This window comes from Salininema proteolyticum (assembly GCF_042685645.1).
Classification (GTDB): Bacteria; Actinomycetota; Actinomycetes; order Mycobacteriales; family Micromonosporaceae; genus Salininema; species Salininema proteolyticum.
Genome location: NZ_JBHUNX010000001.1, coordinates 4,756,724 through 4,812,664, shown reverse-complemented (window position 1 = coordinate 4,812,664; position 55,941 = coordinate 4,756,724). Strand labels below are relative to the sequence as shown.

At 70.5% G+C, this 55,941-nt stretch carries 53 protein-coding genes, 1 pseudogene and 1 riboswitch (2 of these 55 only partly in view); of the genes and pseudogenes, 26 read left to right on the top strand and 28 right to left on the bottom strand.

The window, feature by feature from the left end:
• A protein-coding gene (locus tag ACFTE1_RS22535; RefSeq protein WP_380619174.1) for an FABP family protein crosses the window boundary here: on the bottom strand, nt 1-584 show its 5' portion. The gene continues 10 nt to the left of window position 1, outside the view; the window shows 584 of its 594 coding nt (coding positions 1-584); the start codon lies at nt 582-584; its stop codon lies off the left edge, out of view.
• 262 nt (nt 585-846) lie between these two features.
• On the opposite strand from ACFTE1_RS22535, the gene ACFTE1_RS22530 reads away from it, so the two are divergent.
• The 7 genes from ACFTE1_RS22530 (at nt 847) to ACFTE1_RS22500 (ending at nt 7,184) form a co-directional block, all read left to right on the top strand.
• A complete protein-coding gene (locus ACFTE1_RS22530; protein WP_380619176.1) occupies nt 847-1,638 on the top strand; it encodes an HAD-IIA family hydrolase in 792 nt (263 codons plus the stop codon).
• A 49-nt stretch (nt 1,639-1,687) separates the two neighbouring features.
• Entirely contained in the window at nt 1,688-1,915 is a 228-nt protein-coding gene (locus tag ACFTE1_RS22525) for a DUF3263 domain-containing protein (protein ID WP_380619320.1), read from the top strand.
• Between the two features lie 292 nt (nt 1,916-2,207).
• A complete protein-coding gene (locus ACFTE1_RS22520) occupies nt 2,208-2,477 on the top strand; it encodes a metal-sensitive transcriptional regulator (RefSeq protein WP_380619178.1) in 270 nt (89 codons plus the stop codon).
• Between the two features lie 221 nt (nt 2,478-2,698).
• The gene (locus ACFTE1_RS22515) at nt 2,699-3,310 is read left to right on the top strand and encodes a rhodanese-like domain-containing protein (protein WP_380619180.1); all 612 of its coding nucleotides are present in this window, start codon (nt 2,699-2,701) and stop codon (nt 3,308-3,310) included.
• Nucleotides 3,307-4,956: a SulP family inorganic anion transporter gene (locus ACFTE1_RS22510; RefSeq protein ID WP_380619182.1), complete on the top strand. Its 1,650-nt coding sequence runs from the start codon at nt 3,307-3,309 to the stop codon at nt 4,954-4,956. Before ACFTE1_RS22515 ends, ACFTE1_RS22510 begins: the two co-directional genes overlap by 4 nt.
• The gene (locus tag ACFTE1_RS22505) at nt 4,953-6,326 is read left to right on the top strand and encodes a rhodanese-like domain-containing protein (RefSeq protein WP_380619184.1); all 1,374 of its coding nucleotides are present in this window, start codon (nt 4,953-4,955) and stop codon (nt 6,324-6,326) included. Before ACFTE1_RS22510 ends, ACFTE1_RS22505 begins: the two co-directional genes overlap by 4 nt.
• A gap of 60 nt (nt 6,327-6,386) precedes the next feature.
• Nucleotides 6,387-7,184, top strand: a complete 798-nt coding sequence (locus ACFTE1_RS22500) for a DUF1963 domain-containing protein (RefSeq protein WP_380619186.1) — start codon at nt 6,387-6,389, stop codon at nt 7,182-7,184.
• Between the two features lie 43 nt (nt 7,185-7,227).
• Here the strand turns inward: ACFTE1_RS22500 and ACFTE1_RS22495 are convergent, their stop codons facing one another.
• From ACFTE1_RS22495 to mdh, 4 genes are all read right to left on the bottom strand, one after another.
• The gene (locus ACFTE1_RS22495; RefSeq protein WP_380619188.1) at nt 7,228-8,274 is read right to left on the bottom strand and encodes an SUKH-4 family immunity protein; all 1,047 of its coding nucleotides are present in this window, start codon (nt 8,272-8,274) and stop codon (nt 7,228-7,230) included.
• Between the two features lie 29 nt (nt 8,275-8,303).
• Nucleotides 8,304-9,524: an APC family permease gene (locus ACFTE1_RS22490; RefSeq protein WP_380619190.1), complete on the bottom strand. Its 1,221-nt coding sequence runs from the start codon at nt 9,522-9,524 to the stop codon at nt 8,304-8,306.
• Nucleotides 9,521-10,303, bottom strand: coding sequence for a phosphatase PAP2 family protein (locus ACFTE1_RS22485; RefSeq protein ID WP_380619192.1), 783 nt, complete (start codon nt 10,301-10,303; stop codon nt 9,521-9,523). Before ACFTE1_RS22485 ends, ACFTE1_RS22490 begins: the two co-directional genes overlap by 4 nt.
• A gap of 284 nt (nt 10,304-10,587) precedes the next feature.
• A complete protein-coding gene (gene mdh, locus ACFTE1_RS22480; RefSeq protein ID WP_380619194.1) occupies nt 10,588-11,538 on the bottom strand; it encodes a malate dehydrogenase in 951 nt (316 codons plus the stop codon).
• Between the two features lie 231 nt (nt 11,539-11,769).
• Between mdh and ACFTE1_RS22475 the strand changes: the two genes are divergently transcribed.
• From ACFTE1_RS22475 to ACFTE1_RS22465, 3 genes and pseudogenes are all read left to right on the top strand, one after another.
• Nucleotides 11,770-12,534, top strand: coding sequence for a sulfite exporter TauE/SafE family protein (locus ACFTE1_RS22475; protein ID WP_380619196.1), 765 nt, complete (start codon nt 11,770-11,772; stop codon nt 12,532-12,534).
• A 95-nt stretch (nt 12,535-12,629) separates the two neighbouring features.
• Nucleotides 12,630-12,824: pseudogene (locus ACFTE1_RS22470) on the top strand (P1 family peptidase); the annotation flags it as partial.
• A 94-nt stretch (nt 12,825-12,918) separates the two neighbouring features.
• Nucleotides 12,919-13,485 (top strand): P1 family peptidase, encoded by a 567-nt coding sequence (locus ACFTE1_RS22465; RefSeq protein WP_380762948.1) that lies wholly within the window; start codon nt 12,919-12,921, stop codon nt 13,483-13,485.
• Nucleotides 13,486-13,743: 258 nt separating this feature from the next.
• Here the strand turns inward: ACFTE1_RS22465 and ACFTE1_RS22460 are convergent, their stop codons facing one another.
• Together ACFTE1_RS22460 and ACFTE1_RS22455 are read right to left on the bottom strand one after the other, a co-directional pair.
• Entirely contained in the window at nt 13,744-14,631 is an 888-nt protein-coding gene (locus ACFTE1_RS22460; protein ID WP_380619200.1) for a polysaccharide deacetylase family protein, read from the bottom strand.
• 210 nt (nt 14,632-14,841) lie between these two features.
• Nucleotides 14,842-16,236, bottom strand: coding sequence for a UDP-glucose dehydrogenase family protein (locus ACFTE1_RS22455; RefSeq protein WP_380619202.1), 1,395 nt, complete (start codon nt 16,234-16,236; stop codon nt 14,842-14,844).
• A 332-nt stretch (nt 16,237-16,568) separates the two neighbouring features.
• Here ACFTE1_RS22455 and ACFTE1_RS22450 point away from each other — a divergent pair, with 332 nt between their 5' ends.
• Entirely contained in the window at nt 16,569-17,732 is a 1,164-nt protein-coding gene (locus tag ACFTE1_RS22450; RefSeq protein WP_380619204.1) for an acyl-CoA dehydrogenase family protein, read from the top strand.
• Between the two features lie 84 nt (nt 17,733-17,816).
• Here ACFTE1_RS22450 and ACFTE1_RS22445 read toward each other — a convergent pair whose 3' ends face one another.
• From ACFTE1_RS22445 to ACFTE1_RS22430, 4 genes are all read right to left on the bottom strand, one after another.
• Complete coding sequence (locus ACFTE1_RS22445; RefSeq protein WP_380619206.1) at nt 17,817-18,131, bottom strand: DMT family transporter; 315 nt, start codon at nt 18,129-18,131, stop codon at nt 17,817-17,819.
• 33 nt (nt 18,132-18,164) lie between these two features.
• A riboswitch (guanidine-III (ykkC-III) riboswitch) is annotated at nt 18,165-18,230 on the bottom strand.
• An 87-nt stretch (nt 18,231-18,317) separates the two neighbouring features.
• Nucleotides 18,318-18,707, bottom strand: coding sequence for a hypothetical protein (locus ACFTE1_RS22440; protein ID WP_380619208.1), 390 nt, complete (start codon nt 18,705-18,707; stop codon nt 18,318-18,320).
• A gap of 122 nt (nt 18,708-18,829) precedes the next feature.
• Complete coding sequence (locus tag ACFTE1_RS22435) at nt 18,830-20,764, bottom strand: acetoacetate--CoA ligase (protein ID WP_380619210.1); 1,935 nt, start codon at nt 20,762-20,764, stop codon at nt 18,830-18,832.
• Nucleotides 20,765-20,843: 79 nt separating this feature from the next.
• On the bottom strand, nt 20,844-22,091 hold the full coding sequence (locus ACFTE1_RS22430) for a CynX/NimT family MFS transporter (protein WP_380619212.1): 1,248 nt from the start codon (nt 22,089-22,091) through the stop codon (nt 20,844-20,846).
• A gap of 304 nt (nt 22,092-22,395) precedes the next feature.
• Here ACFTE1_RS22430 and ACFTE1_RS22425 point away from each other — a divergent pair, with 304 nt between their 5' ends.
• Entirely contained in the window at nt 22,396-22,863 is a 468-nt protein-coding gene (locus ACFTE1_RS22425) for an RrF2 family transcriptional regulator (RefSeq protein ID WP_380619214.1), read from the top strand.
• 21 nt (nt 22,864-22,884) lie between these two features.
• Entirely contained in the window at nt 22,885-23,772 is an 888-nt protein-coding gene (locus tag ACFTE1_RS22420) for a YihY/virulence factor BrkB family protein (protein ID WP_380619216.1), read from the top strand.
• Between the two features lie 25 nt (nt 23,773-23,797).
• Here the strand turns inward: ACFTE1_RS22420 and ACFTE1_RS22415 are convergent, their stop codons facing one another.
• Complete coding sequence (locus ACFTE1_RS22415) at nt 23,798-24,862, bottom strand: PLP-dependent cysteine synthase family protein (protein ID WP_380619218.1); 1,065 nt, start codon at nt 24,860-24,862, stop codon at nt 23,798-23,800.
• Nucleotides 24,863-24,872: 10 nt separating this feature from the next.
• Nucleotides 24,873-25,331 carry an Lrp/AsnC family transcriptional regulator gene (locus ACFTE1_RS22410; protein WP_380619221.1) on the bottom strand — a complete coding sequence of 153 codons (459 nt, stop codon included), beginning with the start codon at nt 25,329-25,331 and terminating at the stop codon, nt 24,873-24,875.
• 760 nt (nt 25,332-26,091) lie between these two features.
• Here ACFTE1_RS22410 and ACFTE1_RS22405 point away from each other — a divergent pair.
• Nucleotides 26,092-26,340: a BldC family transcriptional regulator gene (locus ACFTE1_RS22405; protein WP_380619225.1), complete on the top strand. Its 249-nt coding sequence runs from the start codon at nt 26,092-26,094 to the stop codon at nt 26,338-26,340.
• 379 nt (nt 26,341-26,719) lie between these two features.
• Here ACFTE1_RS22405 and ACFTE1_RS22400 read toward each other — a convergent pair whose 3' ends face one another.
• On the bottom strand, nt 26,720-27,454 hold the full coding sequence (locus ACFTE1_RS22400) for a UbiX family flavin prenyltransferase (RefSeq protein WP_380619228.1): 735 nt from the start codon (nt 27,452-27,454) through the stop codon (nt 26,720-26,722).
• Nucleotides 27,455-27,926: 472 nt separating this feature from the next.
• Here ACFTE1_RS22400 and ACFTE1_RS22395 point away from each other — a divergent pair, with 472 nt between their 5' ends.
• On the top strand, nt 27,927-29,822 hold the full coding sequence (locus tag ACFTE1_RS22395) for an amidohydrolase (protein WP_380619230.1): 1,896 nt from the start codon (nt 27,927-27,929) through the stop codon (nt 29,820-29,822).
• A 78-nt stretch (nt 29,823-29,900) separates the two neighbouring features.
• A complete protein-coding gene (locus ACFTE1_RS22390; protein ID WP_380619232.1) occupies nt 29,901-32,564 on the top strand; it encodes a hypothetical protein in 2,664 nt (887 codons plus the stop codon).
• A gap of 24 nt (nt 32,565-32,588) precedes the next feature.
• Here ACFTE1_RS22390 and ACFTE1_RS22385 read toward each other — a convergent pair whose 3' ends face one another.
• Complete coding sequence (locus ACFTE1_RS22385; protein WP_380619234.1) at nt 32,589-33,032, bottom strand: gamma-glutamylcyclotransferase family protein; 444 nt, start codon at nt 33,030-33,032, stop codon at nt 32,589-32,591.
• A gap of 63 nt (nt 33,033-33,095) precedes the next feature.
• Here ACFTE1_RS22385 and ACFTE1_RS22380 point away from each other — a divergent pair, with 63 nt between their 5' ends.
• On the top strand, nt 33,096-34,475 hold the full coding sequence (locus ACFTE1_RS22380) for an NAD(P)H-quinone dehydrogenase (protein WP_380619236.1): 1,380 nt from the start codon (nt 33,096-33,098) through the stop codon (nt 34,473-34,475).
• Nucleotides 34,476-34,540: 65 nt separating this feature from the next.
• On the top strand, nt 34,541-34,885 hold the full coding sequence (locus ACFTE1_RS22375; protein ID WP_380619238.1) for a HigA family addiction module antitoxin: 345 nt from the start codon (nt 34,541-34,543) through the stop codon (nt 34,883-34,885).
• A 131-nt stretch (nt 34,886-35,016) separates the two neighbouring features.
• Here the strand turns inward: ACFTE1_RS22375 and ACFTE1_RS22370 are convergent, their stop codons facing one another.
• The 8 genes from ACFTE1_RS22370 to purB form a co-directional block, all read right to left on the bottom strand.
• Complete coding sequence (locus ACFTE1_RS22370) at nt 35,017-35,940, bottom strand: hypothetical protein (protein WP_380619240.1); 924 nt, start codon at nt 35,938-35,940, stop codon at nt 35,017-35,019.
• 94 nt (nt 35,941-36,034) lie between these two features.
• Nucleotides 36,035-36,970 (bottom strand): hypothetical protein, encoded by a 936-nt coding sequence (locus ACFTE1_RS22365; protein ID WP_380619242.1) that lies wholly within the window; start codon nt 36,968-36,970, stop codon nt 36,035-36,037.
• Nucleotides 36,971-37,030: 60 nt separating this feature from the next.
• On the bottom strand, nt 37,031-37,954 hold the full coding sequence (locus ACFTE1_RS22360) for a hydroxymethylglutaryl-CoA lyase (protein ID WP_380619244.1): 924 nt from the start codon (nt 37,952-37,954) through the stop codon (nt 37,031-37,033).
• A gap of 175 nt (nt 37,955-38,129) precedes the next feature.
• Nucleotides 38,130-38,477 carry a hypothetical protein gene (locus tag ACFTE1_RS22355; RefSeq protein ID WP_380619246.1) on the bottom strand — a complete coding sequence of 116 codons (348 nt, stop codon included), beginning with the start codon at nt 38,475-38,477 and terminating at the stop codon, nt 38,130-38,132.
• Nucleotides 38,478-38,656: 179 nt separating this feature from the next.
• Nucleotides 38,657-40,981, bottom strand: a complete 2,325-nt coding sequence (purL, locus tag ACFTE1_RS22350; protein WP_380619248.1) for a phosphoribosylformylglycinamidine synthase subunit PurL — start codon at nt 40,979-40,981, stop codon at nt 38,657-38,659.
• Entirely contained in the window at nt 40,978-41,661 is a 684-nt protein-coding gene (gene purQ, locus ACFTE1_RS22345) for a phosphoribosylformylglycinamidine synthase subunit PurQ (protein ID WP_380619250.1), read from the bottom strand. The genes purL and purQ overlap by 4 nt, the downstream gene beginning before the upstream one ends.
• Nucleotides 41,658-41,915 carry a phosphoribosylformylglycinamidine synthase subunit PurS gene (purS, locus tag ACFTE1_RS22340; protein ID WP_380619252.1) on the bottom strand — a complete coding sequence of 86 codons (258 nt, stop codon included), beginning with the start codon at nt 41,913-41,915 and terminating at the stop codon, nt 41,658-41,660. Before purS ends, purQ begins: the two co-directional genes overlap by 4 nt.
• Nucleotides 41,916-42,024: 109 nt before the next feature.
• Nucleotides 42,025-43,446, bottom strand: a complete 1,422-nt coding sequence (purB, locus tag ACFTE1_RS22335; RefSeq protein WP_380619254.1) for an adenylosuccinate lyase — start codon at nt 43,444-43,446, stop codon at nt 42,025-42,027.
• Between the two features lie 182 nt (nt 43,447-43,628).
• On the opposite strand from purB, the gene purD reads away from it, so the two are divergent.
• The gene (gene purD, locus ACFTE1_RS22330) at nt 43,629-44,849 is read left to right on the top strand and encodes a phosphoribosylamine--glycine ligase (protein ID WP_380619256.1); all 1,221 of its coding nucleotides are present in this window, start codon (nt 43,629-43,631) and stop codon (nt 44,847-44,849) included.
• Nucleotides 44,850-45,037: 188 nt separating this feature from the next.
• On the opposite strand, the gene ACFTE1_RS22325 is transcribed toward purD, so the two are convergent.
• Nucleotides 45,038-45,307 (bottom strand): hypothetical protein, encoded by a 270-nt coding sequence (locus ACFTE1_RS22325; RefSeq protein ID WP_380619258.1) that lies wholly within the window; start codon nt 45,305-45,307, stop codon nt 45,038-45,040.
• Between the two features lie 143 nt (nt 45,308-45,450).
• On the opposite strand from ACFTE1_RS22325, the gene ACFTE1_RS22320 reads away from it, so the two are divergent.
• Nucleotides 45,451-46,350: an aminoglycoside phosphotransferase family protein gene (locus ACFTE1_RS22320; RefSeq protein WP_380619260.1), complete on the top strand. Its 900-nt coding sequence runs from the start codon at nt 45,451-45,453 to the stop codon at nt 46,348-46,350.
• 381 nt (nt 46,351-46,731) lie between these two features.
• Here ACFTE1_RS22320 and ACFTE1_RS22315 read toward each other — a convergent pair whose 3' ends face one another.
• From ACFTE1_RS22315 to ACFTE1_RS22305, 3 genes are all read right to left on the bottom strand, one after another.
• Entirely contained in the window at nt 46,732-47,016 is a 285-nt protein-coding gene (locus ACFTE1_RS22315; RefSeq protein ID WP_380619262.1) for a DUF4190 domain-containing protein, read from the bottom strand.
• A 101-nt stretch (nt 47,017-47,117) separates the two neighbouring features.
• On the bottom strand, nt 47,118-47,675 hold the full coding sequence (locus ACFTE1_RS22310) for a DUF4190 domain-containing protein (RefSeq protein ID WP_380619264.1): 558 nt from the start codon (nt 47,673-47,675) through the stop codon (nt 47,118-47,120).
• Nucleotides 47,676-47,770: 95 nt separating this feature from the next.
• A complete protein-coding gene (locus tag ACFTE1_RS22305) occupies nt 47,771-48,310 on the bottom strand; it encodes a DUF4190 domain-containing protein (protein ID WP_380619266.1) in 540 nt (179 codons plus the stop codon).
• A 918-nt stretch (nt 48,311-49,228) separates the two neighbouring features.
• Here ACFTE1_RS22305 and ACFTE1_RS22300 point away from each other — a divergent pair.
• Nucleotides 49,229-50,143, top strand: a complete 915-nt coding sequence (locus ACFTE1_RS22300; RefSeq protein WP_380619268.1) for an RDD family protein — start codon at nt 49,229-49,231, stop codon at nt 50,141-50,143.
• 14 nt (nt 50,144-50,157) lie between these two features.
• A complete protein-coding gene (hisC, locus tag ACFTE1_RS22295; RefSeq protein ID WP_380619270.1) occupies nt 50,158-51,222 on the top strand; it encodes a histidinol-phosphate transaminase in 1,065 nt (354 codons plus the stop codon).
• Between the two features lie 238 nt (nt 51,223-51,460).
• Here hisC and ACFTE1_RS22290 read toward each other — a convergent pair whose 3' ends face one another.
• A complete protein-coding gene (locus tag ACFTE1_RS22290) occupies nt 51,461-51,793 on the bottom strand; it encodes a hypothetical protein (protein WP_380619272.1) in 333 nt (110 codons plus the stop codon).
• Nucleotides 51,794-52,338: 545 nt separating this feature from the next.
• Here ACFTE1_RS22290 and ACFTE1_RS22285 point away from each other — a divergent pair.
• The 4 genes from ACFTE1_RS22285 to ACFTE1_RS22270 form a co-directional block, all read left to right on the top strand.
• A complete protein-coding gene (locus ACFTE1_RS22285; protein ID WP_380619274.1) occupies nt 52,339-53,058 on the top strand; it encodes an FhaA domain-containing protein in 720 nt (239 codons plus the stop codon).
• Between the two features lie 325 nt (nt 53,059-53,383).
• On the top strand, nt 53,384-53,872 hold the full coding sequence (locus ACFTE1_RS22280) for an FHA domain-containing protein FhaB/FipA (protein ID WP_380619276.1): 489 nt from the start codon (nt 53,384-53,386) through the stop codon (nt 53,870-53,872).
• A gap of 32 nt (nt 53,873-53,904) precedes the next feature.
• Entirely contained in the window at nt 53,905-55,203 is a 1,299-nt protein-coding gene (locus tag ACFTE1_RS22275; RefSeq protein ID WP_380619278.1) for a PP2C family protein-serine/threonine phosphatase, read from the top strand.
• Nucleotides 55,204-55,427: 224 nt separating this feature from the next.
• On the top strand, nt 55,428-55,941 hold the beginning of the coding sequence (locus tag ACFTE1_RS22270) for an FtsW/RodA/SpoVE family cell cycle protein (RefSeq protein ID WP_380619280.1). Its footprint extends 1,298 nt past the window's final position; the window shows 514 of its 1,812 coding nt (coding positions 1-514); its start codon is at nt 55,428-55,430; the stop codon falls past the right edge of the window.

Here is a 55,941-nt window from a genome sequence, read left to right as displayed (position 1 = left end):
ACGCGGTTGAGCCGCGCGGAGAGGTGCGGGGTCAGCGGGTGGCCCTGAGCGGCCATCTCCACCGCGTACATGAGGGCGCCCTCGACGACGCCGTAGAGGCGCTTCTCGGCCGTGACCTCCTTGGAGTGCGGGCTGCGGACCACCGCGTCGGTGGCCACCTCCCACTGGGTCGTTCCCTTGGCCTGTCCGTAGAACAGCTCCAGGATGCCCGTCGGCTGCGCGATCATGGCCTCGACCTCGGGATTGCCGTTCTCCCCATAGGACACCCGCCAGAAGCCGGTCTCCTTGTTGGCGGGGCGGACGGCCTTCCCCTCGGCGTCCAGCAGCCACGAACGGGCGCGGTACTGCAGGAACGGCCGCCCGTCGTGGAAGAACTCGATCTCCTGCGCGTACATGAAGTCCTCGACGTCCGGGTAGCCGCCTTGGCCCCGGCCGCGCCACAGGCCCACCAGCGGCAGCAGCGGCAGCAGGTCGTCATGCAGTTCCGGACCGGAGCGGAGGTCGTGCGTCTCCTCGTACGGATAGGGGTCCACCGTCTGGAACGTGGAGGCGAACTCCTCGGGGACGGACTTCTCTTCGCTCATCGGTTCCTTCCAATCTTGATCGTCCAGTAGCCCAGCGCCCCGGCCAGGATTCCCGAGGCGACTACGAAAACCGCAGCCAATACCATATCCACGCTCCCCAGCATACTGAGCGGCGGCCTCCACGCGGCGAGACAGCCGATACCCGCGATCGGAGTCCTCTGACCTTCCCGGCGGGTCCGGCGATTGTTACGATCGCCGCTTTCATGTGAACAAATGACGCGGCCGTGCCGGCGCGCCCGCGCGCAATGGCAGACTGGGAGCCATGACTGATGCACCACCTGGACCATTCGACTCCTGGCTTTCGGACATGGACGGAGTCCTCGTTCACGAGGGCGTGCCCGTCCCCGGCGCCAACAAGTTCATCGAGCGACTCCAAGAGGCCGGCAAGCGCTTCCTCGTCCTCACCAACAACTCCATCTACACCCCGCGCGACCTCCAAGTGCGCCTGAAGAACTCGGGCCTCACCATCCCCGAGGAGGCCATCTACACCTCGGCGCTGGCCACCGCCGACTTCCTCCGCAGCCAGCGCCCCGGCGGCTCCGCCTACGTCATCGGCGAGGCCGGGCTGACCACGGCGCTGCACGACATCGACTACATCCTCACCGACTACCGCCCCGACTACGTCGTGCTCGGCGAGACCCGCCGCTACGACTTCGGCTCCATCACCACGGCCGTCCGGCTGATCAAGGACGGCGCCCGGTTCATCTGCACCAACCCCGACGCGACCGGCCCCTCCACCGAGGGCGTCCTGCCGGCCACCGGCGCCGTCGCCGCCATGATCAGCGAGGCGACGGGCAAGACGCCGTACTTCGTCGGCAAGCCGAACCCGCTGATGATGCGCCACGCCCTGCGCAAGCTGCAGGCGCACTCGGAGACGACCATCATGATCGGCGACCGCATGGACACCGACGTCCTCTCCGGACTCGAGGCCGGCCTGTCGACCGTGCTGGTCATGTCGGGGGTGACTGACAGTATGGACGAGGTGGAGAAGTACCCCTTCCGGCCGAACGTCATCAAGGACTCGGTCGCCGACCTGACCGACTGGATCGAGTAGGCCGGACGCGAGGGGCCGACGGCACGATCGAGGAGTGTGCACCGTGGCGATGGGCAAGAGGGAGAAGGCGATCCTGGACTTCGAGGCCCGCTGGTGGCAGGCGGGCGGCAATAAGGTCCAGGCCGTCTCCGACGAGCTGGGCATGAAGCCCGAGGAGTACTTCCAGGCGCTCGCCGCGCTGATCGACGTGCCGGAGGCCGAGGCCCACCGGCCCGAGGTGGTGCGGGCACTGCGGCGCGCCCGCGACCGGAGAAGGGAAGAGGTAGTCGGGGATTGACGCCCGGCTCGGCCGCCGGTTCGGAAGAACACTTCGCCGGGGCTCCCCTGCTGTGTGCGCCCGCTTGCGGCGTGCGCCTCGGAAGCTCTCGTGTCCGTAGGCGCCGCGTCCGGCGTGTTTCCACCCGGGAAGACGGTCTTGTCGCGCGAGAGGGCGCGGCGGCCCGTGCCCGGCGCGTTTCCACCCGGAGTGCCCGTGCGCCGGCATCGTCCGGCGTGAGGGGGCGCCTTCGGCGTCTTGATCCATGCCACAGGACTGGACGATGTATACCCCCAGGGGTATGGTGGTCCGCATGGAGCTGACAGAGAACATGGTGGGCGACTCGCTCACGCGCCTCCGCCGCGCCCACGGGCAGCTGGGCGGCGTCATCGCGATGATCGAGGAGGGAGAGGACTGCAAGAAGGTCCTCACCCAGCTCGCGGCCGTCTCCAAGGCGCTCGACCGGGCCGGCTTCCGCATCGTCGCCTCCGGCCTGCGCCACTGCCAGACCGCGGCAGAGGAGGGCGAGGAGCCCCCGATGACCGCCGAGGAGCTGGAGAAGCTCTTCCTGTCCCTGGCCTGACCGGCCCGCGGTGGCCTCGGCATGCCGGGACCACCGTTTTTCTTTGCTCCACACATACCCCCCGGGGTACTTATATCGCGAACGCCGAGCCTCGGCGCCGGCCTGTGTGAACCCGACCGGGCGCCTCCCCCGGGACTGTCGGGCGCCCGAACCGGGGCACCACCGCATTCCGCACATACCCCCCGGGGTACATGACCAGACGACCGGAAGAGGAAGAACCCATGCCGCACCGCACCATCGACGCCGCGAAACTCCGAACCCTCATCGACGGGGACACCGAACTCCTGCTCCTGGACGTGCGAACACCGCGCGAGTTCCAGTCCGAGCACATCGCCGGCTCCGTCAACGTCCCGCTCGACCAGATCGACGGAAACCTCGACAGCTCCGCCGCGAACGGCGAGACCGGCCTCCTCCGAATGCTCGCCCAGGACGGCCGGAGAACCGTCCTCGTCTGCCGCTCCGGCCGCCGGGCCGTCGACTGCTCCGACAGGCTCGCCCGCGCCGGAATCGAAGACACCGACGTCCTAGAAGGCGGCCTCCAGGCCTGGAACCGGGCCGGCGGCGACGTGGAACGCGGCCGCGGCGGAGCCTGGGACCTCGAACGCCAGGTCCGCTTCACCGCCGGAGCCATTGTCCTCTCCTCCGTCCTCGCCGGCATCGCCTGGCCCCCGGCCTTCGCGCTCGCCGGACTCATCGGCGCGGGCCTCGTCTTCTCCGCCATCACCGACACCTGCGGAATGGGCATGGTCCTCGCGCGCATGCCGTGGAACAAGTCCGCACCCGCCTGCCCCACCCTCCAGACGCCCGCGGAAGGCACCGGGACCGCACGATGACCCGACCGGAGACCGACTACCCGCGCCAGCGGATCGCCGGGCCCTCCCGGCTGCTCCCGCTGCTGGGCTGGTTCCACGACTACCGGCGCCCGCACCTCGCCCGCGACACCGCTGCGGGACTGACCGTCGCGGCCGTCCTGGTGCCGCAGTCGATGGCCTACGCCGCGCTGGCCGGACTGCCGCCCTCCGCCGGCATCCACGCCGCCGTCGTGCCCCTGGCGGCCTACGCCGCCGTGGGCAGCTCGGGAACGGTCTCCATCGGCCCCTCGGCGATCACCGCCATGGTGACGGCCTCCGTCCTGGCCCCGCTCGCCGACGGGTCGCCCGGCCGGTACACCGTCCTGGCCGGCGCCCTGGCACTCCTCGTCGGCGCCGTCCACCTTTTCCTCGGCGCCACCGGACTGAGCTCGGCCACCCGCCTGCTCTCCCGCCCGGTGATCGCCGGATTCACCGCCGCCGCGGCGCTGATCATCGCCGCCGGCCAGATCGGCCCGCTGCTCGGCGCCGCCACCGAACGCGCCGACGCCCTCCCCGGCCTGATCGGGGAAACCGCCTCCGCCGCAGGGGACGTCGACGCCGCGACCGTCGCACTGGCGGCCGGCGCCGTCGCCGCTCTCCTGGCCCTCAAGCGATTCGCGCCCCGCCTGCCGGGCGCCCTCATCGTCATGATCACCGCCGCCACCGCGGCGGCCCTGATCGGACCGGCCGTGGAGACGATCGGCGCCATGGACGTCGGACCGCCGACGCCCTCCGTACCGCTCATCTCCGCCGCCGACCTCGCCGCGCTCCTGCCCGGAGCGCTGACCGTCGCCCTCGTCACCGCCGCCGAGAGCACCGCCACGGCGAACACCCTGGGCTCCAGGACGGGACAGGAACCCGTCCCCCGCCGCGAACTCCTCGGCCTCGGGGCCGCCAACACGGCGGCCGGCCTGTTCGGCGCCTTCCCCGTCTCGGGAGGACTGTCGCGCAGCGCGGTCGCCCACTCGGCGGGAGCCCGCACGCCCGTGGCGTCGCTCGTCGCCGCCGCGGCGGTCCTGCTCCTGGCGATCCCCTTGAGCCCCTGGCTGTCGGGCATTCCCGACGCCGCGCTCGCGGCCATCGTCGTCACCGCGGCGCTCGGCCTGGTCCGTCCGCGTTCGCTCTTCGCCCTGGCCCGCACGGGAAGGCCCGAGGCCCTCGTCCTCGCCACCGCCTTCGCCGCCACCCTCCTCCTCGGAGCGGTACCGGGACTGGCGATCGGAGTGGCCGCCAGCCTCGGCGTCCTCCTCTGGCGGGCCACGAGGCCGCTCGTCTCCGCGAGCGCCTGCGAGTGCGGCGGTTCGACGACCCTGCGGGTGACGGGCCCGCTGTGCTTCGCCAACCGGCAGAAGGTCCGGGAAGCGGTGGACGGGTGCGTCTCCGCGCGCCCGGGCCTGAACCGGATCGACCTGGACCTGGCCGCCGTGCCGTTCATCGACGCCGACGGCGCCGAGCTGCTCGCGGGCATGCGCCGCAGTCTCGGCGAGCGCGGCGTCAGCCTCCGCTTGTCCGCCGCGGACCGCTCCTCGGAGCGCGTCCTCCACCGGTCGGGGCTGGGATCCCTCCTGGCCCCGGCGCCACCGCGAACCGGCCTCGATGCCGGAGAAGAAGAAGGGAAGAGAGCATGATCATCACCCAGTACTACCTGGACTGCCTGTCCCAGGCCACCTACCTCGTCGCCGACGAGTCGACCGGGCGGGCGATCCTCGTCGACCCGCGCCGCGACATCGGGGAGTTCCTCGACGACGCCGCGGAGCGCGGCCTGACCATCGAGGGGGTCGTGAACACCCACTTCCACGCCGACTTCGTCGCCGGGCACCTGGAGACGGCGGCGGCCACCGGCGCCTGGATCGGGTACGGCCGAAGGGCCGAGACGGAGTACCCGGTGCGGCACCTGGCGCACGGGGAGCGGATCGGTCTCGGAGAGGTCGAGCTGGAGGTGTGGGAGACGCCCGGGCACACCCCGGAGTCGATCAGCCTCCTGGTCTACGAGCGGGCCGGGGACGCCGTCCCCTACGGAGTCCTGACGGGGGACGTGCTGTTCAACGGCGATGTCGGCCGTCCGGACCTGCTCGCCTCGGAGGGCGTCACGTCGGACGAGCTGGCGGCCATGCTCTACGACAGCGTGCACAACAGGCTCATGTCGTTGGAGGACGAGGTGCGCGTGTACCCCGCGCACGGCGCCGGCTCGGCGTGCGGGAAGAACCTGCAGGCCGAGGCGTTCTCGACGATCGGCGTGCAGCGGACGGTGAACTACGCGTGCCGTCCGATGCCGGAGGAGGAGTTCGTCGAGCTGGTGACGTCCGGGCAGCCGGCCGCTCCCGGGTACTTCGGCTACGACGCCGCGATGAACAAGGCCGACCGGAACCTGCTGGACTTGGAGGTCACCGCCCGTCCGCTTTCGGCGGAGGAGGTCTCGCGGGCGCGCCTGGACGGGGCCGTCGTCGTCGACGCGCGGTCTCCCGGGGACTTCGCGGCGGCGCACCTGGCCGGGTCGGTGAACATTCCGGCGGAGGGCCGCTTCGCCGAGACCGCCGGCTCGGTGCTCTCTCCCGGGGACACGGTCGTGGTCATGGCTCCGGAGGGGGTCGGCGAGGAGACCGTCATGCGTTTGGGGCGCATCGGTTTCGACAATGTCGCCGGTTACGCCGCCGACTCCGGCGCGGTCCTCGCCGCCTCGACGGAGGTGGAGAGGAGCGAGCGGATCGGTGCCGACGTGCTGCGCGGCCTTCTGGAGCGGGCCGAGGCGCCGGTCGTCGTGGACGTCCGCAGTGCCGGCGAGCGCGAGCAGGGGTTCATCGACGGTTCGGTGCACATTCCGCTCGCCGAGCTGACCTCGCGGCTCGACGAGGTGCCGGAGGGCCGTCCCGTCGTGGTGCACTGCGCCGGCGGGTACCGGTCGACCGTGGCCGCCAGCCTGCTGCGCCGTCGGCACGGTGGTGAGGTGACCGACCTGCTCGGAGGGTACGGCGCCTGGGCCTCCGCCGAGGCGGCCTAGCATGCGGAACCCCTCCGCGTCCGTGATCGGGGAGTTGCGCCGTGTGGTTAGAGTGGCCCCATGACGCACTCCCCCATACATATCGCCATGAACGACAAGCTGTCCCCCGACGTGCGCGAGGCCGTCTCGAAGCTCGTCAGGCCCGCGATCCGCCTGAAGCACGCCGAGGACGGGGACACCGTCGTCGGGCAGCTCGGCGGCGGCGCGCTGCTGCCGGACGACTTCACCTGGCCCCGCAACGACTACGGCCCCTACTACCACCTGGGGTCCTTCGACCTGTCCCTGCTTCCCGAGACCGACCTCCGCCTCCCCCGCTCCGGCCGCCTGGTCTTCTTCGGCGACCCCGAGGGCACCGACGGCTCCGTCCACTACCTGGGGCCCGACGTCGAGCTCGCGGAGACTCCCCCGCCCGGCGACTTCGTCTCCTGGGGTCCCCATCCGCACCGCAGTCCCGTGGCCGCCGGACTGGTCGACACGCTCAAGCTCGGTTACGACTTCGCGGCCGGGGACCTCGCGGGCCCCTTCGAGCGGGACGAGGACGCCGTGGACGACGAGCTACAGGACCTGGCCGACGCCACCGGGACCATCGCCCCTCAGTCGCACCGGATCGGCGGCTATGCCGACGAGATCCAGGGCGGCAGGGACATGGGCGCCCTGCCCGACGACGAGGGGGCCGCGTCCGCGCTGTCGCGGCCGCCCGCCGAGGACGACGGGTACGTCCTGCTGGCGCAGTTCGACTCCGATGCCGACGCCGGCTTCGGCTGGGGCGACATGGGCATCTTCTACTTCTTCATCGGCTTCGACGATCTGAGGGCCCGCCGCTTCGAGAAGGCTGAAGGCTACTGGGAGTGCTTCTAGCACTCCGGTCGCGCGGGGCGTCGCCCGGTCGCTGGATCGGCCGTCATGAGGTTGGAAAGACCCGCGGCCACCAGTACGACGGGTGTTCGAAGGCGATCGGGTCGATGTCCCGCAGGGCGTCCGTCAGGGCCTCGTACTGGTCCCCGGTCAGGTCGGCGCTGCCGGCCCTCCGGGAGGCCAGCTCGATCTCGCCGAGGAAGTCGGCGAAGGCGGCGAGGTTGGCGTTGACGCCCGAGATCTCCTTCGTCTCCCGGTGGAAGTGGAGGATCTCGCCCCTCTCCGGATCGAGGACGTAGAGCAGGTCCGGAGCGTCGGGGACGAAGCCGAGGACGAGGAGGCGGATGTCCATATCGGTCCCTGGTGCGGAGAGTTCGAGCATACAGAAGGGCGCCAGAGGGGCGGCGACCTCGGCCGAGAAGTACTCGCCCACGCGGCGGGGCAGGGTGTCCGCGGCGGGAATCGTGTCCTCGGGCAGTCCGAGGCCGAGGAGCTTCTCGCGCGGGTACTCGATGAGGCCGCCGGGTTCCCAGAACTCCGCTGACCGGTAGTCCACGAGCCCTTGGAGCTCGCCCTTCATGGTCATGACGGCGACGCTCCACCAGGACTCGGGGTCTTCCAGGGCCGCGGGGTCGAGGTCCCGGAAGCGCCGTTCGAGGGCGAGGGCCCTCTCGGGCCGGGTGTCGCCGCCCCGGTCGGCGTCGATGAACAGCCCCAATTCGCGCAGGAACTCGCTGAAGGACCGCAGCGAGGAGTTGACGAGTTCCATGCTCTGCTCGGCGGGGTTGATCAGGAGGACCTCGCCGGTGTCGGCGTCCACGGTGAAGAGCAGGTCGGGGTCCTCGGTGACGGTCCCGACGACGATGAGCGTCTGGTCCTCGTCGGAGTCCTCGTACCGGAGGGCGATGCGGGCACCGAACTCGAACTGCCCGCGCGCCTCGGCGGTGAAGAAGACCGAGAGTTCGGCGGGGAGGAGCGGCACGTCGGGCCAGGCTTCGGGCGGCGCGGCGGTCTCGGCGGCCCAGGCGGCCGCGGGGAACTCGACGGTATTGTCGGCGCCCCAGGCTTGGAGTAGTTCGTTTCGCGAAGTCACACAACCGAAGGTAGGGGCTCGCCGCAACCTCAGGGCGCGACCGTCCGGCTCCGGGAGCGGAGGGCGTAGACGCCGACTCCGAGCAGGAGGACCGCCAGCCCGGAGAGCGCCGAAGCGGGCGGCAGGCTCGCGGCGACCACCAGGCATCCGGCGGCTCCGAGGTACGGCGTGATCCGCTTGCGGTCCAGGGTGCTCGCCGAAGCGTTGGTGATCGCGTAGTAGACCAGGACGCAGAACGACGAGAAGCCTATGGCCCCCACCATGTCGAAGGCCGCGATGACGGCGACGGCCGTGGCCGACGCGGCCGCCTCGGCCGCCCAAGGGACCGCGAACCGCTGCGAGACCCGTGAGAAGGCCTTCGGCAGCCAACCGTCCCGCGCCATGGCGAGCGCCGTGCGCCCCATGCCGGCCAGCAGCGAGAGCAGGACGCCGGTGGCGGCGACGGCGGCCCCGAGGGCGATGATCGGCGTCAGCGCCGGGTTGACGGCCGCGGCCACGGCGGCGAGCGCGGTGGGCGACTGCGACAGCGCCCGCGATCCGAGCACGTGCAGTGCGGTGGCCGCGATGAGCAGGTAGATCGCGACGGTCATGAGCAGCGCGATGGGAATGGCCCGCGGAATGGTCCACTGTGGCCGTTTTACCTCCTCGCCCAGGGTGGCCAGCCGCGCGTAGCCGGCGAAGGCGAAGAAGATGAGCCCGGCGGCCGTCAGCACCCCCCACGGGTCGGTGTCGGTGAGGTTGTCGCGGTACCCGGGCACCGTCCAGCCGGTGAAGACGATCGCGGCCAGCACCGCGAGCGTGACGGCGAGGAAGACGACGGCCGCGGCGGCCGTCTTCTTGATGCCCAGGAGGTTGACCGCCAGGAGCACCAGGACGGCGAGGACCGCGATGGGCTTGTCGTACTCGGGCCAGAGGTAGGTGGAGACGGTCAGCGCCATGGCGGCGGCGGAGGCGCTCTTCCCGGTCAGGAACGCCCATCCGGCGAGGAACCCGGGGAACGGCCCGAGTCGCCGCGTCCCGTAGACGTAGGTGCCGCCCGACTGGGGGTAGAGGGCCGCGAGGCGGGCCGAGGAGTCGGCGTTGGCGTAAGCGACGGCCGCGGCGATTCCGAGCGCGGCCAGCAGGCCTGTCGCCGATCCGGCGGCGGCCGTGGCCGGCCCCCAGACGGTGAAGGCGCCCGCCCCGATCATGGCCGCCAGGCCGATGGCGATGGCCCCCGGGAGGCCGAGCTCGCGGCGGAGCGGGGTCACAGGTACTTCCGTTCGGGTTCCATCAGCGGGGGCAGGGGCAGGCGGGTCCACGGGACGCGCTGCACGAGGCGGAGGATGATCCCGCCCATGAGCATGCCGGCGGGGATGTCCCAGAACCAGTGGTAGTTCAGGCCGAGCATGCCGATGGTGGCGGTGACGGGCGGGACGAGCACGATGGCCTTGCGCAGCCAGGGCTTGAGCAGGGGGCCGGCGCAGAAGACGATCATGCCGCACCAGACGATCGTGTTCAGGGCGTGGCCGGAGGGGTAGGAGTTGGCGGGGAACAGGTCCTGGAAGAGCGTCGCGTGGTCGGGGTCGACATACGGCATGGACTCGCCGCAGCGGCCGGGCTCGGGGCCGTCGAGGCCGCAGCGCGGGGCCGGCCGGTCGGTGGCCCACTTGAACGGGGCGAGGAAGCCCATGAGGATGTAGCCGCCGACCCACGCGACCAGGGGGCGGACCGTGGAGAAGCGGTAGGAGACGAGGCCGGCCACGGCCAGGGAGGCGCCGCCGAGGATGCCGCCCTGTCCGGTCCAGACGATGGTCCGGTACACCCACCAGGCCCATGTCGGGGTGTTCTCGGCGAAGAAGTCGCGGACGGCGACGTCCTGGCGGACGAGGAGGGTCGGTTCCACCAGCGCGGCGGTGATGGCGATCAGCAGGGCCAGCATGACGATGTCCGGCACCCATGACCGCGGGGGGAAGGGGATGTACGGCCGCCACGGCGCTGTCGAGGAGCCTGCCAGGCGGCGGAAGAGTCGGTCGAGCACGGCGATCACGGTGTCAAGACTAGCGAGTGGGGCAGGCCCCGGAGGCAGGGTCGAGTCCGTATGTGAGGCCGGGGAGGTAGCGCCTTTGAACCCGATTGGAGCCGCCGAGCGCTTGCGCTACGGCGGCGTTAGCGCTGGAAGGAGCTCAGGTGTGCTGAGGTGCGTGAGATCGTGCCGATCTCGGGGCCCGATAGGGCTTCCGGCCCATCGGGCCTCGAGATCGGTGCGAGCAGCGTATCCCAGGCCGCCTCCGGCAGCTCGTGCCTCAGCGCAGCTGAGCGTTCACCCGCCTGCTACAGGTTGGCGACGTCGGCCTGCTTGGCGCGGACGGCCTCGGCGGCCTCCTTCAGGTTCGCCAGCTCGTCGTCGGTCAGCGGGGTCTCGACGACCTCCTTGACGCCCTCGGCGCCGATCTTGGCGGTGACGCCCAGGTAGACGTCCGAGATGCCGTACTGGCCCTCGACCCACGCGCAGACCGGCATGACGTCGCCGGAGTCCTCGGCGACGGCCTTGGCCATGCGGGCGGCGGCGGCGGACGGGGCGTAGTAGGCCGAACCGGTCTTGAGCAGCGCCACGACCTCGGCGCCGCCATTGCGGGTCTTGGTGACCAGCTCTTCGACCTTCTCGGCGGAGAGCATGTCCGTCAGCGGCTTGCCGTCGACGGAGGACTGGCTCGGGACCGGGACCATGGTGTCGCCGTGCGAGCCCAGGGTCAGGGTCTTGACGGACTTGACCGGGACGTCGAGCTCCTCGGCCACGAAGTTGGTGAACCGGGCGGTGTCCAGCATGCCGGCCTGGCCGAGGACGCGGTTCTTGGGGAAGTCCGAGGCGATCGACGCCAGGGCGGTCATCTCGTCGAGCGGGTTGGACACGACGATGATGACGGCGTTCGGGGACTTGGCCACGATGTTCTCGGTCACCGAGCGGACGATCTTGGCGTTGACCTCGAGGAGGTCCATGCGGCTCATGCCGGGCTTGCGGGGGAGACCGGCGGTGATCACGACGATGTCCGAGCCGGCGGTGGCCTCGTAGCCGTTGCCCTCGGCGTCGGTGGTGGCGCCCACGACGGTCGTCTCGAAGCCCTCGACGGGGCGCGACTGGTTCATGTCCAGCGCGAGGCCCTCGGGCTTGCCCTCGACGATGTCGGTCAGCACGACCGAGTCGAAGACGTCGAACTCGGCGAGGCGCTGAGCGGTGGTGGAGCCGTAGAATCCGGCGCCTACGACGGTGACTTTCTTACCCATTTTGTGCTCCCATTCTTGGTGCTTCTCTGCACAGTAGGCGGTGGGAGCCGGGAGCTCCCCCTTCCCAACCTATGACTGCGGTCATGCAGTGGAGCAGGAGGGTACGCGCGGGATGGCGAAAGTCTCGCAGTCGCGACCGCCGCTCACGGGGCGGCCGCGGGGTTCGCGCTGCATACCCGGTTGCTAACCTGGACGGGCACCGGACCTCCCCCCGCCCGTAAGGATCCCCCGATGGTCACCCTTCTCGTCAGCTTCGTCGGCGGTCTCTCCGCCCAGGCGCTCAACGGAGCCCTGGGGCTCGGGTTCGGCGCGGTGGCGATGACGGTCCTCCTGGGCGCCGGCATCACCCCCCTGATCGCGAGCGCGACGGTGAACGTCGCCGCCGCCGGGGCCGGGGTCGCCGGTGGCCTGGCGCACTGGCGGTTCGGCAATCTGCACTGGGGCCTGACCTGGCGTCTTGCCATGCCGGGCGCCGTGGGCGGCTTCCTGGGCGCCTCCGCCCTCTCCCATCTGGCCGTCGCGACGACCGCGCCGGTGACCGCCCTGGTCCTCATGGCGTTGGGCGGGTTCATCATCGTCCGTTTCAGCCGAGGGGTCCCCGAGGGCCGGCGGCAGCGCCTGGGCTGGGCCTGGCCCGCCGGGGTCGTCGGCGGTCTCGTCAACGGCCTGGGCGGCATGGGCTGGGGCCCGGTGGCGACGTCGACGGTCCTGCTCGGCTCCGGTCTGGCGCCCGCGCAGGTGGTCGCGTCCGTCTCCACCGCGCGCGCCGCGGTGGCGCTGTCGGTGGTCGGCGGTTTCTGGTGGTCGCTGTCCAGCACCCTGGCCGTCCTGTGGCCGATCGCCCTCGGGCTGGTCCTCGGCGGCGCGCTCATGGCGCCGTTCGCCGCGTGGATCGCCAAGAGGCTCCCTCCAGCCCGCCTGGGGATCGCCGTGGGCGCGACCCTCATCGCGGTGAACGGCTTTCTGCTGGCCATGGAGTGCGGTCTGGTCCTCTGAGGCCGAGTGCCGGGTCGGACCGGCCCGCCTCGTCGCCGCCGGTCCGCTGAAGGCGGTGGAGGACGGTCGGGCCCGGTGGGACTATCGTGGGTTCTATGGATCTCCGCGAGCACCAGGGTTTCCGCGTCGGGCACTGGACCGGCGAGCGCAGCGGCTGCACGGCGGTCGTGTTCGACGAGCCGGCCGTGGCCTCGGGCGAGGTGCGCGGCGGCGCTCCGGCAGAGCGCGAGTTCGAGCTGCTGGACCCCTCGCGGGCCAACAACGGGATCGACGCCGTCGTCCTCGGCGGCGGGTCGGTGTTCGGCCTGGCGGCGGCCGACGGCGCGGTCAGGTACCTCGCCGAGCGGGGGTCGCGGGGTTCGCTTCGGGCCGGCGACCGTTCCCATCTGCCCGGCTCTCGGCATCTTCGACCTGGCCGAGGGCGCGGAGCCTCCCACGGCCGAGTCCGGTTACGCCGCCGCCGCGAACGCCGCGCGCGCCGTCGGCGATTGGGGCCGCGTGGGCGCGGGCCGCGGGGCCACGGTCGGACAGTGGCGCGGGGAGTTCCTCCCCGCCGGCATCGGATGGTCCGCGGTGCGCTTCCGCGACGTCGTCGTCGAGGCGGTCGTGGTGCTCAACGCCTTCGGAGAGCCGCTTCGCGACCTGCCCGTCACCTCCGACGGAGTCTTCGAGTGGCCCGACGGATCGCTGCTGCCCCCGGTCAAGGGCAATACGACCATCGGGGTCGTCTCCACCAACGCCGCTTTGAGCAAGGTGGAGTGCCACCTCGTGGCGCAGGGCGCCCACGACGGGCTGGCCCGGGCGGTGACGCCGCCGCACACGCGCTTCGACGGGGACGCCTTCATCGCGGCGTCGACCGGCGGGGCGAGGACGCGGCCGGACACGGACGTCGTGCGAGCCATGGCCGTGGCAGCCGTCGAACGCGCCATCGACTCCGTGGAGATCGGCTGACCGGATCCGCGAGATAGCCGGAGGCGCCGTCCTCTCCGGGCGGCATTCCGCGCCGGGTCGGCCGGCTGTAGGTGTTGCCCTTGCCGGGGGCATTGCCGAGGACGTCTTCAATGAGCGCCGAGATGCTCCGAGGTGCGTCCCACGGACTCCGCCGACGACTGCGGGCGAGCCCGCGAAACCGCTCCCTACGCCACCGCTCACGGCCGACAGGGGTTTTCCGGTGAGTCGGCGCGAGCCCCGGGGCGGGCCGTCCGCGGTCTAGAGCGCCCCGAACTCGTAGCCACGGTCCTTGAACTCCTCGATGATCGCCTTGAGCGCCTTCATCATGTCCTTCTGGTTGGCCGCGCCGTCGTGCAGGAGGATGATCGATCCGGGCCCGGCCCTCTCCAGGACGTGCTCCGCGATGCTCGAGTGGGAGACCTCGGGGTTCCAGTCGCCCGGGTCGACCGTCCAGTGCAGGGGCTCCATGCCCAGGTCCCGTCCGACGCCTATGACCCGGTCGGTCCACTGCCCGCCCGGCTGGCGGTAGTAGCCGATCGCGACGTCCTCCCCCGCGGCCTCGCGGATGGCCTCGTTGGTGCGCTCCATGTTGGCGCGGATGGTCTTCTCCGACTCGGTGCCGAGCTTCTGCTCGTGGTACCAGGCGTGGTTGCAGAAGCCGTGCCCCTCTTCGGCGATGCGCCTCACGACGTCGGGGTGGTCCTCGGCGTACTGGCCGATGAGGCAGAACGTGGCCTCGACGCCCTCGTCGGCGAGCAGGTCCAGGACCTTGTCGCTCCATTCGGGGACGGGCCCGTCGTCGAAGGTGAAGGCGATCCTGTCGTCCGGCGCCTTGTTGAGGGTTCCGTTGGGGCCCTTGTACAGGCCCGGATCGCGATCCGGGTCGGGACCGGCCGTCTCCTCGGCCGCGCCCTCTCCTTCGGCGGGCGGGGACTCCTGCTCCGCTTCGGGAGCGGCGCTGTGCGCCCCGTCGGGCGAGGCCGCCGGGGCGGCGTCGACCGGCGGGTCCACGCGGCCCTCCGGCGTACGGAGGGATCCGCCGACCCAAGCTCCCAGCACCACCGCGGCCACCAGGACGGCCGCGAGGGCCGCGGCGGCCCACGGACGGCGCGCCACGCGGACGGCTGTCGACGTCCCCTTCGCCATTGCCCCAGTGTAGAACGCGTCGCGGACCGGGCACATCCCCAAGGAGACACCTGCACGAATCGGCTCTTTGACTCTTATCGGCCGCAAGACGCGGTCAGGGGCCCGAAACGCGCTCCGGCGCGTTCGGGCCCCTGACCAATGCCTGACGGCGTGTTCGCGTGCGGTCGGCCGGCGCTCCCAGAGGGGTGGGCCAGACCGCTCGCGGCCGGTTCAGCCCCGGCCCACGCCCCGGTACTCCCAGCCGGCGGCGCGCCAGCGGGCCGGCTCGAGCGCGTTCATCGCGTCGAAGACGCGGCGCTCGGACACCTGCTTGCCGAGGGTGTCGGGGTCGAGGATGCGGAACTCCTCCCACGGGACGAGCATGCTCACCACGTCGGCGCCCTCCACCGCGTCGGCGAGGGACTTGACGTACTTCAGCTCGGGCGCGGCGACCCTGGCGTTGTCGACGCCCTCGGGGTCGTAGACGACCACCTCGGCCCGCGCGGCGGCGAGCTTCCGGGCGATGGTCAGCGCGGCGGAGTCGCGGACGTCGTCGGTGTCCGGTTTGAAGGTGACGCCGAGGACGGCGACGCGGACGCCTTCGAGGTTCGGCCCGGCCGGCCCGGCGGGGCGTTCGGCCAGTTCGGCGATCGCGCGCACGGACTTGGTCCGGCGGCGGGTGTTGATCGTGTCGATCTCGTTGAGGAAGTGGAAGGAGTCCCCGACGCCCAGCTCTTCGGCGCGGGCCGAGAGCGCGCGGAGGTCCTTGGGCAGGCAGCCGCCTCCGAAGCCGATGCCGGCGCGCAGGAATTTATTGCCGATGCGCTGGTCGTAGCCGATGGCGCGGGCGAGGGAGGCGACGTCGCCGCCGGTGGTCTCGCAAAGGTCGGCCATGGCGTTGATGAAGGAGATCTTGGTCGACAGGAACGCGTTGGCCGCGACCTTGACCAGTTCGGCGGTGGCGAAGTCGGTCTCCACGACCGGGACCTCGCGGTCCTCCAGGGCGGCCAGCTCCAGGATGCCCTGGTGGGTGGCGCGCAGCTGGTCCAGGCCCCACTCCGAGCGGGCGGCGTAGACGACGCGGTTGGGGCGCAGGACGTCGTTCAGGGCGTTGGACTCCTGGAGGAACTCCGGGGACCAGCCGACCTCGACGCCGAGGTCGCCGTCGGTGTGGCGGTCGAGCAGCTCCTGGACCCAGGAGGCGGTGCCGACCGGGACGGTGGACTTGCCGACCACGAGGACCTTGCGGGTCAGGTGGCGCGCCAGGGAGGTGACCGCGGACTCGATGTAGGAGAGGTCGGCGCCGTGCTCGCCGGGGCGCTGGGGGGTGCCCACGCAGATGAAGTGGACGTCGGCGAAGTCGGCGACCTCTTCGATGTCGGTGGTGAAGCGCAGTCGGCCCGTGTCGAGGTTGCGGCGCAGCATTTCGGGGAGGCCGTTCTCGTGGAACGGGACCGTTCCGCCGTTGAAGGCGTCGATCTTGGCCTGGTCGATGTCGTAACCGATGACCTCGTAGCCCATCTCGGCGAAGCAGATGGCGTAGGTGGCTCCGAGGTAGCCGCAGCCGAGGAAGGACACTCGGGGGCGCGCCGTCGGCGGCTGAGTGGAATGCGCCTCGTAAGTCATATGGGAGTTCCTCACGTAAGGGACGGGTCGGGGTGCGCGTCGCCGGGTTCGCGGCCGTCAGGGCGCACCGTCCCAGGGTATCGCAACACTTCCTCGCACCGCATGAGCCGAGTCGTGCGATGGCCCGCCGCATTCCCGGGCGATCCCCTCCGAACGGGGGACTCGCCGGGAAAGAGGACGGCGGCTGGTTCCGGGGAGGAGTCCTGGTTCATACTGGGATCGGCCGCGTCACACGATGACGCCGGACCACGCGCGTGCGCCGCTTCACCCCACCGGGTGCGGCACGTTAGAATGAACGGGAAATACTCACTAGTAACAACCGGGAGCCATCGATGACCACCGGATTCAGCGCCTACCAGCTGCCAGAAGACTACGAGGAGATCCGCAAGGGAGTCCGCGAGGTGGCCGAAGCCGAACTCGCTCCGCGGGCCGGCGAGGTCGACGCCACCGCCTCCTTCCCCACCGAGTCCTACGAGGCGCTCAAGGCCGCCGACCTCCACGCGCCCCACATCCCCGAGGAGTACGGCGGAGCGGGCCTGGACGCCCTCGGCTTCGCCGTCGTCATCGAAGAGCTCTCCCGCTGCTGCGCCTCGACCGGCCTCATGCCGGCGGTCACCAAGCTCGGCTCGACCCCGGTCCTGCTGGAGGGCTCCGACGAGCTCAAGCAGAAGTACCTGCCGCCGGTCGCGCGCGGCGAGGCCATGTTCTCCTACTGCCTCTCCGAGCCGGAGGCCGGCTCCGACGTGGCCGGGATGACCACCAAGGCCGTCCAGGACGGCGACCACTACGTGCTCAACGGCGTCAAGCGCTGGATCTCCAACGCCGGCGTCAGCGAGTACTACACCGTCTTCGCCAAGACCGACCCCGCGGCCGGCGCCAAGGGCATCACGGCCTTCGTGATCGAGAAGTCCGACGAGGGCGTCTCCTTCGGCGCCCCGGAGAAGAAGCTCGGCATCAAGGGCTCCCCGACCTGCGAGGTCTACCTCGACAACGTCCGCGTCCCCGCCGACCGGGTCATCGGCGAGGTCGGCAAGGGCTTCCCGCTGGCCATGAAGACGCTCGACCACACCCGCATCACCATCGCCGCGCAGGCGCTGGGCATCGCCCAGGGCGCCCTCGACGCCGCCGTCCAGTACGCGCAGGAGCGCGAGCAGTTCGGCAAGTCGATCGCCCAGTTCCAGGGCGTCCAGTTCATGATGGCCGACGCCGCCATGAAGATCGCCGCCGCCCGCGAGCTGACCTACGCCGCCGCGGCCAAGTCCGAGCGCGTGGAGGAGAACCTGACGTTCTTCGGCGCCGCCGCCAAGTGCTACGCCTCCGACGCGGCCATGGAGATCACCACCGACGCCGTCCAGATCCTCGGCGGCTACGGCTACACCACGGACTTCCCCGTGGAGCGCATGATGCGCGACGCCAAGATCACCCAGATCTACGAGGGCACGAACCAGATCCAGCGCGTGGTCATGGCCCGCGAGCTGCTTCGCGGCAAGAGCTAGCCGGAAGAGCGCGACAGGCGACTCTTCGGAGGGAAGGCCGGGGCGGAACGCAGTTCCGCCCCGGCCTTCGTTGTACGACGGCCCTCAGTGCAGGAACTTCAGTCCGGCGACGCCCGCGACGATGAGGACCAGGCAGACGATGCGGGCGACAGTGGCCGGCTCGTCGAGCGCGACCATGCCGTAGACCGCGGTGCCGATGGCGCCGATGCCGACCCACACGGCGTAGCCCGTCCCCATGGGGATCGACCTCAGGGCATAGGCCAGCCCACCCATGCTGAACAGGAGCGCGACGGCGAAGAGGAGGCTGGGGTACAGGCGGGAGAATCCCTGCGAGGCGTGGAGGGCCGACGCCCAGACGGTTTCGAGGACTCCGGACAGGATGAGGACGATCCAGGCCATGGCGGCCACCTCCGACTACTAGCGTGAACAGTATTCACGCCGTCTTGTCGTGACCGGGTACGGCGTCCTCGTCCGGGGCCGCCGCGGAACGCGGGGCCACCTCGAATATAGCAAGAGCCGGGACCGGGTACCGCCCTCCAAAGGAGCGGAGGCGGTGATGTTCCCCGCCGCCTCGGCGCCGGGCCCCTAACCCAGCTCGGGCGGCGGCTTGCGGCCGGGCAGCAGGAGCAGGAACGCGAGCGCGATCAGCCCCATCGAGCTGGCGATCTGCGTCCCCATGCTCAGATCGGGGAGTATCGCGCCCCTCTTCTCGTCCTTTCCGGACGGAGATTCACCGTCCTTCGTGGACTCGGAATCGTCCCCGCCCCCGTCGGGGGCCGTGCCCCCGTCCTCTCCGGTACCGGAGTCCTCCCGGCCCGGCGGCGGCGACGGAGGCGACTCGGTGTTCACGGAGTCGGCGAGCTCCCATGCGGGAGAAGGGGTTCCCTCATCGAGTCCGGACACGAGCGCCAGGGCGGCCAGCGCCGCGAAGGCGATGGCCGCCAGGGTCGATGTCAGTCCCCGTCTGGTACGCACAGATTCACATTATCCCGTTATCGCCAGTTTCGCGGTGTATTGGGTCGCATGCAACTCGTTGGGGACGGTCACAGCGGCCCGGCCCGGTGGACCGCCGGCCCCTCCGGAGAGGGGCCCCGGGTTCAGCCGAGCTCTTCGGCCAGGTCCACGAAGGGCTGCAAGGAGGCCGGGTCGGACAGCGAGTCGGCCGACACCGCCTGCTCGGCCGGGATTCCCTTGAGGATCTTCTTGATGGGAATCTCGACCTTCTTGCCGCTCAAGGTCTTGGGGATCACCGGAACCCGGATGACGTCGTCGGGCACGTGGCGGGGCGACAGCTCGGCACGGATGGCCGAGGCGATCGTCTTCTTCAACGCGTCGTCCACCGGCGCCGAGGACTCCACGAACACGATGAGCCGGTCCTCGTCGTCGTCCAGGTGCACCACCAGGGAGTCGGAGACGCCCTCGACGGCCTCCACGACGGCGTAGAACTCGGCGGTGCCCATCCGGACGCCGCCGCGGTTGAGCGTCGCGTCGGAGCGGCCGGAGATGACCGCCGAGCCGCGCTCGGTGATGGTGATCCAGTCGCCGTGGCACCAGATCCCCGGGAACGCCGTCAGGTACGTGTCGCGGTAGCGGTCCCGCATCGGGTCGCCCCAGAGGCTCACCGGCATCGAGGGCATCGGCCGCGTGATGACCAGCTCGCCCTCGCGCTCCAGCGCGTGGTTCCCCTCCGGGTCGAACGACTCCACCTTCGCTCCCAGGCACAGACAGGACAGCTCCCCGCGCCACACCGGGACGTTCGGGGCGCCGCCGACGAAACCGGTGCACAGGTCAGTGCCGCCGGAGAGCGACTGCAGCTGGGCCGAGTCGCTGATCGCCTCGTAGACGTAGTCGAAGCCCGCCGGGGGCAAGGGCGCACCGGTCGAGCCGATCCCGTGGATCCGGGAGAGGTCGGCGATCTCCTTGGGGACGACGCCGCGCTCGTGGCAGGCCATGAGGAACGGCGCGGACGTGCCGAAGTAGGTGACCCCGGCGTCCTCGGCCATCCTCCACATGCCCTCCGGGTCGGGCTTGCCGTCGAAGGTGACGATGGCGGCCCCGACCAGCGGGGCGGAGGCCAGGTAGTTCCACATCATCCAGCCGGTGGTGGAGTACCAGAAGAAGCGGTCCCCAGGGCCCAGGTCGTGGTGCAGGCCGTGCATCTTGGCGTGCTCCAGGGCGATGCCGCCGTGGCCGTGGACGATGGCCTTCGGCAGCCCGGTCGTGCCCGAGGAGTAGAGGATGTAGAGCGGGTGCTCGAACGGGAGGGGCTCGAACTCGAGCTCGCCCTCGGCGGCGGTGAACTCCTCCCAGGTCTTGCCCGCGACGGTGCCGTCGTCGAGGTACGTGAAGGTCACCGTGGCGTGGAGGTCCTCCTGGAGGGCGGCGACGACCTGGTCGATGTCGCGGGCCCGCGAGACCGGCTTCTCGCCGTACCGGTAGCCGTCGGTCACGAAGAGGACGGTCGGCCTCACCTGCTGGAAGCGGTCGATGACGGCCTTGGCGCCGAACTCCGGCGCGCACGAGGTGAAGACCGCCCCGATCGAGGCGGCGGCGAGCATGAGCGCGTGCGTCTCCGGGACGTTGGGCATCCACGCGGCCACCCTGTCGCCGGGGCGCACGCCGTGGGCCAGCAGGCCCGTGCGCAGGCGGGCGACCACGGAGCGCAGCTCGGCCAGCGTCCACTCGAACGTCTCGCGGGTGTCGGAGTAGGCGCGGACGACCATGTCGGACTCGTCCATCCCCGGGGCGGCGAGGACCGCCTCGGCGTAGTTGAACTGTTCGTCGGGGAACCACACGGCCCCCGGCATGGCGTCCTCGGAGAGGACCCGGTGCTCGGGCACGGGCTTGCCCAGTTTGAAGTACTCCCAGACCGCGCCCCAGAACGCGCCCGGGCGGTCCACCGAGAACTGCCACAGGGCGGGGTATGAGGTCAGATCCGATCCCTCGCGGTCCGACAGTTGGCGGCTGAAGGCGCCGATGGTGGTGGTGTCCGCCGCGTCGGCGCGCGGAAGCCAGAGAGCCTCGCTGGTCACTTGTTCCTCCCTTACGTTCGAACCACGGCCTTGTGGTTCACCGCACTTTCCATAGTGCCAAAAGGGTGAAGCCTTCGTGTCAGCGGGTCGAGGCCACTTCGTCTTCCACGAATCGGTTGGCCGTCGCGTAGAACCCGGCGGTCAGCTGTACCGCGATGAGCACGAACATGAACGCGAAGGGCAGGTCGAAACTGCCGGTCGCGCCGAAGAGCGCGCCCATGGCGAACGGCCCGGCCCCCGCGATGAGGTAGCCCGCCGACTGCGAGAACGCCGAGAGCGCCTCGGTCCCGGCGGGCGTGCGGGCGCGCAGCGTGAACAGGGTCAGCGAGAGCGGGAACATGCCCATGCCGAGGCCGAACAGGGTCACCCACAGCCAGGCGCCGGACCCGTCCATCAGCCACAGGCCCAGGACGCCGGCGGGGCTGAGCCAGCCCATGCTCAGCAGGAGCAGCCGCTGCGACGAGCGCGCGGCGGCGAGCATCGGCACGAAGAGGCTCGGCACGATCACCACGACGGTGAACAGGCCGAACAGGGCCCCGGCCCGGTGCGCGGACATGCCGTCCTCGCGGAGGATCTGCGGCAGCCAGCCCAGGCCGATGTACGCCAGCGAGGACTGCGCGCCGAAGAACAGCATGAGCATCCAGGCCAGGCGCGTCTTGAGGACGCCGTCGAGCCTCTCCCTCTCCTGGGACCGCTGCTTGGCCGAAGGCTGCGGCCAGGCGAGCCAGACGACGGCCGCCAGCAGCGCCGGCACCGCCCACAGGGCCAGCGTGGTCTCCCACGACCGCGTGCTCTCGAACACCGGCACCGTCACCGAGGCCGCCACGGCCCCGCCCACGGCCAGCGACACCGAGTAGGTCGTCATGAGCGGACCGATGAGAGTCGGGAAGTACTCCTTCACGATCGCCGGCAGCGCGACGTTGCCGAACGCGCCGCCGATCAGGGCGACGCCCGAGAGGACGAGGAAGAGCGCGGTGTTGTCGGTGACGGTTCGGGCGATGACGCCCAGGCTCATCACGAGCATGCTGCCCGCCATCACGGCCTTGGCCCCGAAACGGCGCATCATGCGCGGCGTCAGCGCCCCGAAGACGGCGAAGGCGACGACCGGCAGCGTCGTCAGCACCCCCGCCAGGGTCTCGCTCATGCCCAGACCCTGCTGGATCTCGGGCAGGATGGCGCCGACGGACGTGATGGCCGTGCGGAAGTTGAAGGAGGCGAGGACGACTCCGGCGATCAGCACCCAGGCGGCGAGGCCGAGGGGCTTGGCGTAGCCGGGGAGTCGGGTGCGCGAGGAGACGGCGGCGGCCGCCTCGGTCTGGGTCACCATGGGCATTACCCTTCTGTGGAACAGGGCGCCTTGTGGGCGCCGGTGCTCGGGCTCGCGTCCGGCCGGGCGATGTGGTGCGCCCCGTGCCGTGCGACGGTCACAAGAAAGGCCCCGGATCGCCGGGGCGGGAGGATAAGGACAACCTGTCTAAGTTAACGCTGGGTTCCGGCTCTCAGGCCGGAGCGTAATCGGTCTCACGGGTTACCTTCGTTAACATTCGGCCGCCGTGCGCCCGGGGAGCCCCGGTTAAGCTAGACCATGGCCCGCCCGCACGGACGGACCGGACAGAGGAGGAACGAGCGCCGTGAGACTGAGCGCCAGGCTGGACTACGCCCTGCGGGCCGCCGCGGTCCTCGCGGCACGCGGCCCCCGCTGGACGACCGCGGAAGAGATCGCCACCGACCAGGACATCCCCCGCAAATTCCTCGAGTCCATCCTGTCGCAGCTGCGCAAGGGCGCCATCATCGAGTCCAAACGCGGCGCCGAGGGCGGCCACCGGCTCGCCCGGCCCGCCGCGGACACCTCCCTGGCCGACGTCATCCGCTGCATCGACGGCCCGCTCCTGGGCGTGCGCGGACAGCGCCCCGAAGAGGTCCGCTACGAAGGCTCGGCCGCCGCCCTCGCCGACGTCCTGGTGGCCCTCCGAGCGGCCGAGAGGAGCATCCTGGAACGCGTCAGCCTGGCCGACGTCGCCGCACGCACACTCCCCGCCGAGGTCGCGGCCCTCATCGAGGATCCCGACGCCTGGAAAGTCCGTGAGATCCACGGTTAACGAGAGCGGAGAAGCCCCAACGTGAGATTCCCCGACATCGGGGCCTGGTTCGACGAGACGGTCGAGAAGGCCCGCAAGAGGTCCCGCCTCGTCGACCACTCCTGGCGCGCCGGAGAGCGCATGGCCGACGCCGACGGCGGACTCCTGTCCGCCGCCATCGCCTACTACGCGTTCTTCGCCTCGTTCTCCATGTCGCTGCTGGCGCTCGCGGTGTTCGGGTACATGCTCCAGCTCCAACCGATCTACTTCGCCGTGGAGTCCTGGCTGGAGCAGAACCTCCCCATCGTCGACGTGGGCCTGCTGGAGGACAGCCGCCAGGAGGTCGGGACGATCGCCGTGGTCGCCCTCCTCATCACCGGCGTCGCCTGGGTCCAGGCGGTGCGCAACGCCGTCCGCCACCTGTGGGACCTGGAGCGGGAGCCGGGCCACTTCGTCCTGCGCTGGATCATCGACCTCGGCGTCCTCGCCGCGCTGTCCGTGCTCCTCCTGCTGACCATCGCCGCCTCGGCCGGGTTCGAGTCCATCGTCGAGTGGGTGGGGCTGGACCGGATCTGGCAGTCCGACACGTGGCTGCAGATCCTCTCGGTCGCCACCGCCGTGGTCACCGACGTCGTCCTGGCCACCGTCATGCTCATGGCCCTTCCGCGGCTGAAAATGGCCTTCCGGCGAGTCCTGCCGGCCTCGCTCATGGTCGCCATCGGGCTCGAAGGACTCAAGACCGTCGGGCGCCTCTACATCACCAACGTCTCGGACCGGCCCGCCTACCAGGCGGTCTCGACGGCCGTGGGCCTCCTGCTGTTCTTCTACCTGTTCAACATCGTGCTCCTGTTCGGGGCCGCCTGGACGGCGACCTCCGACCACGGGCAGGTGCGGGACCTCTACAACCGCAAGTACATTCCGAACGTTTGAACCGGGCCCGGACGCGCGGAGAGGGTCAGGGCAGAAGCGGGCGCAGGTCCCGCTCGGCGGCGGCCAGGTCCAGCCCCTGCTCGGCGATCCACTCGTCGTTGAAGTAGGTGGTGGCGTAGCGCTGTCCCGGGTCGCAGATGAGGCTGACGATGCTGCCCTCTTCCCCGCGCTCGCGCATCTCCTTCATGAGGCGGAAGACGGCCACGAGGTTGGTGCCCGTCGAGCCACCCAGCGGGCGTCCGAGCTCCTTGGAGGCCCAGCGGAGCATGAACACCGACTCGGCGTCGCCGACCTTGGCCATGGCGTCCACGAGGCTGGGGACGAACGAGGGCTCGACCGTGGGGCGGCCGATGCCCTCGATGCGGCTGCAGCCGGCCTCGGCGTCCGGGTCGGCGTCGCGCCAGGAGGCGAAGAACGAGCTGTGCTCGGGGTCGGCCACGCAGAGCTTCGTGCCGTGGCACTTGTAGCGCACGTAGCGGCCGATGGTGGCCGAGGTGCCGCCCGTGCCGGCGCCGACGACGACCCAGGCGGGGACGGGATGGCGTTCGAGGGACATCTGCTCGAAGATCGACTCGGCGATGTTGTTGTTCCCGCGCCAGTCAGTGGCCCGCTCGGCGTAGGTGAACTGGTCCATGAAGTGGCCGCCGGTCTCCTCGGCGAGGCGGCGGGCCTCGGCCGAGACGGTCGAGCCGTCGTCGACCAGGTGGGCCTTGCCTCCGTAGAACTCGATCTGCGCGATCTTGGCGCGCGAGGTGGAGGCCGGCATGACGGCGGTGAACGGGAGGTCGAGCATGCGGGCGAAGTAGGCCTCGCTGACGGCCGTGGAGCCCGAGGAGGCCTCGATGACGGGGGTGCCCTGGGCGATCCACCCGTTGCAGACGGCGTAGAGGAACAGCGAGCGCGCGAGGCGGTGCTTGAGCGAGCCGGTGGGGTGGGAGGACTCGTCCTTCAGGTAGAGGTCGATGCCCCACGAGTCGGGGAGCCGGAAGGGCAGGAGATGCGTGTCGGCGCTGCGGTTGGCGTCCGCCTCGACCGTCTTGATGGCCCAGTCCGTCCAGGCGCGGTCCGCCGAGCGGTCGATGATCTCCATGCGCTTCCCCTCATTCGTCTTCGATGCGAAGGGCCTTGGGGCGTCCCTCCCACTTGGTCGACAGGGTAATCGTAGTACGGGTGTGGGAAACACCGTCAATCCGGCCGAGGCTCTCGATCAGGCGCTCCAGGTCCTCGATCTTGGCGACCCGGACCTTGAGCATGTAGCACTCCTCGCCGGCGAGGAAGTAGCAGTCCTCGATCTCCTCGATGCCGTGGAGGTGGTCGGTGATGTCGGCGTAGTTGCGGGCGGAGTTCGTGACGAGTCCGATGAGGGCGGTGACGGGGCTGCCGACGGCGGCGGGGTCCACGATGGCGCGGAAGCCGAGGATGACGCCGGCCTTCTCGAGCTTGGCCACGCGGTCCTGGACCGAGGGGGCCGTCAGGCCCACCTGGCGGGCCAGTTCGGCGTAGGAGAGGCGTCCGTCGGCGCGGAGGAGGTCGATGATCTGGGCATCTATGCTATCCACCGCACGAGCATAGCGCGAGGCGCCCGGGCGATCCTCCCTCCGGGGCCCTGTGCAGGGGAGGTTCCGACACCCCGACCCGCCCGCGCGCCGGGGGCGTTCCGGGGCCTGATCGTCCGGCGCCCACTGCCGCCGGACGGCGTCGCGGAATTCGAGAGTCACGTCCACGTCCTCTCCCGCCGGAAGGCGGCGCTTCGGTCGGGATCAGGATTCGGAAGACGGCGGCCCGGAGCGCCAGGCGAACAGGCGGTCCCCAGTGGCCGACCCCCGGCCCCCGATCGGCCACCCCGGAGCGCCGTGCGAACGGGCGGTCCCTAGTGGCCGACCTCTGGCCCCAGATTGGCCGCCCCGGAGCGCCGGGCGAACGGTCCGCCCCCCGCCCGGCGAGCTTCGGTCGTGCGCCCCCGTGCCGACCGCTCATTCGCCCCGGCCTCCCCTTGCGACCGCCTGAATCGGTCAAGTCGCGTTTCCAACCCTGTCATCAGGCGAACGTGTTACCGTACTTGTCCAGTTCTCTAATAACACAAAAGTCTTTCTGTTACGCCTACACGCTGGGGCTTTTGAGTCTTACTTACCAATGAAAAGTATGTTCAAGAACTCATGGCGGTTTTGGCTTATTAGTGTTGTAATGGACTTAACCGCACTATGTGAGTATTCGTCGGTTAACGGGCGGTTTCACGACCGTCCGAGGCGGTGCCCACAGGCCGGGTGAGACAACGCAGTCAGTCCGCAACGACTGCACCTAAACGGGGAGGATCGACCAATGGAAACCGAGGACCGACTTCTGACGCCGGGCGAGGTGGCTAGCATGTTCCGCGTGGACCCCAAGACGGTCACGCGGTGGGCCGCGGCCGGCCGGATCGGATCCATCCGCACGCCGGGCGGACACCGCCGTTTTCGCGAGTCCGAGGTCCAAGCGCTTCTCACGGGCGAGCTGAACGCCGCTTCCTCCGCACCGGGCGAGGGACAGCCGGACCGTCCGCACCATCCGGACCGCCCGACCCACCAGTGACCGGGACCAGGGGATGCCGAGGCATCCCCTTCGTCATGGGCGCGGGCTGAGGGCGAAGCCCGAGGCGGCGCCGGAACCACAGGCCTTCCGCCGGGGGAAGCGGACAGATCCCCCGCCGGACCCGGAGGACCGAACACCGCGGATCTCGCCCGAACTACCAGGGGATGCCGGAGACGGCGTCCCCTTTTCGCGTGCCGGGGCGCCGGCGGTCGGCCGAGCGGGCCGCGTCGCAGCGCTTGACGCTCTCACGCGACTCGACCGACCGAGCGGACCGCGTCGCGGAGAGCCCGTCATGCCCCGTCGCCGGGGCGGCACCCGTCAGGCGTCGTCGTTCGCGCTGACGTGCGATGAGGACGGCAGCAGACCCCGTCCACGCCCGTCAGGCGTCGTCCCTGGCGGCCCCCAGGTCGCCCTTCCAGCGCCGGTACAGGCCGTGCTCGACGCCCGCGGCGTCGAGGATCCTCCCCGCCAGGAAGTCGACGACCTGGTCGAGGTCCCTGCTTCCGGCGTAGAAGGCCGGGGTCGCCGGGACCACCACGGCGCCGGCGTCGTGGAGCTCCAGCAGATGCTGCAGGTGGGACCGGGAGGCCGGGGTCTCGCGCGGGACCACCACCACCGGACGCCGCTCCTTGAGGTTGACCTCCCCGGCCCTCTGGATGAGGTCCTTCGAGAGTCCCAGGGCGATGCCCGCACAGGCGGCGGCCGTGGCAGGGACGGCTATGAAGCCCTTGGCACGGTACGAGCCGGACGAGGGTCCGGCGGCGAAGTCGTCGGCGCGCCAGTACTCGACGTCGGCGTGCGCGAGCTCCCGTCCGATCCAGGCGGAGACGTCGTCCTTCCAGTGCGCGTCCCGCACCGACCGTCCGGTCTCGTCGATGAGCGTCAGCCGGGCCGCCTTGGAGACGATGAGGTCGACCGGCTCCCCGGCGTCGATGAGGCCGCGGAGGACGGCGGCGGCGTAGAGCGAGCCAGAGGCGCCGGTGATGCCGACTACCCAGGGCACGCGCGGGTCCGGCGCCCCGTCGGAGCCCCCTCCGCTCTGGGAGGGGCTTCCGCTCCGGGAGGGGCCTTCCGCCGGCCGGCCGCCGGACCCGTCCGACTGAGTGGTGTCCATGCCTCTAGGTTGCCTCAGCGGCGGCGTCCGCCTCGCGGAGAGCGATGAGCGTTGCGTCACTCCGTTGTCGGGCGGGCGACTGAACGTCTTCCGGGCGGTTACCTACCGCGTTTCGGTACGCTGCGGAAAGAGTGCGAAAACCTGGCCGAAACCGTGTCATACCGAACTGCCGACCGCGTCTTCACCGTGTCACCCGGCGAGGCCTCCCCGGGAAATATCCGGGCGGGCCGTCACCGATCACCGGGGCGAATCGTTGAACACTATGTCGTGTTTGTTTGGGGTACACCAGCTCTAATCAAACCACCGCTCTGTACCCGTCCAGAACGCCTGTCGGTTATGGGAGCTGGCGCACGGAAGCGGAAGCGTCGACCGCGCGAACTTCGCGGACAGGCCGACGTCTATCAGGTTTAATCAGACATACCTTTCAAAGTTCTGATTGCACACTCGCGAATTTGAGAGGCGCGAAGCCATAATGGACACGCTCGCAGCGGAGAACAACACCACACCGCGACACCTCACCCTGCCCGGGGGCGCCCTCCGGGACGGTGAGTCCCCCGAGGATTCCGCCGAGTCCCCCTCGGACACCTCCCCCGAGACCGACCGCAACGACCACGCCGAGCGCCCGGAGACCACCTCTCCGAGCCCGGCCGTCGCCCTTGAAGGCGACTCGAGGCGCGACGAGGCCCCGGCCACCGATATCGACGCTCACCGCAAGCGCGACGGAGCCCCGGCCACCGCCGACGCCCGCGCGGCGCACGACGGCACCGCCGAGCGCCCTCCCGCCGGCGCGACCACGCCGGCCGCCGAGGAGGGCGCCGTCCCGAACCCTCCGACCACACCACTCCCGACCACCGCCCCGGCTGTCAGTGCCGCGGCGGACAACGACCGCTCAGAGGAAGCCATGAGCTCACAAGACCACTCGCCGTCCGGCGGCGACACATCGTCCACACCGTCCACCGAGGCCGGGGGTTCCACCGCCGGCGCCGAAACGGACACCGCCCTGTTCGGCGGGAACGGCGCCAAGACCGCCGAGCGCACCGCGCCCGCCGGGGAGACCGCGCCCGCGAAGGGGGACGCGGCCGCCGAGCCGGCGGGGATCCGCTTCGGCGCGGCCCGCGACGCCGAGCCCGTCGACGACCCGGTCGCCCCGGGCCACCGCCCCGGTCCCGGCGCCATGTCGACCTTCACCCTTCCCGAGTTCCTCGACCAGTGGATCAAGGACAACTACTCCGACCTGGTCCGCACCCGGCGCCACATCCACGCCAACCCGTGCCTGTCCCGCGAGGAGCAGCCCACGGCCTCCTACGTCGCCGACCAGCTGCGCGAGGCCGGGCTCAAACCCGAGATGATCCCCGACGGAACCGGCCTGACCTGCGACATCGGCGACGGCGAGAAGGTCATCGCGATCCGCGCCGACATGGACGCCCTGCCCATCCAGGACCCCAAGAAGGTCCCCTACCGCTCGACCAACGACGGCGTCTGCCACGCCTGCGGCCACGACGCGCACACCTCGATCGTCCTCGGCGTCGGCAAGGTGCTGGGCGAGCTGGCCGCGCGCGGCGAGCTGCACGGCCGCTTCCGGCTGATCTTCCAGCCCAGCGAGGAGCGGTTCCCGTCCGGAGCGCCCACCATGATCAAGCACGGCGCCCTCCAGGACGTCGCCGCGGTCTTCGGCTTCCACTGCGACCCGAACTTCCTGGCCGGACAGGTCGGCATCCGCAACGGCAACCTCACCGCCGCCTGCGACATGATGGAGGTCCGCATGAACGGGCGCGGCGGGCACACCTCCCGCCCGCACCTGACGACGGACCTGTGCACCGCGATCTCCCGCGTCGTCGTCGACATGCCCTCGATCGTCAACCGCCTGCTCGACCCGCGCCAGAACGTCGCCATCGTCTTCGGCTCGGTCAACGCCGGCGAGGCCGCCAACGCCATCCCGCAGGAGGCGGTCGCCAAGGCCACCATCCGCATGCAGGGCCGCGAGGCCCGCGAAGAGGTCCCGCGCCTGGTCCAGGAGGTCACCCGCAACGTCGCCATGGCGGCGGGCGTCAACTGCGACATCGACTACACGCGCGGCGTCCCGCCCGTGGTCAACGACCGCTCCGCCGCGGCCATGTTCGCCGGGGCCACCTCGGCGGCGCTCGGCCAGCAGGCCGTGGCCGAGGCGCCCGCGTCCATGGGAGGCGAGGACTTCGCCTACTACCTGGAGCAGGTTCCCGGGGCGATGGCCCGGCTCGGCGTCGGACGCCCCGGCGAGCGCCTGGACATCCACCAGGGCACCTTCGACATCGACGAGAAGGCCCTGGCCTACGGCGTGCGGGTCATGACTCACACGGCCCTCGCGGCCGCCGCCTCGCCGGTGTTCTGACATCGCGTCGTTGTGTTCCACGTCATCCTGTGAGTCAATAAGGGGAGGTTCCACCGAGGGTTAGAACGGAGCCGGGGCATGGACCGCGAGGATCTCGTCGAGCTGCGCGTGCACGGAGTCAGCGGCACGCCGCCCTCCGAGATGCTCGGGGACCCGCACCCGTTCCACGTCGCCGGGGACACCATCGGGCGCATCTTCCGGCGCCGCACGCCCAGTTACCGCAGCCTGTCCAACGCCGCCGTGCAGGGGCGGACGGTGGAGGCCTTCCACTGGGGCAACTACACGGCCGGATCGCGCTGGCGCGTGCTCTGGCTCCTGATGGTCCCGTTCTCACTCATGAACCTCGCGCGGTTCGCGCAGCTCCAGCCGAAGAAGAGGACGCCGCTCGACAAGTGGTCCGACGCCGTCCTGCGGCTGCTGGGACTCGTGCTGACCGCCGTCCTCGTCGTCACCGCCTGCTACATCAGCTGGGAGGTCATCGCCCGCCAGTGCTCCGGCGAGGCGTGCGGGCGCGGCCTGCCCGTCCTGGACTGGTTCGCGCGCCAGGACTACCCGCTGCGGTTCCTCATCGCGGCGGCCGTCCCGGCCCTGTTGATCCTGTCGCTGTGGTTCTTCGGCCGCAGCTCCTTCTCGCACGACCCTCCCGGCGCGCGGCGCGACTTCGACCCGGCCGCGCGCAACGGCAGCCTGGAGGACTCCGGGTTCTGGAGGGCCAACATCTCCATCGTCCAGAGGCTCGCGCACATCTGGGCGAGCACCTGCCTGGTCGGGCTGATCGCCCTGGCCGCCGCGCCCCCGGGCGCCTCCGGCCACAGCTGGTACGACCCGGCCCGGGCCGTCGCCTGGTGGGTCCTCTCGATCGGGCTCGCCGGGGCCGTCCTCACCGTCGTCCTCAACCCGAACGCGGTGGTCAACAAGATCAAACGCCGCGACGGCTTCAAGGTCTACCCGAAGTTCGAGGCCCGCCCGCTGCGGATCGTCCAGATCGGCATGCTCGCGGCCCTCGCCGCCGCCCTCACCGCCGTCTGGCTGGTCTACATGTCGGCGGAGGAGTCTCCGGACGCGCCGGTCCCACTGGTCGGCGAGATCATCAACCGCACCGGGGTGGCCACCGCCGTGCTGCTGGTCGTCATCGCCGCCGACTGCCTCGTCTACCGCCTCGCCCCCGTCGGCAGGCGGCACTGGGGCGAGGACGTGCCTCGGGACTTCCGGCCGTTCTGGCACGGCTTCGGCCCGTGGGTGCTGTCCTCGGTCGCCGTCCTCGTCGGCTACGGCTTCAGCGCCGCCGGCGTGTACTGGTCGGCCCAGGTCTTCGCCTCCGGCGGCGACATCGCCGCCGGCTTCCAGCTCGCCGCTGCCATCTGGGGGCTGATCACCGTGGTCGTCTTCGGCGCCCTCCTGGTCCCGGCCCTGATCTGGCTGCTGCGCAACGATGTCGTCGCGGTCCTCTGGGCGGTCGTCGCCCTGGTCTCGCTGGTGTGGACGGCCTACGCCGGAATCGGCCTGTGGCTGTGGTTCGGCGTGCTGACCGCCGCGGGCCTCGTCGTGGCCTGGTGGGCGACGCGGTCGACGCGGCGGGAGTTCCTCGACGAGGTGGCGAACGACTACGGGCACTCCGACGAGACGGGGGCTCCGACGCGGGCCGCCCGCCTCAACCAGGCCAAGGTCTCCCGCGCCTGGTGGGCGGCGATGGCCCGCTACCGCTACCACCACGTGCTCGGGCTGGTCGCCGCGCTGGGCGGGGTCAGCACGATCCTCGCCGGGTACGCGGGCGTCCGCGTCTCGCTGAGCGCCGACCCCGACGGCGTCGTGGACATGTGGCGCAGCCGCTTCGACCTCCCGTCCGAGTACGTCCTCCAGACCGGGGCGGTCGCCGTCTCGGTGATCGGCGCGGGCCTGGTCCTCGTCGGCCTCCTCGCGTGGCGGCGCCAGAGCGTGCGGACGAGCGTCGGGACGGTGTGGGACCTGGTGTCGTTCTGGCCGCGCATGGGCCACCCCCTGACGCCGCCGCCCTACGGCGAGCGCGCCGTCATCGGAGTGGCCGAGCGCTGCTCGCAGCTGGCGAACGTGCGGCTGCTGAACCGGCGGGAGTCCACAGCCGGGGCGGTCGTCCTCTCCGGGCACAGCCAGGGCGCCGTCATCTCCATGGCCGTCGCCGCGCTCCTGGACGGCCAGGCCTCCCGCGAGGACGCCGAGAAGGCCGACGAGGACGAGGTCGACTGGCTGCGGCCCGCCCGCGCCCGCGCGGCGCTCGACAAGCTCCACCTGCTGACCTACGGCTCCCAGCTGAAGTTCATCTACGCGCGCCTCCTGCCCGCCTACCTCGGCTACGAGAAGATCCGCGAGGTCTACCGGCCCGTCCTCTCAGGCCGGTGGCGCAACATCTACCGCTGGACCGACCCCCTGGGCGCCCCGGTGCTGAGCTGGACCCCCGAGGGGGTGCCGAGCAGCCGGCACGGGCCGCTGGTCGACAAGTGGCGCAGCTTCGACGACCCCGAACCGGTCGCACCGGTCCGGGTTCCCACGCGCGAAGGGGAGGGCGAGTTCACTCTGTGGCACTACCACTGGAAGATCGGCCCGGACGTGCGCTTCCGCGACCCCGACATCGTCACCGACAGCGCCTACCGGGCGCGGCTGGACATGCGGGGCCACGGTAGCTACCCCGACGCGGCCGTCTTCGACCTCGTGGTGGCCGATCTCATAGGAGAGCCGGGAGGCGCGGAGAACCGCCGCGGCCCTTAAGCGCGGCGGTTCCCGAACGATCGTTCACCCGCTGGTGGGGCGCTTCTTCAACGCCTCTATATAGTCCTCCGGAGCGCCGCCGGCCTCGGCCGACCGGACCAGCTCGTCGAGGTACCACTGCGAGGGGAGTCCGCCCTCGAAGCCGTCGTAGACGTACATCCACACCGGCTTGAGGCCCTCGCTCGTGGCCACGTGCGTCTGCATCTTCCGGTACAGGTCGGAGGTGAAACCCTCCAACTCGTCGAGAGTCGCCTTGTCCATAGTGTGCAGCTCGTAGAGGGCGGCGTAGACCCGCTCCACCGGGGACTCCACGACGGTCGAAACCGCCGACTCCCATCCCAGGTCACCGCCCGCGAACGTCAGCCGCCACCCCTCCAGCCAACCCGTGCCCACGAGCGGAGAGCGCGGACAGGTTCCGCGCATGCGAGCAGGATCAAGATTGGAGCCATACGCCGCGTAAAGAATCACACCTTGAAGATACTCTTAAATCGCGAACCAATGAAGAACATGACACCAGAAAGGTGGACACCCGTGGCACGTGTAGCCATCATCGGGGGCGGACCCGCAGGATACGAAGCGGCCCTGGTAGCGGCCCAGCTGAACGCGGAGGTGACCCTCATCGAGGCCACGGGAGCCGGAGGCGCGTGCGTGCTGACCGACTGCGTGCCCTCCAAGTCGTTCATCGCCGCCTCCAACGCCGTCACCGAGGCCAAGGAGTCGGTCGACCTCGGCGTGGAGGTCGACGCCCCCCGCGTCAAGCCGAAGGCCGTCAACGCCCGGGTCAAACAGCTCGCCGGCCAGCAGTCCGGCGACATCGCCGGCAAGCTCACCACCGCCGGCGTCACCCTCGTCGACGGGACCGCCACCCTGGCCGACTGCGAGGGCCGCACGCACGCCGTCCGCGTGTCGCCCCGCGACGGCGAGGACTACACCATCCACGCCGACATCGTCCTCCTCGCCACCGGCGCCACCCCGCGCGTGCTCCCCACCACCCCCGTCGACGGCGAGCGGGTCCTCACCTGCCGCCAGCTCTACGACCTCGACGAGCTCCCCGAACACCTCATCGTCGTCGGCTCCGGCGTCACCGGCGCCGAGTTCGCCTCCGCCTACCTCTCCATGGGCTCGCGGGTCACCCTGATCTCCTCGCGCGACCGCGTCATGCCGCACGAGGACCGCGACGCCGCCGAGGCCGTCGAGTCGGTCTTCCGCGGACGCGGCATGGACATCCGCAGCCACGCCCGCGCCAACGCCGTGCGCCGCACCGACGACGGCGTCGAGGTCGAGCTCGGCGACGGCACCGTCGTGCCCGGTTCGCACGCGCTCATCACCGTCGGATCCGTCCCCAACTCCGAGGGCCTCGGGCTCGCCGAGCTGGGCGTCGACACCGACGACCGAGGCTACATCCCGGTCGACAAGGTCTCGCGCACCAACGTCCCCGGCATCTACGCCGCCGGCGACGTGACCGGCGTGCACGCGCTCGCCTCGGTCGCCGCCATGCAGGGCCGCATCGCCGTCTGGCACGCCCTCGGCGAGGCCGTCCGCCCGATCAAGCTGCGCAACGTGGCCTCCAACGTCTTCTCCGACCCCGAACTGGCCACCGTGGGCGTCACCCAGGGCGACGTGGACTCCGGCAAGGTCGACTGCCGGGTCGTCAAACTGCCGCTGGCCTCCAACCCGCGCGCCAAGATGCTCAACCGCTCGGCCGGGTTCGTCAAGATCTTCGCCTGGCGCACCTCCGGCGTCGTGGCCGGCGGCGTCATCGTGGCCTCCCGCGCCGGCGAGCTGATCCAGCCGGTCGCCATCGCCGTGGAGCACCGCCTCACCGTCGAGCAGCTGGCCCGCACCCTGACGATCTACCCGTCCCTGTCGGGATCCGTCGCCGAGGCGGCCCGCCAGCTCATGGAGTACTGAGACAGCCGTTCCGACACGCCTTCCGAACGCCCGGCCCGAGCCGGCCGGGCGTTACCTTGTGGAGGATGAGGAACCAGCAGAACAACGCGCCCGTCCATCCCGGCAAGGTCCTCATGGACGACTTCCTGGCGCCGCTCCGGCTCTCCCAGACCCGCGTCGCCCGCACCGTCGGCGTACCGCCGCGGCGGATCAACGAGATCGTGCTCGGCAAGCGCGGCATCACCCCCGACACCGCTCTCCGCCTGGGCAGGTTCTTCGGCAACGGTCCCGCGTTCTGGATGAACCTGCAGGCCCGCCACGACCTCAAGGTCGAGAGGGACAAGCTTGGGCCGGAGCTCAGGAGGATCGCCCCGCTGGGCGCGTTCCTCCTGGACCCGATCCCGCGCCCGGCCCGGAGCCGCGAAGGGTAGGCGCGGGGCGCTCGGACTCGGAGACGCCCGAAGCCGCGCCTTAGGGCGCGGGACCGGGTTCGGAGAGACCTGGTGCCGGGCGTTGGAACGCTCAGGCCGGGCGCGGGATTGTCGGATGCGAGGCGGCGCGCCTACCAGAGGCCCTCGCGGCCCTTGCGGGCCAATGTCGAGCGCACCTCGTGGCCGAAGTGGTCGGAGCTGCGGACCTCGAGGACGAAGGCGTCGTCCACGGCCGTCCAGACGAAATCGCTCTCGCCGTCGGCGGACTGGAAACGGTAGGTGGGGTCGCCCCAACCCTCCAACTCCTCGCGCTCGCAGCCGACTCCGGCTTCGTCGAGGAGTTCTTCATATCCTCTGTCCGAATAGAATTGCTGGAGTCGCAGGACGACCTCGATCCAGGCGCCGTCCTGGAGTTCATAGTGGAGGAACATTTCGCCTCCCGAGTCCGCGCCGGTGGAGGCGGGATCGATCTCCCCGCGCCGCTCGGTGCTCAGCACTCGCCGGCCGGTGGCCTCCGCGACCACGTTCGCGGTCAGGACGTCGTCGGAGGTCAATCCAGTGGGTTCGAGGGCGGCGGTCTCGGCGCCGACCGCTTCGGGACGGCAGACCCGGACGGAGGCGAGCACGGCCGCGGGCAGCAGGACGGCGCTCAGGAGCACCGCCTGCGGGACCCACGGGTCGTCCACCGTCTCCCCGCCGCCGGTGGCCCGCACGTACAAGGGCGCCAGGGCGAGCGCGCACAGCGCGACGGACACGGCCGCTCGGGCGGGGACCGGTAGGCGGCGGACGGGCCGGTCCGGGCCTCGGCGGCCGAAGGCCCAGAGGCCGAACCAGGTGACCAGCCACGAGCCGGACAGGGCGATCGAGAGGAAGAAGAGGTGGGCCTCCACCTCGGTCCAGCCCCGCTCCCAGTAGAGACGGCTGGTGAGGGCCGACGCCCCGGCGATGAGGGCTAGTCCGACGATCGCCAGGACGGGCACGGCGATAAAGGGCGGTACACGGTGCTCGAGCCGTCGGGCGAGGGCCAGAGCGTTTGAGGAATAGTTTTCGGGCACGTTCACAAGTTTAGAAGACGTGTTCGGGAAGTCACACCCCCACCGGGGGCCGTTGAGTCTCCGCCGCGGCGGCACTGCCCCGGCGGAGCCCGCCTCACCGCAGCCGCGACAGGGCGCTGCGGGCCAGGTCCAGGCGGACGCGGTGTCCCAGCGCCTTCGAACTGCGCACCTCGACCACGAAACGGTCGTCGACGGCGAACCAGACGAAGTCCTCCTCGCCGTCCGGAGAGCGGAAGCGGTAGGCGGGGCCGTCCCCGACCTCCAGCTCCTCGCGGTCACGACCGTCCCCGGCCGCGGCCGCCATCTCGTCGCGGCCGAAGTCCAGGCGAAGCTGCTGCAGTTGAAGGTGCGTCTCCACCCATTCTCCGTTCCGAAGCGCGTAGCGGACCCGCATGCCGTCTTCCACCTCGAGCTCCTCCACGAGGGGATTCGGCTCGCTGAGCTGGACGACCTCGCGCACGTGGTCGCCCGTCGCCTCCTCGACCTCCCGGCAGGCCACCACGTCGGTCTCGGTCACGCCCCGCGGCCGGAGGTCCGCGAAGGCCGCGGCCGGATCCTCTATGGGCCTGCAGACCGCCGTCGCAGCGATGACGGCGGCCGTGAGCAGAACGATCAGCAGCACGACGGACAGCTCGCCGCCCGAGTCCCCGTCTCCGAGGCCGCCGTGCACGATGCCCCAGTACAAGGGGGACAGGGCGATCCCGTAGCAGGCCACCACGATGAGCGCCAGGACGGGTATGGGGAACCGGTAGGTGAACCGCCGCGGCCCCCGGAGGCGGGCCGCCCATATGCTGAACCAGGCGGTGGCCCACAGGACGGTCGGCGCGACGGCGAGGAAGACCAGCTGGGCGTGGACGGCGCTCCAGCCCAGGTCCCAGTACAGCGTGAAAGAGCCGAACGCGGCTCCGAAGGGGGAGGCCGCGACGCCGACCGTCAGGACGAGGCCGGCGAGGGCCGGGGACACGTTCCGCTTCGGCTTGGGAGGATAAGTAAGGTCGTTGACCCGGTGGCAGTCGTGCACAACGGCCATCGTAGGAGAGCAGTGCCATTGCCCGGGGCGGCGGACGCTCCCGCCCGCCGCCTCGACGTCCTAAGAGCAGAGGTCGTCCCGCGCGGGAACCAGCCGGGTGCGCGGGCCGGCCTTGTACACGCCGCTGGGCAGCTCGTGCTTGACCATCTCTTCGGCGTTCGCCGCCACCTTGAGCAGCTCCTCCAAGTCGATGCCCGTGTTCAGGCCCATGTCGTGCAGCATGTGCACGACCTCCTCGGTCGCGACATTGCCCGTGGCGCCCGGAGCGTAGGGGCAGCCGCCGAGCCCGCCGACCGAGGCGTCGAACTGGCGGATCCCGTAGTCCAGCGAGACGAGGATGTTCGCCAGCGCGGTACCGCGGGTGTTGTGGAAGTGCATGAGCCTCGGCAGGTCGGTGTCGACCGCGTCGAGCAGGTCCTTGACGCGGCGGGGCGTGCCCATGCCGGTCGTGTCGCCGAAGGCGATGCGGTCGATGCCCGCCTCCTGGCCGCGGTCGACGATCCCGGCGACGCGCCCGGGGTCCGTGTCGCCCTCGAAGGGGCAGCCGAAGCTGGTCGCGATGACCAGCTCGATGAACACGCCGTTGTCGTGTGCGAGCGCCACCAGGTCCTTCAGCTCCGCGACCGAGTCGTCGGTGGAGCGGTTGAGATTGGCGCGGTTGTGCGTGTCGGAGGCGGAGAGGACGACGTTGACCTCTTTGAAGCCCGCGTCGATGGCCCTCTGCAGGCCCCGCGTGTTGGGGACGAGCGCGTTGTAGAGGACGTCGGGGTTCTTCTCGACCGAGCCCCACACCTCGTCGGCGTCGGCCATCTGGGGAATCGCCTTGGGGTGGACGAAACTGACGGCCTCGATCCGGTGGTGGCCGGTCTTGTTGAGCCCGTTGATCAGGGCGATCTTCTGGTCGGTGGGGATGGGCGACTCGTTCTGCAGTCCGTCCCGGGGCCCTACCTCGCGGATCTCGACATCGATGGTCGGTGACGTCATTGTCGCGGTCTCCTTCGATACGTTGCGGTAGGTGAAGTCTAGCGCGGGAAGAGGGGACGATCACTCCCCCGGCTCGCGAGCTTTTCCCGCGGAACATCCCCAGCACTGGCGAGGCCTTCCGGAACTCCCGGGGACCGTCCCTGTCGTCGAACAAGGCGCCCGAAACGAGCGGACGTCAGACCCGCTCCAGAGATCGTTCGAGCCGTTCCCAACTCCTCTTGGAAAAGGAACCCCTCTCCATGGACGTGGGGCTCAGAATCCCGGACGCTCCCCGGATGAAAACCCAGTCGCCGTGGAGGACGTGTTCCGCTCCAGGCCTGAGGTAGTAGCTCTCCTTCTCCCGCCTGCCCGGATAGTCCACCGAGGTGCGGTCCACCCTCGGGCCCGTGAACGCCCATACGGCCAGGATCCCGATCGCCCCGGCGAGGGCGAGCAACGGCGCCCTCGCGGCGAACTCCGGGTCCGTCCACGCCAGTGCGAGCAAGAGGAGGACAGTCAGAGCGAGGCACAACAGGGACAGCATCCGCGACAGGGAACGCCATGAGGGGTAAAGGCGCACTATGCATCTTCTTCCACGGGGAGGGCTAACGTGCGTGCACACGATAAAGCCCGGCGGGGACCGGTTTCAACACCGGCCCCCGCCGGACCTGAGATACAGGTTCACGCGTCCGGCTACAGACGTCCGTCTCCGACGCGTACGACCTACTTGGAAGAGGAGGCCTCTTCCTCCAGGTGAGCCTGCTCGGCCGTGGCCAGGTACTTCTCGATCTGACCGCGCCAGGCGTCCTCCAGCTCCGCCCAGGTGGCGTGGAACCGCCCCTTGACCTCGAGTCCGTCGGTGTCCTGGTCGACGACGCCGAGCGGCGTGAAACCCAGCCCGTTCTGCGTCAAAGACCCCTTGACGGCCAGCTCGTGGCCCTTCGGGATCGTGACCAGCACACGCGAGGTCGACTCGCTGAACAGCGAGACGAACGGGTCGATCTCGCCGGGCAGGTCGATCCGCACTCCGCGACCGGAGGTCACGACGGCCTCGACCAGCGCCTGGGACAGCCCGCCCTCGGACAGGTCGTGCGCGGAGCTGACCTGCTGCGTTCCTGCCAGGTGCGCCATGACGGCGGCCAGGCGGCGCTCGCGGTCCAGGTCGACCTCCGGGCCCACCCCGCCGAGGTGGCCGTGCTCGACCCACGCCCATTCGGAGCCGGAGAGCTCCTCGCGGGTCGGCCCGCCGATGAGCGCGACGGTGTCCCCGGACTCGCCCAGTCCGACCGGGATGCGGTAGCGGACGTCCCGGTGGACGCCGAGCACTCCGATGACGGGCGTCGGGTGGATGGCCTCCACGCCGGTCTGGTTGTAGAACGACACGTTCCCGCCGGTGACGGGGATGTTCAGGAACTGCGCGGCGTCGGCGATGCCGGTGACGGCCTCCTTGAACTGCCACATGACGTTCGGGTCCTCGGGGGAGCCGAAGTTGAGGCAGTCGGAGACGGCGATCGGCGTCGCGCCGGTGACAGCGACGTTCCGGTAGGCCTCGGCCAGAGCCATCTGCGCCCCGCGGTACGGGTCGAGCCTGGCGAAGCGGCCGTTGCCGTCGAGGCTCAGCGCGATGCCGACGTTGGTCTCCTCGTTGAGGCGGATGACGCCGGCGTCGTGCGGCATGGCCAGGACGGTGTTGCCGAGCACGGACGTGTCGTACTGCTCGGTCACCCAGGTCCGGTCGCACAGGTTCGGGCTGGAGGCCAGCTTGAGCACGGTCTCCTTCAACTCGTCGCCGGAGGAGGGCCGCTGCAGCGTCTCGGCCCGGTCGACCCGGATGAGCTCGCGGTCGTTGGGCTCGGTGACCGGACGCTCGTAGACCGGTCCCTCGTCGGCCAGGGTGGCGGGCGGGGCGTCGACGACGGTCTGGCCCTTGAAGTCGATGACCAGTCGGCCGGAGTCGGTGACCTCGCCGATCGCGGTGGCCAGCAGGCCCCAGCGGTGGGAGACGCCGAGGACCTTGTCGACCTTGGACGGGTCGACGATGAGGAGCATGCGCTCCTGCGACTCGGAGGCGAGGATGTCCTGCGGGGCCATTCCCTTGGCGCGCAGCGGGACGCGGTCGAGCTGGACGTGCATGCCGCCGGTTCCGGCGGCGGCGGTCTCGGACAGGGCGCAGGTCAGGCCGGCGCCGCCGAGGTCCTGGATGCCGACCACGTCGCCGGCCTGGTAGAGCTCCAGGCAGGCCTCGATGAGCAGCTTCTCGGTGAACGGGTCGCCGACCTGCACCGACGGGCGCGCGTCGGAGTCGTCGTCCTCTTCGAACGTCGCCGAAGCGAGCACGGAGACGCCGCCAATGCCGTCCTTGCCGGTCTTGGCGCCCATGAGGATGACGACGTTGCCCACGCCCGAGGCCTGCATGGTCTGCAGCTGGGCGGCGGGCAGGACGCCGACCGAGAGCGCGTTGACCAGCGGGTTTCCCTGGTAGGAGGGGTCGAAGTAGACCTCGCCGCCGACGTTGGGCAGCCCCACGCAGTTGCCGTAGTGGCTCACGCCCTCCACGACGCCGGGCAGGACGCGCGCGGTGTCGGGGTGGTCGGCGGCGCCGAAGCGCAGCGAGTCCATGACGGCGATCGGGCGGGCGCCCATGGCGAGGATGTCGCGGATGATGCCGCCGACGCCGGTGGCCGCGCCCTGCTTGGGCTCGATGTAGGACGGGTGGTTGTGCGACTCGACCTTGAACGTCACGGCGGTCTCGTCGTCGATGGCGACGACGCCGGCGTTCTCGCCGATGCCGGCGAGGAGGCGGTCGGTCTTCGGGTTCTTCTCCCCGAACTGGCGCAGGTGCACCTTGGAGGACTTGTAGGAGCAGTGCTCGGACCACATGATCGAGTACATGGCCAGCTCCGACTGGGTCGGGCGGCGGTCCAGGATCTTGCGGATGCGCTCGTACTCGTCGTCCTTGAGCCCGAGTTCGGCGTGCGGCTGCTTGAGGTCCGGGGTCGCGGCGGCGGTGCCGACCGTGTCGACCTCGGGAAGCTGGTTCTCCGTCACCGGCTCGCTCCTTCCGTGAGGTGGGAGAGCACCGAGGCGATGATGCCGCGTCCGTCCTCGGACGGGCCGGTCAGGGCCTCGACGGCGTGCTCGGGGTGCGGCATGAGGCCGACGACGTTGCCGTCCTCGTTGCTCACGCCCGCGATGTCGTTGGAGGAGCCGTTGGGGTTGTCCAGGTAGCGGAACACCACCTGGCCGTTGTCCTCGAGTCCCTTGAGGGTCGCCTCGTCGGCGACGAAGCGCCCTTCGCCGTGCTTGGCGGGGAAGACCACCCGCTGGTTCTCGCCGTAGGCCCGAGTCCAGGCCGTGGCGTTGTTCTCCACGCGAAGGGCGGCGGGAGCGTTGCGGTAGCGCAGGTGGGCGTTGCGCACCAGGGCCCCGGGAAGCAGGTGCGACTCGCACAGGACCTGGAATCCGTTGCAGACGCCGAGCACGGGCATGCCCAGGTTGGCGGCCTCGCGGACGACGCCCATGACGTCGCTGAACCGGGCGATGGCCCCGGTGCGCAGGTAGTCGCCGTACGAGAACCCGCCGGGCAGGAAGACGGCGTGGACCTTGTTGAGGGCGGCGTCGTCGTGCCACAGTCGCACCGGCTCGGCCCCGGCGAGGGCCACGGCGCGGGCGGCGTCGCGGTCGTCCAGGGAGCCGGGGAACGTGACGATTCCGATTCGTGCGCTCATGCTCCGCTGTCCTCGTCCTCGACCTTGAGGGTGAAGTTCTCGATGACGGGGTTGGCGAGCAGCTCGTCGGCGATGCGGCCGGCCTTGCTCTCGATGTCTACGGTGCTGTCGTCGAAGTCCAGCTCGATGCGCTTTCCGATGCGCACGGAGTTGACACCCTTGACCCCCAGGCGCGGCAGCGCGTTGGCCACGGCCTCACCTTGCGGGTCCAGAATCTCGGACTTCAGCATTACCTCGACCACTACACGGGCCACTGTCTACTCCTGTCGGTTGCAATGACGAGGACCGGGGACGCGTCCCCACGCCCACAATAGCCGGGCTCCGATGCCTCGGCGGGTATCTTTTCCCCTGCTACGCGCTGCGTCACAGGATGTCGGAGGGCTGGTAGGAAGCGGCCTCGGGGTGCTGCTCCGCTACGCGGGCGACCCTCTCGGCCACCCGGTCGGCCTGCTGCCCAGCGGCTCCGGTGAATTCACTCGGATCGGCGACCAGGGCGGCGAGGTCGTCCGCCGAGAGGGGCAGTCGGTCGTCGCCCGCGAGGCGCTCGAACAGGTCGTTGGCGCGTTGACCTTTTTCACGCATGTCGCGTGCCACAGCCACGGCGTGCTCCTTGATCGCCTCGTGGGCGTCCTCTCGCCCGGCGCCGCGCTTGACGGACTCCATGAGGATCTTCGTCGAGGTCAGGAACGGCAGGTAGCGGTCCAGTTCGGCGCCGATGACGGCCGGGTAGGCGCCGAAGGAGTCGAGCACGGTCAGGAAGGTCTCGAACATGCCGTCGACGGCGTAGAAGAGGTCGGGCAGGGCCACGCGGCGGACCACGGAACAGGACACGTCGCCCTCGTTCCACTGGTCGCCGGCCAGTTCGGCCAGCATGGAGGCGTAGCCGCGGACGATCACGGCGAAGCCGTTGATCCGCTCGGAGGAGCGGGTGTTCATCTTGTGCGGCATCGCCGAGGAGCCGACCTGCCCCTTGGCGAAGCCCTCGGTGGCCAGCTCCTGGCCTGCCATGAGGCGGATGGTGAGCGCGGCCGAGGACGGGCCGGCGGCGACCTGGACCATGGCCGAGGCGGCCTCGTAGTCCAGCGAGCGCGGGTAGACCTGGCCGACGGAGTCCATGACCTCGGAGAATCCCAGGTGGGAGGCCACACGCCGCTCCAGGTCGGAGAGCTTTCCGGCATCGCCGTCGAGCAGGTCGAGCTGGTCCTGGGCGGAGCCGACGGGGCCCTTGATCCCGCGCAGCGGGTAGCGGCGCAGCAGGTCCTCGACGCGGTCGTAGGCCAGCAGCAGTTCCTCGGTCCAGGAGGCGAAGCGCTTGCCGAGGGTGGTGGCCTGCGCGGGGACGTTGTGGGAGCGTCCGGCCATGACGAGGTCGCGGTACTGCCCGGTGCGGGCGCCCATGCGGACCAGCGCGGAGACGATGCGGTCGCGCACCAGCTCCAGGGAGAGGCGCACCTGCGTCTGCTCCACGTTCTCGGTCAGGTCGCGGCTGGTCATGCCCTTGTGGATGTGCTGGTGGCCGGCGAGGGCGTTGAACTCCTCGATGCGGGCCTTGACGTCGTGTTTGGTGACGCGCTCCCGTTCGGCGATGGAGTCGAGGTCGATCCGGTCGACCGCGTTCTCGTAGTCGGCGATGACCCGGGGGTCGACGGCGATGCCGAGGTCGTTCTGGGCGCGCATGACCGCGATCCAGAGTCGGCGCTCGGCCTTGATCTTCCCTTCGGGGTCCCAGATCTCCCTCATGGGAGCGGAGGCGTATCGGGTCGCGAGGACGTCAGCTGTAACCACCCGTTCATTGTCGCAGGCAGGGAGCCCGATCGACCACTGATGCGAGGGCATTCATGCGCTAAGTCACGACACGCCGGAGTCATGGGATGACAGGATGAAATTGCTGGTCGGGGATGGTCCGAGCCCACATATCCCCCCTTCTGGTGGGCGACTCGCGGTTCGCGGGGCCTTACACTGAGGCCATGCGAGTACTTCTGATCGGCACGGGCGGCCGCGAGCACGCCCTGGCCAAAGCGCTGGCGGCCGACGAGGCGGTCAAGTCCCTGGTCTGCGCCCCCGGGAACCCGGGCATGGCTTCCCTGGCCGAGTGCGTGGCCGTCGACCAGACCGATCCGGCCGCGGTCGCCGCCCTCGCGGTGACGACCGGCGCCGACCTGGTCATCGTGGGGCCCGAGGCCCCTCTCGTGGCCGGTGTGGCCGACGCGGTGCGCGCCAAGGGCATCGCGGTCTACGGACCGTCGGCCGAGGCGGCCCGGGTCGAGGGCTCGAAGGCGTTCGCCAAGGACGTCATGGAGAAGGCCGGCGTGCCGACCGCCGCCGCCCGCGTCTGCGAGGGCCGCGAGGAGCTGGAGGCCGCGCTGGACGCTTACGGCGCTCCCTATGTGGTGAAGGACGACGGCCTGGCCGCGGGCAAGGGCGTCATCGTGACCGGCGACCGCGAGGCCGCCGTGGAGCACGGCCTGGAGTGCGGCCGGGTGGTGGTCGAGGAGTTCCTCGACGGCCCGGAGATCTCGCTCTTCGTCGTCAGCGACGGCACTGACGCCGTGCCCTTCCTTCCCGCCCAGGACTTCAAGCGCATCGACGACGGCGGTACCGGGCCGAACACCGGCGGCATGGGGGCCTACACCCCGCTGCCGTGGGCCCCGGACGGCATCGCCGAGGAGATCATGGAGACCGTCGCGCGCCCGACGCTGCGCGAACTGGCCTCCCGGGGCACGCCGTTCGTCGGCACCCTCTACTGCGGACTGGCCCTGACCTCGCGCGGCCTGCGCGTGGTGGAGTTCAACGCGCGCTTCGGGGACCCGGAGATCCAGCCGATCCTGACGATGCTCAAGACGCCGCTGGGCGAGCTGCTCATGGCCGCCGCGACGGAGCGCCTGGGCGATTTCCCGGAGCTGGAGTGGCATGAGGGTGCCGCCGTGTGCGTCGTGGTGTCCAATGAGGGCTATCCCGGGGACGTCGTCAAGGGGCGTCCGGTCAGCGGCGCCGACGTGGAAGGCGTGCTGCACGCCGGCACGGGCTTCGACGACGAGGGCCGGCTCGTCGCCACCGGCGGGCGCGTGCTCGACTGCGTCGCGAGGGGCGCCGACGTCGCCGACGCGAGGGCCAAGGCCTACGAGATCGCCGAGGGCGTCGGCCTGGAAGGCGGTCACTACCGCAAGGACATCGCCGCGAACATCTAGGCGCGGAAACGGACTTCACCGGCGGGGCCGGGCCTGCGGGCCCGGCCCCGCCGGCGTTCCGCCTCGGCGGTGCTCGGCTCTTCACCGCGCCCGGGTGCCGTTCGGCCTCCGCGCGCCACGCCGGTACCGCTCAGACCGCCACTTGGACGCAGAGCCGCTCGGCTTTTCGGACGCGAGGCGCCCCGGGCTTACCGGTCGCTGCCCTTTATGCGGACGTGGAGCTGGGTGAAGGGGCCGATCCCGCGCGCCTTGCGCGGTGTGCATTCGAAGGCGTCGTAACGGGCCTTGACCCGCACGACTATCTCTCCGAACGGCCCGCAGTCCCCCTCGTCGGAGAAGGACTTGTAGAGGACCCACGTACCGGGGCGCGACACGGCGGACGTCTGCGCCTCGGCGGGCGCGCCGAGACCTGTGAGGAGGAGCGCCGCCAGGACGGCCGCGCCGATCGACTTGCGCATGAACGCTACTTCCTCTCATGTGGGGACCGGGAGTCCTCGATTATCGTCGTGGCGCGGAAGCCGGAGTGCGGAAATCCGGGATAGAAGTGTCGGGAATCCGACTGTCTGGACCGGAGGACGCCGGGCGGTGTACAAAGGACCGCATGAGAACTCCTCCCGCCGACGTGGACGTCGACTCCGGCCTGGCCCGCCGACTGCTCTCCGACCAGCATCCGGACCTGGCCGGGCTGCCGCTGGCCCTGGCCGCCAACGGCTGGGACAACGTCGTCTTCCGGCTCGGCGAGGATCTGGTCCTGCGCCTGCCGCGGCGGATCGAGGCGGCGGAGCTGATCCACAATGAACAGCGCTGGCTCGGCGCGATCGGCGCCCGGGTCGACGTCGCCGTGCCCGCCCCGCTGAGGCAGGGGAGGCCGACGGACTACTACCCCTACCCCTGGAGCGTCTGCGCCTGGACCGACGGCGAGGCCGTCTCCGAGGTGCCGGTTTCCGACCGGTCCTCCCTGGCCGGGGACCTGGCGGACTTCATGACGCAGATGCACACGCCCGCGCCGGAGTCCGCCCCGCACAACCCCGTCCGCGGGGTTCCGCTCTCCACCAGGGACGGCGCGATGCGCGAACGACTGGCGAGCGGACTCCTGCCCGGCTCGGACGTCTTGGGCATCTTGTGGAACCGGTTGAGAGACACGGCCCCGTGGGACGGCCCGAGCCTGTGGATCCACGGCGACCCGCACCCGGCCAACCTGGTCGCCTCCCGACAGGGCGGCCGCTGGCGACTGGCCTCCGTCATCGACTTCGGGGACCTGGCCTCGGGAGACCCCGCCACCGACCTTTCGATCGCCTGGACGGTCTTCGACGAAGCCGGACGGGAGCTCTTCCGCCGCCGGCTGGCCGACCACGGCCACGCCGACGGCGCGACGTGGGAGCGGGCGCGCGGCTGGGCCCTCAACATGGGCTGCGCCATGGTCGCCCACTCCGCCGACAACCCTCGGATGATGGCCATAGGCCGCCACACCCTGGAACAGGTGCTTCTCGACGAGGAGTGAGCGCATAGGACTGCTCCCGGCTCCCGGCTCCCGGCTCCCGGCTCCCGGCTCCCGGCTCCCGGCTCCCGGCTCCCGGCTCCCGGCTCCCGGCTCCCGGCTCCCGGCTCCCGGCTCCCGGCTCCCGGCTCCCGGCTCCCGGCTCCCGGCTCCCGGCTCCCGGCTCCCGGCTCCCGGCTTCTCCGAGGAGTGTCCGCCTCCGTAAAGGAGGCCGCCACGGCGGGCGGGCGCCCGTCGGACCGGGACTCGCGCGGGCCCCCTCCAGGTGTCGCGGACGTCCTTATCGGCGGCCGGTTTCCCGGCGCCGCAACGGTTCTGCTTAACTCTGAGATTGCACGTATGCGAAGGGGCGGACCAAAGGCGGTCCGCTCCTTTTTCACCGGCTCATGGTCCCGCGTCCACGGCGGGTTCGTTCGTCCACACCGTCCAGGTCGACAGCGCGCACATGACGAAGAAGGCCGCCAGCCCCAGCACCAGCCCGGCGATCGCCGGCCCCTTGCCGGAGGCGAGGCCCTTGTTGGCGCGGTCCCAGCCGAGCACGCCGAAGACGATGGCGACGATGTTGAGCGGCCACGAGAACCAGGTGATGACGGGGACGAAGGACAGCGCCAGCGCCGCGATGCCGCACACGAGCGCCGTGATGCCGAACCCCTTCGGCTTCGAGGCCATGGGCGCCCTCCTCCCGCTCCGGTTCCGCTCGCAAGGGGACCGTAGCGCGCCGGAGGCGTCCCGGGCGGCGTTTCACGCGGATCGGCCGCCCGGAGAGGAGGTCAGACCGTGCTGACGACCATCGGGACGATCACCAGCGGGAGGACGAGGAAGAGGATGCCCAGCACCATGCCCGTCACGGCGGTGCCCTTGTTCGTCGCCATCCCCTTGCCCGCCCGGGAGACGCCGATCGCGCCGAACACGATGGCGAGGATGTAGAGGACGAGAGCGACGAACCCGAGGGCCGCAACGCCTCCCGCCAACCCCTCGGAGCCCGAGTTCAGGGCGGCGAAGAACAGGGCCGCGTGGAGGCCGAAGCCCAGGAGGGCGAGGATGAGCGAGGCGCGGCCCAGGCCGTTCTTCGCCTGCCCCACGGCCATGGGCTGCCCGTAGGCGCCCATGGGGGCCGGGTTCTGGCCGGGCATCGGCGGGTACCCCGGCTGAGCCGCGGGCGCGTAACCGCCCGGCTGTGCGGGAGGATAGGCCCCCGGCTGCGGCTGCCCGCCCGGCTGCGCCGGAGGGGGATAGGCGCCGGGCAGCGGTTGCCCGCCCTGGGGCGCCGGCTGCCCATAGGCGCCGTAGGGATCGTGTTGCGGGCCGGGCGGCGGAGGATAGGTCATGGGGACTCCCGGAGAGTGGTGGTCTTTTCACGTCTGGGTCTCACCATGATGGCCGAGCGCCGCACACCGTGCACCGCCGGGTCGGCGGTGCTCCGTCAGCGGCCGAAGATCCCGCCGATCGCCGCGTCCGCCACGATCCAGACTATGAAGCAGGGCGCCAGGAAGGTGAGGATGCCGGTGACCAGGCCGGTGATGGCCGCACCCTTGTTGGTGGCCAGGCCGTTGCCGGCCTTGGACAGGCCGATGGAGCCGAAGACGATGGCGAGGATGGCGAGCACCCAGGAGACGAAGGCCAGGAACGGGGCCCACCACACCAGACAGAGCCCCACGATGCCGCAGGTCAGCCCCGCCCAGCCCAGTCCGTTCTGGGGGTAGGGCGGTGCCGGGTAACCGTACGGGGCCATCGGCGGCGGCCCCATCATCGGCGGGCCGGCGGGCGGCCCCATGCCGGGAGGCCCGGAAGGCGGGCCCATCGCTGGCGGGCCGGACGGCGGGACCGAGTCCGGGTTGCCCGGCTGCGGATAGGGGGAGGTCGGGTTGTACTGGTAAGCACCGGGATCCACGGGAGGCAGCGAACCGTCGTCGCGGGGATTCTGCGAGCCGGGATCGTCGTTCGGTCCGGAAGGGTTGCTCATGGGGGTCTCCTCGATGCGACTCGTTCTCTCCTCGGCGGGCACACCATTCTCACCGACGGGTCCGCCTACACCGTAGCCGGGGTCCGCAAGGCCTTTTCCGGTAAGAAATGTCGACCGTTCCCGCGCCTGGACGTTTTGGAGAAACTTTCGGGGAAGCCCTTTACTACCCGCCGGTACGGGCGTACAAATGAATTACGGATTTCAAAGGACCTGAACAAGGAAGATGATTCCGAAGGACCGGAGGGATCCGTGCACAGCCGCCGAGAACCCACGTGCGACTAGAGCCGTCGGGAGGCAAATCAGGCCGAGCACCTAGGAGCGAGGCCGTGATAATAGAGACTCACGCTTGGTAACTCGGTACGGATGTGAAGCGAAAAAAATAACGCATGTGCGGCCCAACCGAGATCACGTAACCGGTTGGGCCGTATGTACGTCCGAAACAATTCTCCGTTGCGCCCCGAGAATTCCCCCACTGCCCGAGGCGAGTGCCTTCCCCTCCCATTCCGCCATTCCCACGGCCCCATCGCGATAGGGAGATAGTCATCACATTCCCGCGCGCACAGCGGACGCCGGACTAGCGCGAGCGCCGATGACCGGCCTCTCCGCCACCCCTGTGGACGACCGTCCCATCCACGACCGACAGTCGGGCACCGAGCGCTCCACACCCGACCGAGCTCGCGCTCCACCACTCTGCCCGTACGGGGTCGGCGCCGCCCCGCGACCACGCGCTAAGCCGCCGCGAACGGACCGTCCCTCTGGCACTCCAGCGACTCCGCGACCGCGCGCAGGGTCGCCTCTAAGCGGCCGTGGCACCTGCCACCGCAGGTGCTCCGCAACCGCGCGCACAAGGTCGCCTCCGTCGCCGCCGTCCCGATCCGGGCCTCTAGAGGTCCCCCTCCCCTGGCAGAATGGGGAGCGATGAGTGCGATTGAACCCGGATGGTATCCGGACCCCGCTGAGCCGGGCACCCAGCGCTACTGGGACGGCTCCGCATGGGTGGGCAAACCCGTCCCCGCCGACGAGGAGCCGCCCGAGCGCCCCGAGCCGCTCGACCCCGAACCCGAGCCGGCCCCGCGGCCCGCCGCCGAGACGCCCTCGCCCCGAGGCGACGCCGGCGGCATCGTCCGCCCGCCGGAGATCATCCCCAAGAAGCCGGGGATGTACCCGCCGAAGGACGGGGTCGAACTGCGCTCCCTCGGCACGCTCGTCGGATGGATGCACCGCGGCGACGTCAAACGCCTCCTCGACGGGCGGCGCCTGGCCACGCCCGGCGCCCGCATCGGAGCCCGCGTCGTCGACGCCGTCGCCGTCGGCCTCCTCTCGCTCGTCTTCAACTCCTACCTGCTCTACCTGCTGGGCAAGGACCTCGTCCCGGCCGCCCGCGAGATGGAGCGGGTCATGGCCTCCGGCGGCGACCCGTTCTCCGTCGAGCTGCCCGACGTGACCGGGCTGGTCACCGCCATCCTCCTGATCACCGTCGGACTCTGGTTCGCCTACGAGGTCCCCGCCACCCTCAACAGCGGCCAGACCCTGGGCAAACGCGTCTTCAAGATCAAGGTCGCCTCGCTCGTCCCCAACCAGCCGGGCTGGGGCCGCCACATCGTGCGCTGGTCCTACAGCGCCCTGCCGCTGGTCTGTTTCCCCTACGGGGCGATAGTGTGGATCCTGGACGGGATCTGGTGCCTGACCGACCGGCCCTTCCGGCAGTGCCTGCACGACAAGTCGCCTGCCACGATCGTCGTGTCCGTCGCCGACGAGACGCGCTCGACCACCGCCGGCCCGCCCTCCGACCAGGGGAGCGGTTCGCGGGACGCCCCCGGGGCGTCCGACTAACGCTAGGAGCGATTTTGAACGAGACAACGTCACCCTCCCTCCGCGCCGACCTGGAGGCCATCCCGGCCTACGTGCCCGGAAAGAGCCTCCCCGACGCCGTCAAGCTCTCCAGCAACGAGGTCCCCTTCGGGCCGTTGCCGGGCGTGGCCGAGGCCGTCGCCGAGGCCGCCGCGAACTCGCACCGGTACCCGGACATGGGCGTCGTCGCCCTGCGCGAGGCCATCGCCGAGCGCCTCGGGGTCGCCCCCTCGCGAGTGGCCACCGGAGCCGGCTCGGTCGGCATGCTGCAGCACCTGCTCCAGTCCGTGGCGGAGCCGGGCGCCGAGGTCGTCTACTCGTGGCGTTCGTTCGAGGCCTACCCGATCCTCTCGGCCGTCGCCGGCGTTAAGAGCGTCCAGGTGCCCAACACCGAGGACCACCGCCACGACCTGGGCGCCATGGCCAAGGCCGTCACGGTGAACACGAAGGCCGTGCTCGTCTGCAACCCGAACAACCCGACCGGGCAGGTCTGCCGCGCCGAGGAGCTGGACGAGTTCGTCGACTCCATAGACCCGCGCACCCTCATCGTCTTCGACGAGGCCTACCGCGAGTTCGTGACCGACGACGACGTTCCCGACGCGCTGGAGCGCTACGGCGACCGCCCGAACGTCGTGGTGGCCCGGACGTTCTCCAAGGCCTGGGGCCTGGCCGGCCTGCGCGCCGGCTACCTGATCGGGTCCGAGGAGGTCGTCACGACCATCTCCAAGTGCATCACGCCCTTCTCGGTCAACATGCTCGCCCAGGTCGCGGCCGTCACCGCTCTGAAGGCCGAGGACGCCATGCTCGAGCGCGCCGCGGCCACCGTCGCCGAGCGCGCCCGCGTGGCCGAGGCCGCCCGCGAGATCGTCGCCGGCGTCCCGCACACCGAGGCGAACTTCGTGTGGCTGCCCCTCGGCGACGACGCGGCCCCGTTCGCCGCCCACTGCGCCGAGAACGGCGTGGTCGTGCGCCCCTTCGCCGGCGACGGCGTCCGAGTGACCATCGGCCTGCCCGAGGAGAACGACAAGTTCCTGCGCGCGCTCGCCACGTTCAAGGGCTGAGCCGCCGCCAGAGCGCGAGAAAGCCGCGGGGAGAGGGCCGCCGGGATCGCCCGGCGGCCCTCTCTCACCTCAGAATTCGCCAATGCCGGGGAACCGCCCCGGGAAATGACAATGGCGCCGGACTCCTCGGAATCCGGCGCCGCAAGGCCCGCCGCGGGAACGGCGGGCCTCCCGTATTCGGTTATCGTTCACGTTTTGCCGCCTCTCCCGGCGGGACGCGCCGGGAGCAGGGGCGGAGCTACCTGCCCCGCGCGTTCTCGTGGACGAAGGACTCGTAGATCTCGGTGAGCGTCTGGCGCTGCTTGGCGGTCAGGCGCTTATCGCAGGCGATGGCCTTGGGGGCGTCCTTCTGCCCCCGCGGCGTGCCCATGCCGGCCTTCAGGTACATGACGGGGGTACGCACGTGGAGCGCGGTGGCCAGGCCCTGGACCATGGCGGTCCGGGAGGTGCGCGCCGGGGCCGTGGCGGCCCTGGGCCGCCGGGGCGCCGCCAAGCGGGTGAAGGCGATCGAGTTGATGATGCCTGCCTGCTCGGCGAGCTGGCGGACCGAGGTGCCCGCCCTGCGTCGCATGGGGACGCTGCGATTTCTCAACATAAATGAAATACCTCTTTTGATCCGCGACGATCGCGGTGGGGACATGGAACCACACCTGGGACCCGTAGGACAGGGCCGGGAGCGTGTCTCCCCCGTTTGTGGCGGAACTCCCTTTGTACAGCCGTTCGGGAAAATCTTCCCTAGGCGTCGCGATAGTCGCTCAAGTCACCTTACGCCATCGATCGGGGGAGTGTAAATGGGCCACTCGGTTAAATGCAGGTGAGGCCGACCCGGGGGCGACGGGCGTCACCGCATGGCGAACGCCATGGTCCCCGCGTCGGCGCGCGACTTCCCGGAACTTTCCGAGCGGGCACCGTTTACCCTGGTGGAAACGGACGCCGAGGGAACCGGATCCGGCGAGCGGCACAACCCCCGACAGCCGTCACCGCGGGTGTGAGAACCACCCGTACCGGCCGGTTTGTGAGGTAATTTCCGGGTCGGAGGTCCCCTCGTCTCGGCACGGCTCGGTACTATAGATCGTGATCGGCCTTCGATGAGGCCGTTGAGCAAGGAGGAACCCGGTGAGCGTATTGCAGCGCTTGGAGAGACAACTGGAAGGCCTTTTCGAGGGCACCTTCAACAAGATGTTCAAGGGCGTTGTGCACCCTGTCGAGATCGCCAGCGCGATGCAGCGCGAGGCCGAGTCCCACAAGGCGGTCCTCGCCGGGGACCGAGTCCTGGTGCCCAACCGCTATGTCATCGACCTCTCGGCGCCGGACCACGACCGCCTCGCCCCCTACGCGGCGGCACTCGCCCAGGAGCTGGCCCAGTCCCAGGCCGAGTTCATCGGCGAGAACGGCTGGACCGTCTACGGCGACGTCATCGTGGAGATCGAGCGGGGAGAGGGCCTCGACTCGGGCATGTTCCGCGTCACCGCCGAGGTCGCGGCGCTCAATGACGGCGCCGACCAGGGCATGGGCGGCGACATGGGCGGAGGCTACGGCGGCCAGCCGGCGGCCCCGTCCGGACCGGTGCTCGTGGCCGGGGACGGCCGCCAGTTCACCGTCGCCCACGGCTCGACCGTGATCGGCCGCGGAGAGCAGGCCCAGATCCGACTGCCCGACGTTGGCATCTCGCGCCAACACGCGCGGGTGGACTTCGACGGCCGCCAGGTCTCGGTGAGCGATCTCGGTTCCACCAACGGGACCCTGGTCAACGGCCAGCGGATCACGACGGTGTCCATGCAGCCGGGCGACGTGGTGCAGTTGGGCACCACCTCCCTGACCCTGCAGGTCGCGTAACCCGAAGACTTTGCGGCCCCGGCTCCGCGCCGGGGCTTCGCCGTGCGCTGACGAGGGCGTGTGCACGACGGTGTCATCGAGGTCCCACAGCACGGCTTCGCCGTGCGCGTACGAGGGCGTTCACGACGCGGCGCGCCCGCGGCAGGGCCGTCCGGCGCCGCCCTGATGGGAGAACGGCGGCGGATCCCGCCCGGATCCGGTCCCGCCCTCCGGCGCGGAGGCGGGCGTGACTCCCCTGTGGGCAAAGCCCACTCTCCGGCCACACCAGAGCCGGGAGCGGGTACCGTGTGTGTAATGGAATCGCCGTCTGAAGCAGGAGTCCTCCATGCCTGAAGCGATAGTGCAGACCGTGGCGCGGTTCGGCTTCCTCGCCCTGCTGTGGCTCTTCGTGTTCCTCGCCGTCCGCACGGTCACCAAGGACCTCCTGCTGCAGCGCCGTCCCGCGACCGCTCCGGTGGGCGCGTCCGGCGCCGCCCCGGGTGGGTCCGGCAAGCAGAAGCAGAAGCGCTCCAAGACCCCGGCCGTCGCCCAGTGGCTGGTCGTCACGACGGGTGCCCTGGCAGGACAGCGCTTTCCGCTCACGGGCCAGCCGATTTCCATCGGCCGGGCGCGGGACTCTACTATTGTGATCAACGACGATTTCGCGTCCAGCCACCACGCCCGCATCGCGCCCGTGGAAGGGCAGTGGATGGTGGAGGACCTCGGTTCCACGAACGGGACCTATCTGGGGCGCGAGAAAGTCACACGGCCGACCCCGGTGCCCATCGGGGTTCCAATCCGGATTGGGCGCTCTTCGTTCGAGCTCCGGCCGTGACGCAACTGTTCTTTTCAGGCGGTAGATAATCGATGGCTTTGAGTCTGCGCTACGCGGCCGTGTCCGACCGCGGGGTGGTCCGCAAGGGTAACCAGGACTCCGTCTACGCCGGCCCGCACCTCATCGCGGTGGCCGACGGGATGGGGGGCATGGCAGCCGGCGACCTCGCGAGCGCCATCGTCATCAACACGATGCGCGGCGTCGACCGCCCGCCCCCGGAGGAGTCGGTGGCCGACGAGCTGGCCGACACCGTGGGCGAGGCGAACTCGCGGATCCGCCAGGTGGTCGACAAGGACCCGGCCAAGGAGGGCATGGGCACGACCCTGACCGCCCTGTGGTTCGACGGCGCCTGGTTCCACCTGGTGCACATCGGCGACTCCCGCGCCTACCGCCTGCGCGGCGACGAGTTCGAGCAGCTGACCATGGACGACTCCTACGTCCAGCTGCTGATAAACGAGGGCCGCATCACGCCCGAAGAGGCCGAGACCCACCCGCAGCGCTCGCTTATCCTGCGCGCGCTGGGCGCCCCCGAGGTGGACCCGGCCTTCCAGACCCTGGCCGCCCGCGAGGGCGACCGCCTCCTGCTGTGCTCCGACGGCCTGTCGGGCCCGGTCTCGGACGACCGGATCGCCGAGGTCATGCGGTCCGCCGAGACGCCCGAAGAGGTCGTCCAGACCCTCACCCAGGCCGCGATCGACGCCGGAGCGCCGGACAATGTGAGCGTCCTGGTGGCCGACGTGGTCGCCGAGGGCGAGGGCAACACCGCGATGATCGTCGACGGCGCCGCCAACGACCTCGTCATGGCGAACTCCGACACCGCCGCCCTCCCCCGCGTGGGAGCGAAGGGGAAGGGCGACACCGTGGAGCTGCCGGCCGAGGGCGCGGAGAGCGAGGAAGGCGAGTCCTCGGAGGAGGACGGCGACGGGGAGAAGCCGCCCCGGCGCAAGAAGTCCCGGGTGTGGCGCACGGTCATCACCTCGCTGGTGGTCCTGGCCCTCCTGACGACCGGCGGCCTGCTGTGGCTGCGCACCCAGTACTACCTGGGCGTCAGCGAGCACGAGAACATCAGCCTCTACCGGGGCTACCCGGTGGAGATCATGGGCGTCAAGGCCTCCTGGCTGGAGGTCGAGTCCGACCGCCCGGCCGCCGACGCGGAGGAGGGCCTGCGCGGCAGGCTCGAGGAGGGCCTGCCGACCGACTCCTACGACCAGGGCCTGGCCGACCTGGAGAAGTACACCGACCCCTCCGACGACAACTCCCACCTGCTGCCGCTGTGCGACGCGACGCAGGAGGAGGCGCAGGCGGTCTCCGGCGACTGCCGGACGTCCTGACCCGGCGAAGAACCCCTGTTCGCGTTCGACGGCCCCTCCCGTCCCCGCCTCCGCGGCACCGCCCCGATGCCGGGCCTGACGCCCGACCGGGGTGCGGCCGGACACTGCAGCGAGGCTTACTAGGCCTGTCTCCCTTTGGAGTGCGGGCGACGCCATTGGGTAGCCTGGAACCCCGACCTTCCCGGCGCACCCCGACCAGTTCGGGGACATCCAGGAGTGAGCTTATGAAGTCCCCATCGTTCTCGGCCGTCGCCACGGCGACCGAGCCAAGCGAGCCGACCCCGGTTCCCGAATCGGGAATGCGGCGCGACGACGCCGCCTCCCTCGGCATGCTCCTCGTCGCCGGCCTCGCCCTGGTGGGGCTCCAGGCCGTCATCGACCAGAACCTGGGCGGGTCGGTCACGCTCAACGCGGTGACCATCCCCGCTATGACGATCCTGGCGGGCCTCATCGCGTGGACCGCTGCGCGCAAGTGGGCGCCGTACGCCGACCCGGTCTTCATCCCCGTAGCGACGTTCTTCTCCGGCATCGGCATCGTCTTCATCCGCCGCCTCCAGGTCACCATGGACCCGCAGTACGCCATCGACTTCGACGCGGGCATGTTCGCGGGGACCGGCGGGCGCCAGCTCATGTACACCTTCGTGGGCGTGATCGCCTTCGCGGTGATCATGGCGTTCCTCAAGGACCACCGCGACCTGAAGAAGTTCAGCTACCTCATCGCGGCGGTCTCGCTGGTGG

Coding starts and splice junctions, on each gene's coding strand:
- ACFTE1_RS22280 (WP_380619276.1), top strand. CDS start 53,384: ATGCCTGAAGCGATAGTGCAGACCGTGGCGCGGTTCGGCTTCCTCGCC.
- ACFTE1_RS22300 (WP_380619268.1), top strand. CDS start 49,229: ATGAGTGCGATTGAACCCGGATGGTATCCGGACCCCGCTGAGCCGGGC.
- ACFTE1_RS22405 (WP_380619225.1), top strand. CDS start 26,092: ATGGAAACCGAGGACCGACTTCTGACGCCGGGCGAGGTGGCTAGCATG.
- purQ (WP_380619250.1), bottom strand. CDS start 41,661: ATGAGCGCACGAATCGGAATCGTCACGTTCCCCGGCTCCCTGGACGAC.
- ACFTE1_RS22505 (WP_380619184.1), top strand. CDS start 4,953: ATGATCATCACCCAGTACTACCTGGACTGCCTGTCCCAGGCCACCTAC.
- ACFTE1_RS22455 (WP_380619202.1), bottom strand. CDS start 16,236: ATGACTTACGAGGCGCATTCCACTCAGCCGCCGACGGCGCGCCCCCGA.
- ACFTE1_RS22395 (WP_380619230.1), top strand. CDS start 27,927: ATGGACACGCTCGCAGCGGAGAACAACACCACACCGCGACACCTCACC.
- ACFTE1_RS22530 (WP_380619176.1), top strand. CDS start 847: ATGACTGATGCACCACCTGGACCATTCGACTCCTGGCTTTCGGACATG.
- ACFTE1_RS22475 (WP_380619196.1), top strand. CDS start 11,770: ATGGTCACCCTTCTCGTCAGCTTCGTCGGCGGTCTCTCCGCCCAGGCG.
- ACFTE1_RS22365 (WP_380619242.1), bottom strand. CDS start 36,970: ATGGCCGTTGTGCACGACTGCCACCGGGTCAACGACCTTACTTATCCT.
- ACFTE1_RS22360 (WP_380619244.1), bottom strand. CDS start 37,954: ATGACGTCACCGACCATCGATGTCGAGATCCGCGAGGTAGGGCCCCGG.
- ACFTE1_RS22275 (WP_380619278.1), top strand. CDS start 53,905: ATGGCTTTGAGTCTGCGCTACGCGGCCGTGTCCGACCGCGGGGTGGTC.
- ACFTE1_RS22525 (WP_380619320.1), top strand. CDS start 1,688: ATGGGCAAGAGGGAGAAGGCGATCCTGGACTTCGAGGCCCGCTGGTGG.
- ACFTE1_RS22320 (WP_380619260.1), top strand. CDS start 45,451: ATGAGAACTCCTCCCGCCGACGTGGACGTCGACTCCGGCCTGGCCCGC.
- ACFTE1_RS22445 (WP_380619206.1), bottom strand. CDS start 18,131: ATGGCCTGGATCGTCCTCATCCTGTCCGGAGTCCTCGAAACCGTCTGG.
- ACFTE1_RS22325 (WP_380619258.1), bottom strand. CDS start 45,307: ATGCGCAAGTCGATCGGCGCGGCCGTCCTGGCGGCGCTCCTCCTCACA.
- ACFTE1_RS22305 (WP_380619266.1), bottom strand. CDS start 48,310: ATGAGCAACCCTTCCGGACCGAACGACGATCCCGGCTCGCAGAATCCC.
- ACFTE1_RS22510 (WP_380619182.1), top strand. CDS start 3,307: ATGACCCGACCGGAGACCGACTACCCGCGCCAGCGGATCGCCGGGCCC.
- ACFTE1_RS22500 (WP_380619186.1), top strand. CDS start 6,387: ATGACGCACTCCCCCATACATATCGCCATGAACGACAAGCTGTCCCCC.
- ACFTE1_RS22430 (WP_380619212.1), bottom strand. CDS start 22,091: ATGGTGACCCAGACCGAGGCGGCCGCCGCCGTCTCCTCGCGCACCCGA.
- ACFTE1_RS22290 (WP_380619272.1), bottom strand. CDS start 51,793: ATGCGACGCAGGGCGGGCACCTCGGTCCGCCAGCTCGCCGAGCAGGCA.
- purD (WP_380619256.1), top strand. CDS start 43,629: ATGCGAGTACTTCTGATCGGCACGGGCGGCCGCGAGCACGCCCTGGCC.
- ACFTE1_RS22520 (WP_380619178.1), top strand. CDS start 2,208: ATGGAGCTGACAGAGAACATGGTGGGCGACTCGCTCACGCGCCTCCGC.
- ACFTE1_RS22415 (WP_380619218.1), bottom strand. CDS start 24,862: ATGGAGATCATCGACCGCTCGGCGGACCGCGCCTGGACGGACTGGGCC.
- mdh (WP_380619194.1), bottom strand. CDS start 11,538: ATGGGTAAGAAAGTCACCGTCGTAGGCGCCGGATTCTACGGCTCCACC.
- ACFTE1_RS22515 (WP_380619180.1), top strand. CDS start 2,699: ATGCCGCACCGCACCATCGACGCCGCGAAACTCCGAACCCTCATCGAC.
- ACFTE1_RS22375 (WP_380619238.1), top strand. CDS start 34,541: ATGAGGAACCAGCAGAACAACGCGCCCGTCCATCCCGGCAAGGTCCTC.
- ACFTE1_RS22450 (WP_380619204.1), top strand. CDS start 16,569: ATGACCACCGGATTCAGCGCCTACCAGCTGCCAGAAGACTACGAGGAG.
- ACFTE1_RS22460 (WP_380619200.1), bottom strand. CDS start 14,631: ATGGCGAAGGGGACGTCGACAGCCGTCCGCGTGGCGCGCCGTCCGTGG.
- ACFTE1_RS22400 (WP_380619228.1), bottom strand. CDS start 27,454: ATGGACACCACTCAGTCGGACGGGTCCGGCGGCCGGCCGGCGGAAGGC.
- ACFTE1_RS22310 (WP_380619264.1), bottom strand. CDS start 47,675: ATGACCTATCCTCCGCCGCCCGGCCCGCAACACGATCCCTACGGCGCC.
- ACFTE1_RS22315 (WP_380619262.1), bottom strand. CDS start 47,016: ATGGCCTCGAAGCCGAAGGGGTTCGGCATCACGGCGCTCGTGTGCGGC.
- ACFTE1_RS22355 (WP_380619246.1), bottom strand. CDS start 38,477: ATGCTGTCCCTGTTGTGCCTCGCTCTGACTGTCCTCCTCTTGCTCGCA.
- ACFTE1_RS22390 (WP_380619232.1), top strand. CDS start 29,901: ATGGACCGCGAGGATCTCGTCGAGCTGCGCGTGCACGGAGTCAGCGGC.